Raw genomic sequence first — 48,759 nt, 5'->3', positions numbered from 1 at the left:
GTTAGATGTGAAAACATTAGAGTTCTAACTAATATTGATTTTGGTGGCTATAATGGAGTGGTCAAAGAATCTACCGTTTGAGGTGGAATTCCACAATTATTCTTAATAAATGTGGCTAATTTGCCATTTTCTTTCATAATCCCCTCCTTTTTTGGTAGTATTTTGCCTTCTTTAGCTTGATGAAAGATATTATGAGTTCTGATAATTTAACCGTAAAAGAGATTGTAGAAGATCTTCAAATTCTTCGTGTTCGTTATGAGTTGCCGGACTCCTCAGCGTTTGTACGCTATGAACCTCGTTTTGATGATAGCCAACCGGAAGAACTAACTGTTCACTCTTCATGGGGTGTTCCATCTGTTGGCGCAGATAAAACGGGTAAGTTTACATTACCTAATTTAGTTAATGAGTTGCAATACGCTTACATTTTGGCGCACATGTTCCCGAATGTACAAGCGATGGAATACTTCCTTGCGGGCTTTGACACCAGCTTATCTCAGTTAGAATTCATTGGCGGTAACTACGATTTTGATCGTATGTGGATTTCAAGTGGAGTGAGCAATCTAGGCATTCCGATGGCTATCTTCCTAGGCCAACGTAATGCCGTGAATGGTCAGCCTTCAGTAACCCTTGTTGATCACCGTAAAGAAGCTACTGGCCAAGTGGTTTATCGTGCTGTTCGTGGTGCTGGTGAGCATGTTGGCGAAGATTTTTACTCGGAAGAGTAAGGAGGCGACATGAGAGCAAAATCAGGTTTACTGAAAGGGCTCAATCCACCGATGGCAGTAACGGCCATGACAGTGATTGCGCTCTTCCTTCTCTTTGGTGCTTTTGACCCAGAACTTGCAGCATCATGGTTCACTGGCGCAAAAGACTCAATCATTGCTGGCTTCAAGTGGTATTACATTCTTGTTGTCGCGCTATTCTTTTTCTTTGCTGTATTCCTTATTTTTAGTCGCTACGGCGATATTAAGTTAGGGGATGACGATACCGAACCTGAGTTTAGTTACTTTGCTTGGTTCTCGATGCTATTCGGGGCGGGTATGGGTATCGGCCTGATCTTCTGGAGTATCGCAGAGCCAATGTTCCACCTGCAAAGCAACCCGTTTATTACCGAAGGTAGTACACCGGAAGCTGCGCAAGTGGCGATGCGATTAACCTTCTTCCACTGGGGTCTTCATCCGTGGGCCATTTATGTGATCGTCGGCTTATCACTGGCATTCTTCTCTTATCGTCGTAAGTTACCTTTGGCGATTCGTTCTGCGCTTTACCCAATTTTGGGCGATCGTATTTACGGCTTCTGGGGACATGCGGCGGACGTATTAGCTGTTTTTGGTACAGTATTTGGTGTAGCGACCTCACTCGGTTTGGGTGTGGCACAGATGAATACTGGCTTAAATCAGTTAATTGGTATTGATGTGTCGATGACCAACCAGCTGATTTTGATCGCGGTTGTTTCATCCATTGCCACTTTATCCGTCGTATCGGGTGTGGGTAAGGGTGTGAAAATTTTATCAGAACTTAACTTATGGTTGAGTATTCTGATCCTGATTTTCTTTGTCGCATTTGGTCCAACGATTTACATCTTAAACAGCTTCGTACAGAACATTGGTGATTACCTCTCTAATGTTGTGGCACTCAGCTTCTGGACTAACTCTGAAGCGAATGGTACTTCAGCGTGGCAATCAGGCTGGACTGCATTCTACTGGGGCTGGTGGATTTCATGGGCACCGTTTGTTGGTATGTTCATTGCGCGTATCTCGAAAGGTCGTACGATTCGTGAATTCTCGATTGGTGTATTGATTGTTCCTTCGTTGCTTGGGATGTTCTGGTTAACTGCATTTGGTGGTACAGCACTTCACATTGAATTATTCGATGGTGGCGGTGTGATCGATGCGGTGAATAAAGACCTAACGTTAGCGTTATACGAAACGATTGGCCTGATGAATACCGGTTGGATTGAGCCTATTGCTAAAGGTGTTGTAACTCTACTGATTTGTACGTACTTCATTACCTCTTCAGATAGTGGCACTTTAGTTGTAACAACCTTGCTATCGGTTGGTGATCAAGAGCCACCGCTACGTCACCGTATTTTCTGGGGCTTAGGCGAAGGTTTAGTTGCTGCAATTCTATTGCTGACTGGCGGTTTAGCGGCCTTACAAGCAGCTTCGATTACCGCGGGCTTACCTTTCTCTGTAATTATGTTGATGATGTGTTATTCGCTGATTATTGGCTTACGGAAAGAGAAAGAACGTCAGGTTGAAGACCGGATTCGCTTAAGGGCGCAAGATGGCTCACCACACATGACATTTATGGACCGTATTGGCCCAGGAAACTAACGGTAAGTTAGTATAAAGCTAAGTGACAGCACAAGCTGATAACGAGCTTAGAATAGAAATGCGCAGCCAAATATGGTTGCGCATTTTTTTTGAACACGATTATAAGCAGCTAATTGATATATACCCATTTATTGACGCTTCTAGCGTGCGGGTTATTAATAAAAAATGGGTGGTTGGATCTGGCTTTGGCAAGATGTTAAGCATCTCGCAGCTTGGTAAAAATAGCGCCAGCAATAACCCTGTTTTATGGGATAATTATTGGAGTGTTTTGGCTTAAGTTTAAGAATTGATACACCTTGAAGAGTGACTAATTACTAAAATTACTCCCTGTGGTGAATGCGTTTGCCATACTTACATTATGTCAGTGAGGGAGTTCCAATGGCTATGAGAAAACAATGCAGTTTATCCGTCGCTTTATTGCTCGCCCTCAGTGGCCCGCAGTGGGCAATTGCAGATGATAATGCCGTACCTATTTTAACCTCACAAGGTGCTATCACTCAGGATATTCAGCCAGCAGATTCTACCTCGACTACCTCCACCGTTACTACATCAAAGAATACATGGCAGCCACCAGCTGATTCACCGCAAGTTCCAGGGGCGGTATCTCTTAAGTCAGCACCATTAGAAATGCAAAAAGCAAAATCTTGGGTATCTGACGTTGCTGGTAATGTTCTTGATTTACAATATGTTGATAAGTTAGCTCAAATTTATTATGCCGTCGGTTATACACCACTTTGGCAAGATTCTTTTGTTGCTAATGAGTTTGAAAGTCAAATTCGGGTGCTGGCCTTAGCGGGTATTGATCCTGAGTTTTCGCGTCGTTACGGTATGCTTCAACATTTTAAGCAAGGTAATGATTGGCGACAGTACGATTTACTAGCGACAGATACCTTGCTGAGTTATATGAGCTATGTAGAAGGCCTGCCACAATATGGTAAGCAATGGTTATTTGGGAGTGGATTGGCCATGCCATTACCACTACCGTCTGAAGCAGCAATTGCGCGGATATTGAATGCAGTAGAAACGAATCGCCTACGTTATTTTGTTACCTCACTTAAACCACTAGATGAAAGCTATACTCGGATGGTGTTAGCTATTAACGAATTACAACAGCTTGAATCTGCCGCGTGGCCAACGTTTTATCAAAGGGGCATTATTCGTTTAGGTGCCCCATTAAAGCAACCTGAAGCGTTAATCACGGTATTGCATCAACTCGGTGATTTAACGGACTATCAAGCCGAATCACTTCGTGCATCCAATATCCGTCACTACAATGTTGATTTAGTTCAAGCTGTTAAAAGCTTTCAACATCGTCATGGGTTGAAAGTGGATGGTGTGATTGGCCCTAAAACTCGCTATTGGTTAGCTTTATCACCCAAGCAACGGGTACGCGTGCTGGCTTTAAATACCCAGCGAGTACGTCTCTGGCCGATGGATGTATCTTCAGTGTTGATTGTGAATATTCCAGGGTATGAGATGAACTTATGGCTGGATAATAAGCATATTATGGATAGCCGAGTGATTGTCGGTCGTCCCGATCGTCGCACTCCGTTAATGAGCTCAAGTATTAACTCGATCGTGTTCAACCCATACTGGAATGTACCGATTTCCATTATGCAGAAAGATATTTTGCCTAAAGCTAAATACGACAGTAGCTATATCACTCGTAAAAATTTTGCTGTTATTCGTAGCTGGACAAGTTCAGAGCAAATCCCCGTATCAGCGATAGACTGGAATAATGTGTCTGTTAAATCCTTTCCGTATCGACTTCGTCAAAAGCCAGGGGCGCGTAATGCATTGGGTCGATATAAGTTTAATATTCCCAATAAGAACGCGATCTATTTGCACGATACTCCGGCAAAGAGCTTGTTTAATGAAGATGGTCGCGCATTTAGCTCGGGTTGTGTTCGCGTCGAACATGCTGATGATTTGGCGATGATCTTGTTAAATTACTCAGGCGTGTCAGAACAACGTGTGAATACACTGAGTTCTCGCTCTAGTACTAAAACGGTAGGGTTAAAGAATAAGATCCAAGTTCACCTCATTTATCAAACTGCGTGGGTTGACGACGAAGGCTTAGTAAATTTCCGAGATGACGTCTATCTATACGATAAAATGAGCTATGCTTCGCAAACTGAACAGAAACTTACAACTGTTTACAAAGACTAAAACTGCTTAATTCTCAATAATTAGACACCGTTTCAGCAATGAAGCGGTGTTTTATTCTATCTATCCTATTTGACTGTTTAAAATTTGAACGTTAATTTAATCGGCGTTCGGGCAACATCGTGTTGTGTTTTTGGTTTTAAATGGGTTTTTGGGATGTCAGATATTGATTATAAACGCCGTCAGATTCTGATTGCTGGTGGTATTACATTAGGGGCAAGCCTGTTTCCACAGCTTGCGATAGCAAGCCCATTTAAGTCGACTAACCCACGTCAAATGTCTATGTGTAATATCCACACTGGTGAAGACTTAGATACACAGTACTTTGATGGTGAAGATTATTTACCGGAAGAACTTCAGCGTATTTACCAAATTTGTCGGGATTTTCGCCAAAATGAAGTCGCGAAAATGGATAACAAGCTCTTTGATGGCATTGCTAAAATTCAGGCTAATTTAGGCCATAAGGGTCAAGTTCGAATCATTTCAGGTTACCGTTCGCCAAAAACTAATCAGCTGCTGCAAAAAAATGGTGGGGTAGCGAAAAAAAGTTACCACATGAAAGGACAAGCCATCGACTTTAATTTAGAAGGTGTACCTTTATCGAAAGTCCATAAAGCAGCCAAAGAATTACGCTTAGGCGGAGTAGGGTACTATCCGAAAAGTGATTTTGTTCATATCGATACTGGTCCAGTAAGAAGCTGGCGTGGGTAACGACATGAATGAGACAACAAAGCCGACACAGCATGTCTGCTTTGTTGTTTTTAGATAGAAAATGGTACTCTTGTATCAGTTTAATTCTAAGGAAACCTGTCAGTATGAGCCTTCAATTTGAAATTGTACCTGTAACACCGTATCAGCAAAATTGTTCAATTGTATGGTGTGATGAGACCAAAGCAGCAGTGGTTGTCGATCCAGGTGGTGATATTCACTTACTGAAAGCAAAAGTTGCCGAGCTTGGCCTTAATGTCGTTAAGCTTGTGCTGACTCATGGTCATTTAGATCACGTGGGCGGTACAACTGCGCTGGCTGCTGATTTAGGTGTACCTGTATGGGGTCCACACAAAGAGGATGCATTTTGGCTACAAGGTCTCGAGCGTCAGAGCGAGATGTTTGGTTTCCCATTAACAGAAGCATTTGACCCTGACCGCTGGTTAGATGAAGGTGATGAAATCCCTGTGGGTAATCAAGTTCTGCATGTACTTCATACCCCTGGACACACTCCAGGTCATGTTATTTTGCACAATACTGACGCTAAGATCGCCTTTGTTGGAGATGTATTGTTTAACGGTGGTGTCGGCCGTACTGACTTCCCTAAGGGTGATTACCAAACATTGATCAATTCAATTAAAGGTAAGCTATGGCCTTTAGGTAATGATGTCACGTTTGTACCGGGTCATGGTCCATTATCAACTTTTGGTACCGAACGCGCTTCAAACCCATTTGTTGCTGATGAAATGCCACTGTATTAAGTTCGGAATATTACAGGTAACTATTCTGTAATAATCACTTGGAGCCACACCTTATTTGGTGTGGCTTTTTTATTTGTGCCTAGACTTTATGCTTAAAAGTCGGGGCATCATTCGCTTGGGCAAGATAACGCCGAGCAAGGCCAATAAACTCCCCTAATGGTCGATCGAGTAAATCATCAGAGATAAAGAAATCAAACCCCAAAAGTTCACGGTTATAGCGCATGCGGTTGGCTAGCATGGCGATGAGCCCTTTGAGTACAACGCCTTTTTGTGTGGTGTAAGGGGTATCATCAAATAACATGTCTTCAATGGCGTGTGGGCTGTTGGGGGTACGTTTAACAGCAAGAAATAATAGCCCTCTTTGCTCAATTAACATTTTGCTTGCTACTCGTGGGCATACAGACGTTAAAAAAGCATCGTAGTCTTTAAGTTTCACGCCCATCCAAGGCAGTGTTTGGTACCAGCCTTCTGTCGTGGGTAGTTCTGTTAGTCCAAGTTGTTGAATAGCTTGCCAGCGGATAGACCAGCCACCCTCCGCGCTGTGGTATTGAAAGTGCATGAAGCTCAAAGTAAAAGTAAGAATCGGCGCGTTCATTTGCTTAAAAGCGATCACCGAAAAAGTAAGTGCAAAAAGCAACAAAACGGATAAGCCGACATTGTTGATGGTGGGTAAAATAAAACTGGTGATTCCAATAGCTAAAATCATCGCAAGGCTCAGCGCAAACCAGTAAATACTAGGCTGACTGTTTACTGGTTTGATATAACGAGTTTCCATCAAAGGAGCCTCGGACACAGGAGCAGTATTTGCAGGATCATGCATAAACACTTTCTATTTAAATTAACGATTTAAGTTATGTTCTGGCTTTAATAATTAATATTACACGTACCTTTATGCTACTTGGTGAGCATGAGGGGGTTTAAGAATGCACTGTGTTTTATAATCTTATGCCTTACATCCACTTCTTGCAATTTTGCTCCCTCAAGCAGCGTAAATGGCTAATTTTGGACAAATTCATCAGAATTTTGAGTGAAATCATGTTTTGTTGTGGGTTAAATAACCGTTTGCTGGCATTTCTCTGACATCCTTGGTATAAAACGCGCTTACTTTTTCCCGCTGGTACAGTGGCGACTGAAAGTAGTGCAACGGAGTAGGAAATTTAATGAGAATCTCTCACAAACGTAAAGTTCAGCTTAAGCTGCAAAAGCGTGTATTAGCAAATGTAGCAGTAGCAAAACCAGCAGCGAAAAAAGATGCTGTGAAAAAAGCACCAACTGCAGAAACAGTAAAAGCTGCACCAGCGGCGAAACCTGTAGAAGAAAAAAAGACAGTTCAAGCAGCACCTGCTGTAAAAGTGTCTTTGACTCCAAAGCAGCAGCAAGTGCTTGATATTGTTGTAAGCAATGCTGAAGGCATTAATCCTAAAGGGATTGGTCTTCAAGCAGGTCAAGAAGATGCGAAAGCGGCTTCTTGGGCGACTGGCGCGCTTAAAAAACTGGCTGAAGAAGGTCTAGTTGAGCGTATCCAGCTTGCGGGTAATAAAGTGCTTTACAAAGCGGCTTAATTCTCGCACCCCGCCTCTTATCGCTAGAGGCGGGTGTTCCCTTCTTTTTTCATACCATGTGTCACCCCTCTGCATCTTAGCCACCTTTTTATTCTCATCTTTGCTATCTACATCTCATTAATCTGACGATTTCTTAAGTCTCTGCTATAACTTATCTATAACGGAGTTAAATATTCAGGGACTTAATACCAATTAAAAACTGAGCTTATCCATCAAAGTAGTTAGTGGATTGGTATATACACTCGGAGGCAAGATTTATGACGATGATAAGTGCTAGAGAGTTTTCTGACTGGCTTCGTAATCGCTTTGCTGAAGAAGAACAAGGGGTATGTTTGACGCGCGACGATATTAATCAGCTAACGGGCCGACAGAGTTTTTCTCTGGGATTTGTAAACGATATCCATTATGAGCTTATGCAGCATGGCATGGCTTTTGTGACAGATACATCAAGAGAAAAATTTTATTTGGTACCGGTATCAAATAAGCCTTGGCGAGATCAATTAGAGCGTCAATATGAAAGGGAATTGTTCTGTAATGTTTTACCGTTAGATAAATCAGGCTAATCGGTAATTCGAACATGCTTCAAAGCGTGCTTTACACGAAAAATATAAGAAGTTAATAAAAAAGAGGGGGCTAATTAGCCCCCTCACTTATTCTGATTTGTGCAGCTGGTATGTTAAAGCGGATTAGGCTTACAGTACTGCGGCAATACCTTTACATAGTGGTAGCATATTGTTCTTTGTCATTCCCGCTACGCTGATACGGCCAGAACCGACAATGTAGATAGCAAACTCGTCTTTCAGGCGGTTAACTTGATCTTTATTTAGACCAGAGAACGAGAACATACCGTTTTGACGTTCAATAAAGCTAAAGTCTGCATCAACACCTAGTTCTTTTAAGGTGTTTACAAATAGAGTACGCATCTCTTGGATACGGTCACGCATCTCAGCCACTTCTTGTTCCCATTCTGCACGTAAAGCTACATCATTTAGGATTTCCGTCACGATAGCTGCACCATGCGCTGGTGGGTTAGAGTAAATAACGCGAGCAATACTTTTCACTTGGCTAAATGCTGTGGTTGCGAGTTCTGCTGTTTCTGCAACAAGTGTGAAAGCACCGACACGTTCGTTGTATAGGCCAAAGTTTTTAGAGAATGAACTCGCAATTAGGAGCTCTTTGCACTGCGCTGCGAAAATGCGAAGACCAACTGCATCTTCTTCAACACCGACTGCAAAACCTTGGTAGGCGAAATCGAACATTGGTAGTAGCTCTTTTTCTACACACAGAGCCGCTAGCTGTTCCCATTGCGCCGAATCTGGGTCGATACCTGTTGGGTTATGGCAGCAGCCATGTAGCAGTACGATGTCGCCAGCATTTGCTTTAGAGAGGTCTTCAAGCATTGCTGCAAAGTCCATGTCTTTCGTTTCTGCGTTGTAGTAACCGTACTGAGCCGTTTCAAGATTTGCAGCCGCAAAAACACCATTATGGTTAGCCCATGTAGGGTTACTGATCCATACTTTCACATCACCAAGTTGGCGTTTAATAAATTCAGCAGCAACACGGAGTGCACCAGTACCACCTGGCGCTTGTGCTGTTAGCGCACGTTTGTTTGCAATAATAGACGCGTCATTACCGAAAAGAAGCTGCTGAACAGCAAGGCCATATTCCGCAGTACCAGGAATACTGAGGTATGACTTAGTGGTTTCTTTCTCTAGTAAGATGGCTTCTGCTTTTTTAACAGTCGCTAAAACTGGCGTGTTACCTGTTTCATCTTTATAAATACCTACACCCAGATTAATTTTTTCTGCGCGAGAATCATTTTTGAATTCTTCAGTGAGGCCTAGAATTGGATCGGCAGGTGCGGCTACGATTTTTTCAAACATTGTGGTGGTCATCCATGCTGAGAGTATTAAAGGGCTTTATTTCTCTTTATACCCTTTGAGAGTGCCTATTTACAACAAAATGCAACAATTTAGCTCGATTTATTTTCACACCTGCTATTTTTTGCATCTTACTCGTAACCACCCGATAAAAAACAGAGAAAATAGATAGTGCGTTGGTTACTAAATAACGTTATTTATTGAGTTTATTGGCTGTTTTGTGAACTGAATCTAGTGTTTTTTGTGGTGGTGATCATATTTGATGTAATTTTACGAGATATTCGCGTGATGTAACATTGTGATGTGAAACTGATCACAGTTGGTACGGATAGCTCTAACGTAGGATTACTCCCCGAAGGAAAACGCTCTAATATGATGATTTAATATGGCTTTTAATTATAAAACACCACAAAAAGCCAATTAGATAGTAAAAAACATAGTAACGATGATTTTTACTCATCTTCATCAGCCCTGAGCATGGAAATAGTATGGTCTCTTCTATTTGTTGGATGTTTATTAAACAACAACATTAGGTGTTGCCGCTGGAGTTTAATCGGGGATGAAAATGGAAAAGCCACGCCTGTCGTTTTGGCAAATATGGAATATGAGTTTCGGGTTTTTAGGGATCCAGTTTGGTTTTGGTTTACAGAATGCAAATGTTAGCCGAATTTTTGAAACGCTTGGCGCCAGCATCGATCAAATCCCTATTTTGTGGATTGCAGCACCGTTAACAGGTTTACTTGTACAGCCAATTATTGGTTACTTTAGTGACCGAACTTGGACGCCGCTTGGCCGTCGTCGACCTTACTTCTTATGTGGCGCAATTGCTTCGTCGTTTGCGTTAATCATCATGCCTTATTCGCCGTACCTGTGGGTTGCCGCGGGTATGCTATGGATTCTTGATGCGTCAATTAATGTATCGATGGAACCGTTTCGCGCTCTAGTCGCTGATAATTTGCCGTCAGAACAGCGTACACAAGGTTTTGCTGTTCAAACATTCTTTATCGGTATCGGCTCTGTTGTGGCTTCTGCAATGCCTTACATTTTAAGTAATGTATTTGATGTTGCGAATACCGCTCCTGCTGGCGAAGTTCCGCCATCAGTGAAGATCTCGTTCCTTTGTGGTGCCGTTGTCTTTTTAGCTTCTATTTTGTGGACGGTATTTAAAACCAAAGAATACTCTCCAGCTGAGATGGATAAGTTCCATGCTGCAGAATCTGGTGTAGCGTCAGAAGTACAAGAAGAAAAAGCCAGCCTGAAAGAAATTATGGACGATCTTCGTGCCATGCCTAAAACCATGATGCAGCTTGCGGTTGTTCAGTTTTTCTCTTGGTTTGCACTATTTGCAATGTGGATCTACACCACGTCAGCGGTTACATCGCATATTTTTGGTACGTCAGACACCAGCTCTGCCCTGTATAACGAAGGAGCTGATTGGGTTGGCCTTTGTTTTGCCGCTTATAATGGTATCTCTGCTTTAGCCGCATTTGCCTTACCTTGGCTTGCAAACCGTACCAGCCGTAAATTTGTTCACTCACTTGCTTTGATGATTGGTGGCGTGAGCTTGGCTTCGATTTCCTTAATTGAAAACCCACAGATGTTGATGCTTAACATGGTGGGGATTGGCATCGCATGGGCAAGCATTCTATGTATGCCTTACGCTATCCTAGCGGGTGCGTTGCCAAGCCGTAAAATGGGTTTCTACATGGGCGTATTTAACTTCTTTATTGTGCTTCCCCAGATTCTAGCGGCGGGTATTCTTGGTTTCTTCACTCGCTGGGCATTTGATGGCAACACTATGATGGCATTAGTGTTAGGTGGTTGTGCAATGGTAGCTGCTGGCTTGTTTGTTGTGTTTGTCCAAGATGACGATGAGCCGAATCGAGTTGCGGATAAAACAGAAAAAAGAATGAAAGCTAAGGCTGCGATAGCCTGATAACGAATGTCATTCGTTATGTACTTAAAGCCAGCATACTTATGCTGGCTTTTTTATGCTCTTGTCTTGCTTTGACTAAAACTGACTAAAATCTGCAGGTCGCTTTTCGAGGAACGCGGTGATCGCTTCTCGTGCTTCTGGTTGAGTAAGGAGGTGGAACAATTGTTTATTTTCCGCATCAACAGTGTCGATCAATTCATTTACTTCAAAATCTACCAACATAGATTTGCTGATTTGCATCGCTGAGGGTGGAAGTAAAGTAAGTTGATCTAAACAGCTATTCGCATCTTCCATTGGGTTATAGCTTAGGCTAGTAACAAACCCTAAACTGAGAGCTTCTTCTGCCGTCATGATTTCACCGAGCATCAGCATCGCTTTGGCTTTTCGGATACCAATTAGGCGTGACAAATACTGGCTTGATGCAAATTCAGGGCATAGTCCTAATTGAGCGAAGGGCGTTTTGAAAAAAGCATGCGGTGAAATGAACACAAAATCACAAAACTGTAAAAGGGTAGTGCCAATACCAATGGCTGCACCTTCTACAACAGCGACTACAGGTTTCTTATTACGTATTAGTGCTTTGATGAAGCGACCTGCGTGGTTGTCTTGAGCGCCATGAGAGATAGCAAGGAAGTCTTGCATATCATTGCCACTGGTAAAAACACCCCCTTGCGCATGCAGTAAAATAGCGCGCACGCTATTGTTGCTTTGGCATGCCTCAATAGTGTCTGCCAGTGCTTTATACATGTCTTGGTTGATGGCATTTTTAGCTGATGGTCGGTCAATCTCAAGCGACAGAATGTGATTTTCTTGAGTGACATTTATCCCGAGCATTGCGTTCTCCTTCCCTGTGAACGTTGTGGTAGTCGTTACAGTTAGGTTAGCTCAAGTTAGAGTTATTACCCTATAAAGATCAAATATAATGCCTATAAGTGGGATGGTCAGCGGACTTGAATGTAAAGCAAGGAGGAGGAAGCGTGATATTAAGAGGTGGTGTTAACTGATATGGTATTAAGAGCCAGCGTTACTAGCTCTTATTCTAAACCTGCGAATTACTTTTGAACCATATCGATATAAAGTGCTTCAACTTTGGTGCGCGCCCATTCTGTTTTGCGTAAAAACTTAAGGCTCGATTTGATGCTTGGATCTTGGTTGAAGCAACGAATGTCGATGCGATAACCTAGTTCATCCCAACCATAATGCTCAACCAATTCTGTAAGAATTTTTTCGAGGGTAATGCCGTGTAGCGGATTGTTTACTTGTGTCATAGTGTTCTATCTCGTTTAAGAACCGCAACTATAGCAGGTAAGTAAAGAAATAATATCGCTTTAGGAATAAAGTTGCGCTGATGTCTGGTAAAATACGGCAAAATTTCGCAGTGAGTCATCTTGACTGAGCTGTAATAAACCTAGGACATACTTGTGGTCAACAACGATATCTTACGCCGTATTCGCTATACTTTTGATTTTAATGACGCAGAGATGATTACTATCTTTGCTGCTGCAGAGCATGAAGTCACTAGAGAGCAAGTTAGTGATTGGTTGAAGAAAGACGATGATGACGCTTTCAAAAAATGTACAGATCTTGAGCTGTCTATTTTTCTAAATGGTTTAATCAACCACAAACGTGGTAAGAAAGAAGGCGAGCAACCTAAGCCTGAAGCGCGTTTAACGAATAACATGATTTTCATGAAGCTACGTATCGCACTGAACTACCGTGCTGAAGATGTGTTGGAAATCCTGGAAAGCATCGACTTTAAATTAAGTAAGCATGAGCTTAGCGCGTTTTTCCGTAAGCCTGAAAACAAACACTACCGTGAGTGTAAAGATCAGATCTTACGTAACTTCTTATTAGGTGTTCAACGTAAAGAACGCCCAGAAGTAGAATCTGAATAATACGAAATAGAATTGATTATACGAAGTATAGTCAGCACCACGTATAGATAGAGATAATAAAAGGCTACCTTTGGGTAGCCTTTGTTGTATCTAGGGCTTGCTCGTAAATTAGCCGCCCCTAATGATTTAGCATTATTTCGCCGTCATGCTCAGTCAACAGCATTTTTTGGATGTTGAAACCACAAAGCATGAGAATAAGGCACCAGTTTAAAAAAGGTAGGGTGCTTTCTTCTAGGCTAATCGACAGTTGAGCGGGCTTCCACTGAAACGCTTCACAAAGGCTCTCGACTGTAATACCTGTAAAGGTATTGTCACCAATAATGCGCTTAAATTCTTTTTCGGTAGGCATTTCAAAAGCGTTTTTATTTTTAAACGCTGTTGGTTTAAATGCGCGCATGACTTTTCTTGCATCAACATCAATAGGTTGACCATTGTTTTGAATGTTTGGTCGACCTGCTAGAGCGGCGAGAAAACACCAGCAAGGGTAAGGGATCTCAGACACATTATCCGGTTCGCGCTTATAGCGTGACATCCAATCAGAGAGTTTTTTCTCTTGTAGACCAGTTAAATGAGCAAGGGTTGCTGAATCATAACCATATTCTTTTAGTTGGTTAATAATTTCAGCGACTTCAGAAACGAAGGGTTTGGCCCATTGGCTTGCTGGCACTAGGGTGTTTTCTCTGATCATAATAGACTCATGTGGTTTAGCGTTGCTGCTTACCGAGATAAGCGGATAGGCGTAAGCTTATTCTAACCCTGCAACCAAGTCTATTTACGATAGCCTGCTTGTTACATATTTTACTTTATTGTTGGTATATCGGTCAGTTGGTAGTGCCCTAACAGTATTGAAGGAAAAGGCTGGCCATCATATCTGACGGCCCACCTTTTTAATATTGAAAGTAATTGTGAGGGAAGAGTTATAGCGAAGCGGTTTTAAAGCCAGCGCCTTTCCACGCAAAAATACCACCAGGGTAACGATAGACATTGGTGTAACCGAGCTTCACTGCCCAAGCAGCAGCATTATGGCTACGACTGCATTTCACGAAACCACAGTAAAAGACCAAGGTTTTACTCTTGTCTTCACCAAGAAGCTGGGTGAAGTCCTCAACTGATTTTTGGTCGGTTAATGCTGAATCCCACTCTGGCATATTAGGGATAGGAAACTCGAATTGCATAGCACTTGGGATATGTTCTTTCTTGTAGCTGTCTTTGAACGGCATTGCATCGACAATCATTACATCAGTATCTTGTTCGGTGAGTGCTTTGAGCCCGTTAGTGTCGATAAGCTGATAGTTGCCAGCTAGGGTTTCATTATGAAGTTTGATGGCCACTTGTTCTGTCTCTACTTCGGCTTTGAATTTACCGCCGAACAGCCCTGCATTGGCACTCAACGGTAAGGTTAACAATGCGCTGGCAAGAATAAGAATGTTGAGTGAAAAGCTGCGTCCGATACGTAGGAAAGAAAGCGAGTGCAAAGATGCCTTGTTTTGTCTCATGATTGTATCCTTATAAAAGTAGGCTTGCGCCGCCACATCAGACGGTTGGTGTCATAGCGCGGTGGTTTGCCAAGTTATTGAAATAATAAAGTGCTGCTGAAACACTAAGGATTAGCAGTAGGATGATAAATTGTGGCTGAAGTGTGCTGTACACTTCTGACTGAAGCGAACCCGGAAGGTAGCAGCCGCAATCAAAATGTAAGCCTTGATGAAGCGCTAGCCCCAATAGGGCAATGTGTATGCTAAAAGCCGCAATAACAGGAATTAATGTTGTAATGCCAAAGTAGGTGGTGAGTGCGCTAATGCCAAGCACAAGCGGTAAGGCAAAAGCGATTGATTCGGCATACATAATAGGGACGATGCCAGTATCGCTAAGTAGTAATCTAGTGTGTTCCGATAAGACAAATCCTTTGACCGTGAGCGCCGCCGCACACAGCAGCACAAAAGAGGTAACAAAAAGATGGAAATACCCTTTAGTTTTCATAAATTGATCGCTTCCTTTTGTATTGCCCGATTTCAGAGCTGTCGAATCAACAGCCAAAACCTAATCTGGCAAACCTGTTTGGCTTGAATTCCTTAAGTCAGAATTTTTTCTGCCCTTGAGGTAGGTTGGGTAACCACAAGAGGGATTGAAGTAATGCTAAGTGACCGAATGCGTATAATACCTGACCAGTAGCAAATGAACCTTGATGCAGGTAGCGAAAATGCGCCCTTACTTTGTTGTCGAGAGAGCGAACGTGTTGAAAAATAGGAGAATGTTCAAGAGGTAAGGAGGATAGTTAAAGGGGGGAATGTTAGTGAAGGTAGCCTTTTACAATGCTTATGAGCTAGTTTCTTATTTTAATGTGTAGAATGTTTGACCTGCTAGATTGCCATGTTTTACAAAGTCACCGCCTGGTTCACTAGATCCTTTTGTTCGCCACCCATAGAGTCCATTTGACGTTGGATCTGTAAATTTCGCAAGTGCGTTAGCTTTTGCCGCATTAAGTGCTGCTGTTACGAAATTTGAATAGGTTTCTCTTTCAGGATGATTATAGTTATTGGCGATTGTCATGATGAGAGATAGGTTATTGCTGATAGATTCAATGAGACTAGGGTAGCCTTCAAAGCCGTGAAATTGATTTCTGGCGGTAATGACATCTTTATAAGTGACATTTGTATTCGTACTAATTGCAAATCGAGAAGGTTTATTGTCGGACTTACGGTTTTCTATTACCTGACGCATCCAAAGCATAGAGGTAGACGCATCAACTTCTTTATAGCGAGGGCTACTAGGATTAACGGATTCTGCAATAAATAGTCTTGCGAGTAGGCCTTGTTCGGTATTTTTCTCGGGTAATTGAATGATTTTTTTAGCAAATACTTCAATATCTAGAGTTGCTTCTTTTGCTCCCGCTTTTGCTTTTAATGTCGTTTTACCAACAGCGGTGGCTTTTATATCGATTGTCCACTGACCTTTCCCGCCATTATATGGGTTGGGTTTTAAGGTTGAAGTAATTTGTTTTCCACTAGTGAGTGTTATGTCTTTGGCTATCCGTGCCGTTAGCCCATTAGTTCTAAGGCGTTTAATATCATTTTTAGGGATTTTAACAGAGCTGATTGTTATTCCTCGACTGTCGATAAAACTGGTCATTATTATTCCTTTATTTTGATGGTTAAATGTTCGCCTTCAACAACAGCATCGTAAATGCGTTTTGATGCCCAAACTTTATCAACAAGAAAAGTACTGCTTCCTACATCATCTGCGCTGTCAACAACGTGATTGAGTAAATCAATTCTCTGCATATTGGCGTTGGATTGGATGAACGCCCAACTTTCGTTATCTTTAGTACTGATGGGTAAAATCCAAAGTTCCTTACCTTGGTGCCAATAAACGTAAGTAGTGAGATCGGATGGGGAATATCGACTTAAATAAATGTGGTGTTCGAGTTGTTCACTTTTATTGGTGATGATTTGTGAAATCTGCTGTATCAATGCGCTGTGACTTTTTAGGGTGCTGACAGGGATACCAGTAAAAGGTTGCTTACTGCTTTGATCCGATGCGCTTGCTGTCGCTGGGAAAAGCGATAGACAAAATATGATGGTAGCAAGCGCAAGGGTAGACAGTAACAAATGGCTTGCTGATAACGATGTTTTTATAATCGGCATAGTGATTTACCCAACAGCAGAGTTAGAGCTATTTAGGTACCTCTACTCGTGTGATTTGAAACGAATTGATTTTCAAAGGGTATCGTATTTTCTGTTCACGAAATCACTATAGCCATGTCATTGCGATCGAGAGTTGTTAAACCATAAGTGAGTAGTTGAATTATTACAGAGATGTTGAAGTAAGTTCGTATCAGAGCGGCGTTTATATAAAGGGTTGTACTGTGTGGCTGGTGGACTTGGTTTGCCAATATAGATAGATACTGAGCAGAAGAGATAAAAAAGGCCACCCGAAGGTAGCCTTTTACAATGCTTGTGAGCGAACCTCTAATTAGAAGTTTGCAGAGCGTGGTGCACGTGGGAACGGGATTACGTCACGGATATTTTGCATGCCCGTTACGTAAGTCACTAGACGTTCAAAACCAAGACCGAAGCCAGAGTGAGGAACTGTACCGTAACGACGTAGGTCGCGGTACCAATCTAGGTGAGTTGGGTCGATACCCATTTCGTCGATACGCTTGTCTAGAAGCTCTAGACGTTCTTCACGTTGAGAACCACCGATGATTTCACCGATACCAGGTGCTAGAACGTCCATTGCCGCTACTGTTTTACCGTCATCGTTCATACGCATGTAGAATGCTTTGATGTCTTTCGGGTAGTTTTTAACAACAACAGGAGCTTTGAAGTGTTCTTCTGCAAGGTAACGCTCGTGCTCAGAAGACATGTCGATGCCCCACTCAACATCGAATTCAAATTCGCGGCCAGAATCTTTTAGGATTTGGATTGCGTCAGTGTAATCAACTTGTGCGAAGTCAGAATCAACGAAGCTCTCTAGACGAGAAATTGCGTCTTTGTTGATGCGTTGTGCAAAGAACTCAAGATCGTCACGACGCTCTTCAAGTACTGCTTTAAACACATACTTCAGCATGTCTTCTGCTAGTTTTGCTACATCGTTAAGATCAGCAAAAGCAACTTCAGGCTCAACCATCCAGAATTCAGCTAGGTGGCGGCTTGTGTTTGAGTTTTCCGCACGGAACGTAGGGCCGAATGTGTACACTTTACTTAGTGCACAAGCATACGTTTCAGCATTTAGCTGGCCAGATACCGTTAGGAACGTTTCTTTACCGAAGAAGTCTTTATCGAAATCGACTTCACCAGCGTCAGTCATTGGTGTGTTCACAAGATCAAGCGTTGATACGCGGAACATTTCACCCGCACCTTCACAGTCAGACGCTGTGATAAGTGGTGCAGACATCCAGAAGTAACCTTGCTCGTGGTAGAAGCGGTGGATAGCTTGCGATAGACAGTTACGAACACGCGCTACAGCACCAATCATGTTAGTACGAGGACGAAGGTGAGCCACTTCACGAAGGTATTCGATTGAGTGACGAGTTTTCGCCATTGGGTATGTGTCTGGGTCTTCAACTAAACCAACAACTTTTACATTTGTTGCAGCTAGTTCAAAATCTTGACCTTTAGCAGGAGACTCAACAATCTTACCAGTGACCTCAACAGAGCAACCAGTTGTCAGTTTAAGTACTTCTTCCTGGTAATTATTTAACTCATTTGGGACCACGGCCTGAATCGGGTCGAAACAAGAGCCGTCATAAATGGCAAGAAAAGAGATCCCAGCTTTGGAATCACGACGTGAGCGGATCCAACCGCGGACAGTGACTTCAGTGTCTACTGCCAGCTTTCCGCTTAATACGTCTGTTACAGGCGCGTAAGTCATGTTTAAATTATTCTCCGTTAAGGCACTTTGGTCGTAATTGACATATTGTGCTTTAAGATACATTCCGAAGCATTAATATTACCTGTCTTACGTCAAGCATCAAGCTTTGTTATCACTTGAAAGCGTAAATTGATGAAGTAATCGCTCTAATTGCTCTGCTAACTGTTCAAGATTTACACTAATCTCTTTAGATTGCATGGCATGAGATGAAGTTTCATCCGCATGACGGGTAATGGTTTCAATTTTTATATTTACTGAATCTGCCATATTGGCTTGTTCGGCACTTTGTTGCTGAATGTCATTCGCATGCGTGTTAACTACCTGAATATGATTACCTATATCAGATAAAGCTTGTGACAACTGTTCAATGGTTTCCATTTTTGCGTAGGCTGTTTTACAGGTATCTTCTACTGCTTTGGCTGATGCCTCACTGCCTTGATGTAAAACTTCAATAATGGTTTGAATATCGCCTGTTGCTTGGTGGGTACGTGTCGCAAGATTACGCACTTCGTCGGCAACGACGGCAAAGCCACGTCCTTGTTCTCCCGCGCGTGCCGCTTCTATCGCCGCGTTTAATGCGAGTAGGTTAGTTTGTTCAGCAATCCCACGAATGACATCCAAAATTGTTGTCACTTGGCTGCTTTGTTCATTCAGGTGGTTTATTCGTGTTTGCACGTTCTCAATATCTTTCACTAAGTAACGAATGTCATCGCCAGCACTGATCGCCAACTGTGTACCCTGGCGTGCGGAGTCGGACGCATTTTGACTTAGGGTGGCGGCTTCTGCGGTGCGTTGCTCAACATTGTGCTGTTGTTGTTGCATGTGTTCTATTGCCGCACCAATGTCAGTGGTTTCCGATCGCTGTGATTCGACTGCATGAGTGGTCTTGGAGGCAACACAGATTAGTTCATTTGCTTGAAGTGTCAGTGATTCTGATGTGGTTTGCACCTGTTGTAAGCTTGCAGAGAAGTTATCGAGCAGTTGATCGTAGCTTTGGCAGAGTTCACCAATTTCATCTTGGCGTGTTTCGTTCAGGCGTGAGCTAAGGTCTTTATTAATACTGGTGTGCTTCATGTAGTTTGATACACGGCGTAGCGGACGCACGATAATGCGGCGAATCATGAATAAAGCGAATAAGAAGCCAGTACCGGCAATTAATGCCATGATCCCGGCTGCAAGTAATAGCTCTTTGTTGACACGCTCATAGAGTGGGCCGAGGCTATATTCAAGGCGGACAACCCCCAGTACTTCACCTTCTGGCACTATGTGGCACGACAAACAATTTGTACCACGATAATCACTGCTCGCTTTCATAGGGAGAGCAACCAGTAAGTTTTGCCCATTTGGGGTCTGAACTGTTTCAACAATTTGTTCGCCCAGCAAGGCACGGCGATCGAATTCATCAACAGGAGTTTGACCTTTCAAACCCGCACCAAAATATTTGGTGATGCCTTCGCCGCGGATCACACGGACATTGTCGATACCTGAGTGTGACAGTACTTTTTGACGAAGAGTTTCTCGCTGTCCCATAGCGCCCGTTAACATCATCATGTTTAAGCTATCAAAATAGTTGCCAGCTTTATCGAGCGTTTGCTCGCTAATTACTGATTGGAGCAAGGCTTTCTGTTGATAAGATTCATAGGTTAACGACGCGGCAAGTACCAGTGTAAAAACGGCTAGCAGTGTGAGTAATAGTTTGTGAGCAATGGTTAATCGCATGTATTTCTTCCTTAAAAGCGATTGATGACGCTGCGGTCTAATGCCGCTTGTTGTTTGAAGTAGACTCTTTAATTTGACAAATTATTCGGTGTCTCTGACCGTACGCAGTGTGGAAGGATGATCACACATATTGATATGTTACTGATTAAAAATGTTAATCATTGGTTTTGGTATGGTTATTGTGATGTGGCGCATGCAATTGCATACTTTGTAATGTGATAGTGGTGGATAAAACTGACACAGATGAATTTATCAGATTTATTTGTCACAAATGAAACGGAAATCGCGCCAAAACTTTGTCGTTAAGGCGCGATGCATTGTTTTTAATTGTTATTAAATAGTAGCCAATTGTGACGCCACACTCCGTTATGGCGTAACGTATTCACAAGCACGTCCGTCATCAAGTATTGTGCCGTTTGCAATACCGGGTGGACGGGGTTGTGGCTGTCCTTCTGGCACAACTGGCGGTTGAATCGTCGTCACATTAGGCACGTCACTGGCGCTAATAAAGGTGATTGTATCGCTCCAAACTTCACCGTCATCGGTGGCAAATTGTAGCGCTGCTTGCCAGCGTGTTTGATGATTGAAGGCTTTAATTGTAAAGCGTAAGCCATCTGATTCTGTCATGGTGATACGCTCATTAAGCGAGCCATCAACAGCTTGATAAAACAGACTGCCGTTTTCATCTATTTTCCAATGTATATCAATGTTGAAACCACAACCTGCAGAATCGATATATTTTCCACGGAAAAAATCGCCATCGAATTCATCACTTAGTTTGAGAAAGCGTGAGCTGTCGCTGGCAAACTTTAGGGCTTTGTCATCGCTTGCAATGCCGGTTTCACCAATTAACATTGCTTCGTTAAAACGAACGACTTTATTATCCCAACCGACCATACAAGCCGCAGTTTCATTCTGATATTGGACTTGGGTTGATTTAGTTAAGGGTGCTACGGTCGTCATATCCCAACCAGAATCACCAGTGGTACACGCGGTGAGTTCAAACGGTGAATATTCTTTGTTGATAGACGAAAAGATAGAGTTTATTACAGGGCCAAAAGGATCAAAGCGCGAGAAGAACACTTTATAGGCATAGAGGTTAGTGTTTCGATCTCGGCTAGTGACTGCCATTAAATCAAAATCTTGTTCTTGGGCTGGATCCCAGTTGATCTTGAGGTAACCTTCAGGCGTGTGCGCCCAAGTGCGATCGTTAAATTGACGATCACCATTGATATAGTATTTCCAAGTGTTGTCAGGTTTTAGGATGACGGTGTCGATATCGCCAGTATCTGTTAGTTGGACTAGATGTTGGTTAATTAGCCCATCAACATCACTGGCGGTAAAGCGTTCATCGCCCCCACATTCAATAATTGCGTTGAGGTACTTATCCGTTGTTGCTGTTGAGGTATCCCCAAAGCTACAGCGACCAAAGGGTGGTAGGTTACTGCGACTTGCTGCGGAAAAAATCTGCGCTTTGGCGTTGTTATCGAAACCTGCGAAATGGAAGGCTTCGAATTTCAATAAGGTTTCCCCAATGTTGACGAAGTTTCGGTCTTCCACCAAAAAGAGGTTGTTGGTGGTGAAGCGGTAACTATCATCAAGCTGTTTGACAATATCTGGCACCACAAATTGAATAAACTCGGTATTACCTAATGTGACAGGGGCGAAAGTGCCTTCCGTGAACACATCCCAGTTATCGCCCGCGATATTGAACCAGTAATAAGCAGTAAAAAAGCCGTCATCTTCAATGAACTCAACGACGAATCTATCAGATAAGGTAAAGCCTTTTACCTCTAATACTTGGCTGGCTCGTACATTACTCGAAACATCCTCAAGCGCGGTAATATGCACGCTGGGTTGAGCGGGTGCACTGACTCGGCAAGCATCGTTGTTGTCGCGGGTGTCACACAATAAATACTGTTCTTGTTGCGGTTGCCACGTGAAATAGAAGCCGTATGTATCCTCGGTAAATTCTGTCTCGGCAGGGATGTATTTACTGATGTGATGATTATCTTTCGATGACAAGAAATAACGGATCTTCTTACCTGAAAGCGGATACACTTTCACGCTTAAATTGTTACCCAGTTCTTCACTGCCTTGTAGAGCCGAATTGGACATGACGGCTATTTTTTTTGTGGTTAAGACAACTTTGTCGTAATCGAATAAGCCTTGCCAACCGCCACCTGTGAATACTTGCTTCGAAATATCATTAGATGAAAAGCGGGTACTTTCACTGAAATAGGTAAAGTAAGTGGAAAAGTTGATGTCGGTGCTACCGTCTTTTCGCCAGCCTGTATCTGTCTGGCGGGTTTCGGCGCCATCATAAGCGTATTGGTTTGCATTGATACCGCTACCTTGGTTCGAATCAAAACTTTTTAGACGCCAATAACCGTCGGTTAATATCGCTTCGATGTTACCTTCTGCGCCGAGTTGCTCAGAGTAGGTACGATCGATAATGCCATCGGTAATATCTTTTACTTTGGTCAGTATTAAAATATTTTGCAGCGTCATGCCGAGTGTGCCTAATTGCGGACGTAAAGCCGATTCTATCTCGCTGTTTATCTGCGTCATGTAGGCAGTCGCTTCACGGAGTTTACGCACGTTAGGATCAACAACTGTTTCGAGAAATACCCCCCAATCACCTTTTTCGACGACACGTTTTGCGATGGCTTGGTAGGCGAGGGTACTGTTTAGTGACACGACCACTTCACCGCTGGTTAATGGCACCATGTAGAGGTATTTAGGTAAAGGGTCACCAATAATAACCTCAGGCTCATTGAAGAGATCAACTAAGAGTATGGCGTTCATTCGCAACGAGGTGTCGGCATCAAATTGATAGCCGCCATTGCTGAGTTTTTTCCAGCCAGACAGGGTAGAGGTACGATAGATTTTCCCTTGCCCGTCGATCAGTACCACTTTGAAATTCTTTTCTTGGAGGCTGGATAGGATATCAGCGTAAGCGGTACTAATAATATTGATTGATAGCGGTGATTTGGACTTGGGCGATGTTGATTGATAAGCCGTCGCTAGCCCTTCAGGTACATCTACCGTCACGGTAAATCGACTAGATATTTCAACAGCTTCTTGTGGTGCGACAACAGGATCATCACTGCCTCCACCACCACAGGCTGTTAATATTCCACCAAGCATGGCTACAGCCATGATGCGAATGAAAGCACGCATAGCAACTCCCCTGTTAAAACGGTAAATCGTGCAACTGCACGAAGGTTATGCTTGAACGCATTTCTCATCATGAATAGTTTAGTTAGCGCGAGAAATGTCGATCTATTTTGGGTGAGTATAGAAAGGCCAAGAGGGGGCTTGTGTGAAACTATGCGACCGATCTTGAAGATGGTGCTGAGGTCTAAAAAATAAGAATGTGTAAAAAGGTTGTACAGTAAAGAAGAGGAGTCAGCAAAATAAAGCTCAGTGCAATAAAGTATGCACTGAACTTAAATCACGTCACTCTTATTGAGATTGAGCGAAGGTTACCTTATGCAATCGCGAGATATTTGTGTGTTTGAATCGATAAGCGCCAGTTGCGTTTCACACAGGTTTCAATACACAGATCGGTGGCACGTGGTTTTTGGCTGATAGGCTGAAGGGCAATAGTCACATCGCTGCGTAATGCTTTGCCTTCGATCAATGCATTTAGTTGGTCGATGTCTTTTTGCGTGCCGACTGGGTGTTTGATTTCGTTAGCGCGTTCTAGGGCACTTGCAAGTACAGGTAACTTGGCTTTCATATTAATTTTAGGTGAAACCGTCACCCAGGTGGCTTCTGTCGTTAATACTTCAGATGTACCACTGGTTTCAATTTGACACTGAAATCCCGCACTTTCTAACGCTTGCGTCAGCGGCAGTAAATCATAGATGCAAGGTTCGCCACCTGTAATCACAACGTGTCTTGCGGTGTAGCCTTGGTCAATCAGTAACTGTACAACGCCATTTGCGTCGAGTTCTGTCCATAATGGTGAGTCTTCTTTTTTCGCCATGATGGTATCAAGGTCAGTAAAATCGCTTGGCTCTGCACTCCAAGTTTGTTTGGTATCGCACCAAGAGCAACCAACAGGACATACCTGTAATCGAACAAAAATGGCAGGAACTCCAGTGAAAACACCTTCACCTTGAATTGTTTCAAAGACTTCGTTTAATTTGTACACCGTAAACCTCAGTGGAGAATGCTAATTTCATTCAACGAAAAAATTACGCAAAATATTGCTTAGTAGCATGCCTTTTACCGTTATCAAGAGCCGGAATAATGCGCTAATTTGTAATTCATCGTGATGAGTATCACGTACTGGGAAGATTGAACTTCACAATTACTTCGCAAAGTAAAAAAATTCACCTGTACGTTTTTTTCTTATCAGGAGTATTGGCAATGTATGTCGCTCAGCCTGGACATATCGATCATATAAAACGAAACAATGCCGGCAGCGTCTATAAACTCATTGACCAGTTTGGGCCTATCTCTCGCATCGAATTATCAAAGCGAAGTCAGTTAGCACCAGCCAGTATTACCAAAATAACCCGTGAATTAATTGATGCGCATCTTATCAAAGAAACCCCGTATCAGGAATCAACAAGTCGAGGTCGCCCTGCGATTGGCTTAGTGCCCGCCAATGAAGGCTGGCAATTCATGTCATTGCGCTTGGGGCGAGGTTACTTAACCATCGCCTTGCACGAGTTAGGCGGCGATATTTTGGTGGAAGAACGCCAGAATATTGATGAACTCGAACAAGATGATGTGCTTAGTAAGCTGCTGGAAGAGATCAATACCTTTTTTGCCAACCATGTGAATGAAGTTGATCGCATTACGGCGATTGCAGTGTCATTGCCGGGTGTTGTGAATGCGCACGATGGTGTGGTTGTACAAATGCCGCACTATAATGTTGAGAACTTGGCCCTGGGGCCAGCACTTCATGAAGAAACAGGTTTACCTGTCTTTATCGGCAACGACACACGTTCATGGACGTTGGCGGAAAAGCTGTTTGGTAATTCACGTGGTGTTGCTAATTCAATCTTGGTGTCGGTTCATCATGGTGTGGGTGCGGGTATTGTGCTTGATAACACCGTGCTACAAGGTCGTATTGGTAACGTAGGTGAATTGGGTCATATTCAAATCAAACCTTATGGTAAGCGATGCTTCTGTGGTAACCATGGTTGCCTTGAAACGGTTGCCAGTCTGCCTGCGATACTTGAACAAGTTGAAACACGGTTACGAGAAGGTCACCCGTCTTCACTTCATGGTCGTAAGGTAACGATTGAAAGTATCTGTGATGCGGCATTAGACAATGATACTTTAGCACGCCAAGTGATTATCGAATTAGGTCATCACCTTGGGCAAGCTATTGCGATTATGGTCAACTTATTTAATCCAGAGAAGATCTTGATTGGTGGCGAGTTAAATCATGCCAAGAAAATTCTTTATCCTGCCATTATGGAATGTATCCGTACGCAATCATTGCCGGTTTACAATAAAGATTTAGAGATTGATGAAAGCTGTTTTTACACTCAAGCAACCATGCCGGGTGCAGCTTTGGTAAAACAGGCGCTTTATGATGGTCACTTATTAATGAAGTTGATCAACGAAGGATGAAAGCTTCGTTTGCTAGGTCTAGCAGTTGAACCCGCGCTATAAACTAACTTGAAATAAAAAAGCAGCCGAGTGGCTGCTTTTTTAATGTCTCTAGTTGACGGCTTTTAGTTAAGCAGTTGCAATCAATCCCAGCTTAATATTGTCCAGTTTGGTTGATTGGCATGCGCTCGAAGGCGAGGGCAAGGGTTAACCAAATAAGCAAAGTCAGCGTGTTCACACAAAGCCAGATCGTTGATTGAATCAGTAAAAAAATGCACTTCGCTGTAGTCTTTTTCTTGCGCGGTAAGCCATTGATTAAGGCGCGTTACCTTGCCTTCACGATAACTTGGCACGCCTGAAATTTGGCTGGTATAGCAATTATTCGATTCGACTAAATCAATCCCTAACGCAACGGGTATTCCCAAGCGGCGGCCGACGGCTTGCACTAAGAAGGTGACCGATGCAGAGATGATCACCATATCGATATTGTCACGCTGCAATTGTGCTATCAGTGTTTTAGACTGATTAAACTGCTGGGCTAAAATATGTGACTCCACACACTCTGCTACTAGCGCATCAACGTCTGCTTTAGGCATGTCGGCAAGGGGAGCCATCGAGAAGTTGAGGTAATCCTCCATATCTAACTTCCCGTTAGCGTATAAGCCCATTAATCGCTGATCTTCTGCGATAAAGCCTGCATCAGCCGCAATACCTTTCTCAACTAAAAATTCATTCCAGATCATCGCGCAATCAGCGTTGATCAGGGTTTCATCCATATCAAAAACATACAAAGGGGTCGACATGCTACGCGCTCACAGGTTGAATTTCGTTAAGGTTAAACAATAGCTCTAATTGACTGCCAGCTGCGAGCAATCTTTCTGATGAACGGTTAAGTAAATCAACGGTGAGTTCACAATCATCGACATCAACTTGGTATCGAATGACGTTACCCAGTAGTTGGTGGTTTTTAATGGTGCCTGTTTGTGGTGCAGATATATGATCACCGTATTGGCGGCCAGCCTCTTTTACGTAGATAGATTCCGGTCGGATAGCCACTTTCCAGCTCGTCTCGATATCAAAGAGTTGTTTGGCTTTGTCGGCATTAACCAAGTTGTAGTGACCCATGAATCCAGCTACAAACTCGTTGGCAGGTTGGGTGTAGATCTCTTCTGGCGATCCTGCTTGAACGATTTTCCCTTTGTCCATTAAGAAGATCCGATCCGACATGATCATGGCTTCTTCTTGATCGTGGGTTACAAAGATAGTCGTAAGATCCATCTCTTTTTGAATGTCACGGATCTGTTGGCGCAAATGCTTGCGGATCTTAGCATCCAGCGCTGAAAGCGGCTCATCTAATAATAGAATTCGAGGCTTAACAACCAAGGCTCGTGCTAATGCCACCCGCTGGCGCTGACCGCCTGAAAGCTGGTGTGGATAGCGCTTTTCACGGCCACCAAGCTCAACCAAACCAATAACTTTAGCGACTTCACGTTGGATATCGCTACTCGCCATCTTTTTCATTTTAAGGCCAAACGCGATGTTTTCTTCGACCGTCATATTGGGAAAAAGCGCGTACGATTGAAATACCATGCCAATGCCGCGTTGCTGTGGGGTTTGTTGAGTGATGTTTTCACCGTTAACCCATATTGCACCACCATTGAGTGGGTCTAACCCTGTCAGGCTACGTAAAAGTGTCGATTTACCACAACCACTCGGGCCAAGTAAGGTGATGAATTCCCCTTTTTCTATGGTGAAATCGACATTTTCAAAGACAGTGTTATCACCAAAACGTTTGGTTAGGTTTTTCGCAGTTACATAACTCATGAGTTTGCTCCTCGGCTGAAACGACTTGCCAGCCAAGTCAGTACAAAAATAAATAGGAAGTAGGTCATCACCAGTGCAGATGTAAAGTGGCCACTGGTGTTACGCATGTTGTATAAATACATTTGCAGGGTTTCGTAGCGGGTGCCGACCAAAATATTGGCGAAAACAAACTCACCCAGTAAGAAAGAGAAAGACAAGAACAGCGATGCCATTAAGCCTTTTTTTAAGTTAGGTAAAATAATCAGTAAGAAGGCTTTCGATGTGCTTGCTCCCAGCAGGTGTGCGGCATCCATCAAATCTTGCAGATTGATAGCATCAAAACTATTGGCAATGGCGCGGTACATAAAAGGCAACGCAATGGTGAAATAGGTGCCAATCAAAATCCAAGGCGTGCCGATGAGTGCAATTTCACTGTCGGCGTATAGCTGAAGCAAACCAACAGACGACACCACAGGCGGTACTGCGAAAGGTAACAAAATCAGCATATTCATGACTTTGTGAAGCTTAGGAAAGTAATAGAACACCACAAAAATCGTGGGAAGAATCAAGATTACGCTTAGCGTTAGTGCTGCAATACAGATAAACAGCGAGCGGCCAAAGGCATCAAGAAAACGGCTATCAGTCAGTAAGTTAATATACCAATCAAAGGTAAAACCATCGGGTAATACCGTTGCTCCCCAGCGCGAAGAGATTGAATAGACAAACGTCGCTAATATGGGAATGAGCATGATGCTGACAATCGAGTACACCACGGTTTTGTGGAAAGCTGTATTCAGGTTTTGCATTAGTTTTTCTTCCCTGCGTAGCTTTTGGCGATAAGCCACTGGTTAACAACGGTGATGAAAGCCAGCATTGCCATAAGGATGACTGAGATAGCGGCAGCGAGGTTAGGCTCAAGGAATAAATCCCCTGATACCAAGCTCGCAATACGAACGGTAATGATGTTGTAGTTGCCTGATGTCAGAGCGAACACACTGGCATACGCGCCAATGGCGTTGGCAATCAAAATAATTAAGGTGCCAAACAGGGCTGGTGACAGAACAGGTAAGGCAATCTTTAGCCAGTAATGCCAGGTTTTTGCACCTAACAGTGCAGCTGCCGCTTGCCAATCATCGTTTAGGGCATCAAAAGCTGGGTAGAGCAGTAACACTGCCAATGGAATCTGAAAGTAGATATACAGAATCAATAAGCCCCATTTGCCATATAAATCAAAATCGCCTAATAAGCCGTACTGTCTTAGCAGCAGAGTGATAGCGCCATTGGTTCCTAAAATAATGATGAAGGCGAAGGCGAGAGGTACGCCAGAAAAGTTACTGCTCATGTTAGTGAAAGCAACCACACCATCGCGGATTTTAGAATCTACTCGGCGCAGCGATGAAACCAGCAGCGTTGCGATCGCGAGGCCAATAATGCTCGACCATATGGATAACCATAAACTGTTGCTGAATGCTTGCATCATGAAAGCAGAATCAAATATCTCGCTATAGTTATCAAGTGCAAATTCATCGTCGTAAATAAAGCTGTTTACTAGCACCCAGATCATTGGGGCGAGCTGAAAAAGGTAGAAGAACACCGCAAAAGGCGCCAGCCAAAGCGCGGGCTTTAATTTGCTCAATCGACTTTTAATGCGTGAAGAAGACGCAGGGGATGCCTGCGTCAGAGTCGAGCTACTCATAGGGCTAACAATTCCTGAGTATAAGGTTTGTTGTGGTCAAGGTTCATCAGTTGGCAAACCAAGCCGCAGATCTCTGTTTGTTTTACGGTTTTAGTGATGTCTTGTTGGTGGGTGAACTTGTCACCAATCACAAAGAAGGGCACTTCACGCTCTTCTGGCAAAATACCACCGTGTGATAAATCGTTGTTCATGCCGTGATCACTGGTGACGATCACTTGATAACCATCCGCTAGCCACTGCTCGATATAGTTAGATAAGTAAATGTCTGCACCACGCGCACTGTTGCGATACTGTCGTGAATCTAAACCAAACTTATGGCCGATATCGTCAATGTTCATCGGGTGGATCAACAAAAAATCTGGGTTATATGTACGGCGTAAATACTCGGCATCTAAAAACAACGCCTCATCTGGGTAGTGATCCCAGTGATAGAAACAGCCATGTTGAATATTCATGGTTTCGTCATGGGTAACGCGATCACGCACGGCATTGTAAGGCGCACGGTTATACAGCTCACTGACCCAATGGTATGCCGCTGCCGCCGTGACTTTGCCCTGAGATTTCGCCAAACTGAAAATGGAATCGTTATGCGATAAACGTGCAATGTCGTTGTTCACTATGCCGCTTTCGACAGGACGAATACCCGTTAAAATACATTCGTACAGTGGGCGAGACATCGACGGTAGCTCGCATTGTATTGGGTATAAGGTTGCTCGTTGCTGCTCAATCAGACCATTTAAGTAGCCCATACAATCACGGGCTACTTGGTAATTGAGGCCATCAAGCACAACTAAAATGACCTTGTTTTTCATCGTAATAATCTCTGTATCAGTCTTTGGATCGCGTCGTTATTTCAAGTGAGTCTTAACGATTACTGCTGGTGAATAAGAACACTTTCTTGCCATTGACGTGGCAGCTTACGTGCTGATTTTTCCCATGCTTTAAAGTCAGTGACTGGCTGTACATTGGTGTAAAGGTCGTTTGATAACAGCTTATCTTGGACTGATTTAGGCAGGGTGACATTGCTACGAATAGGGCGAGCATAACCTTCAGCAAGGTTAATTTGGCCCTGATCGCTAAAGATATATTCACGCGCTAGTTTTGCGGCGTTAGGGTTTTGAGCGTACTTGTTGATGATGGTGGTGTAGCCTGAAATGACCGAACCATCTTGAGGAATAGTGACAGTGAAGCGGTCACGATCGATTTTGTCGCGGTAATTTAGGGCGTTAAAGTCCCACATTACAGCTACTTCAACTTCGCCTTTTTCAAGGTTCGCCATATTAGGATCAGTGAAAGATAAACGGCCTTGCTTTGCTAGCTTAGAGAAGAATTTAAGCGCAGGTTTAAGGTTCGATTCGTCACCACCTTTGGCAAACGCGGCGGCTAAAATGGCATTGTTTGCTTGGGCTGCAACACCGACATTGCCAACAGTGACCTTGTAATCACCATCTAGTAAATCATCCCAGCTTTTCGGTGCATTCTTTACTTGGTTGTTGTTGGTAATAAAAGAAATCGTGCCTGTGTAAGCCAGCGCCCAATGACCGTCTTCGTCTTTGGCCCAATCAGGAATGCTATCCCATGTGGTTGGCTTGTATGCTTGTGTCACGCCTTTTTTAACTGCTACACGAGCGAAGGCAAAACCGATATCACCGATATCTGCAGTTGCACTTTTTTTCTCAGCTTCAAATTTTGCAATTTCTTGCGCCGAACTCATATCGGTATCTTGGTGTTTCAAACCGTAGTTAGCTTGGAGATCAGCCCAAGTTCCTTTCCAGTTAGCCCAACTGTCTGGCATCCCTACACTGTACACAGCGCCTTCTTTTTGGGCTGCTTGAATAAGTGTGTCTAGGCTTGCGTCTTTCGCTGCTACCGATGCGGAAAAACTGGTTGCAATTAGAGTTGCAGAAAATGCGGTTGAACGGCTAAGCAAAGTATTCATTGTCTCCATCCTTCTGGACTAGGTCAGTAAGTTCGACTTGTATGGTAGGGAAGGAATATGACGCTTTTAATGGAGTTTTTTTACAGTTTTAATGCGGTTATATGTCGTGAATATTTCAATAATCCAATAGGGAGCAGTGAAAGATATTGTCATTAAATTGTTATTTAGCTGTCTTATCTTGTTCATCAATTATGGTTGTTGGACTAGATCAGAGATGGGCACACACGCAAATACACAGCTAGGAAAAATAAAAACGATTCTTCGCCAGCAAATGCAGTCACGTTTGATCAGCCAAAGACAGAAACTACCTTCTGAAAGAGAGCTAAGTGAACTGTTTGCAACAACACGTATCACCATTAAAGATGTATTAGTGTCGTTAGAAACCGAAGGGCTTATTTATCGCGAGGAGCGGCGTGGCTGGTATGTATCGCCCGATCGAATCTGCTATAACCCGCTGTCACGAAGTCACTTTCATCACATGATTAGTGAACAGCATAGGAGTGCTGAAACCCGCTTGCTGAATATTCGCACCGAAGTGGCGGTAGGTGACTATGCTAAAGCACTCGATCTTCAGGAAATGGTGCAAATCCATGTTATTGAACGCTTGAGGTATATTGATGGGAGAGCTGTATTATTTGTTGAAAATTGCTTAAAAGCCGCATTGTTTCCCCATATATTGGCAGAGGATCTGACACTGTCATTGACGCGACTTTATCGAGAAAAATACGGTTATGAAACACAACGTTCACGCTTTGACGTGATTCCAACCGCAGCACCTGCTCATGTCGCCAAAGCACTGAACTTAGCCGAAGGCCAGCCTGTAATGAAAATATGCCGGGTAAACTACAAGCAAGACGGCGAGCTTATTGATTGCGAGTTTGAGTACTGGCGACCTGATGCAGTCATGATTCAGATCGACAGTGGAGGTTAGCTCGTAATCATGGCATTAAAAGCGCTCTTTAATCCCCATGTAGCGTTCACGAATATGCTCAATTAAGGCCTGAATTCGTTTAGATGGTTTTTTGGTATAAGGATAAACTGCGTAAATACCAACTACTTTTCCCGAGTGTTTTGGCAGGACTTCAATCAGCTCACCGCGTTGTAATTCATCATAAATTAAACAGGTGGGTAGGTAGGCAATCCCGTTACCCTTGAGTGCCGCCTTTTTCAATGCTGCTGCATTATCTGAGGCAAAATTACCTGCAACTTTTAAAGTGTAATTTTCGTTATTGTTACGGATGAATAACCAATCAAAGGGCCCGGTACTTTGCTGGGTATAACCCAAGCAATTGTGGTGTAGCAAACCTTTGGGGGTTTCAGGTAAGCCAAATTGCGCAATATAATTTGGCGAGGCACAAATCATCCAACGAGAGTTGAAGATATGGCGAGCAATGAGGCTGGAATCTTCTAAGTAGCCAGTACGAATAACAAGGTCAAAGTTGTCTGATACTAAGTCAACGAAGTGATTATCCATCGACATTTCGACAGTTAAGCCTGGGTGACTTTGGCAAAAATCGGACAAGGCTTCAGCCAGTAGAAGTTCGCCTGAAATGGTGGGAACAGAAACTCGAATATTACCTGATAGTGCTTCGCTATAGCCAGTGACAGCATCAAAGGCGGATTGTGCCACTTGATTGATTTCTTTGGCACGATGGAACAGCACAGAACCGGGTTCTGTCAGCGTCAACTTTCGTGTTGTGCGGTAAATCAGTTGTACACCAAGCTCATTTTCTAACTTACTGATGCGCTTACTGACGACCGATTTAGTTATTTTGTTTATTTCCGCGACCTTGCTAAAAGAGCCATGCTCGATCACTTGGGTAAATAACACTAAATCGTCGATTTGAGGCATAAAAGAACTCGTTAATGGTGATAGTGATAAATCAGGTATATAGGAAAGTAGTATAAAGCTAAAAAGGCCATGCTCCAATTGAAGCATAGCCTTGACTCTTTAACTATTGATTTGACTTATAGGTCGTCGATAATCACGTAAGTCGCATAAATAGGGCCGTGAACACCAACCACTTTGATTAACTCGATATCGGCTGTTGAACTAGGACCAGAGATGAAGTTAACGCAGGATGGCATACGTTCACCTTTTTGCGCTTTCTCGTGTAGTTTGGCGGTTGCTTGGGTTAAGCGCGCCACCAAAGTACTTTTAGGTACAACAAACACGGATGCTTCAGGTAGTAGGCTGATTGCACGGCCTTGTGCTGGGTTGCTGTAAAGCACCATAGTGCCAGACTCAGCTAAGGCTTGTTCGGCAAATACCACGCCTACCTTTGCGCGTTCAGCCACTTCAATGTTAGGTGCGTAACCGAGTTCTGGGTTCCAGACGTGGACATGGTGAGTGTCAGTCTTTAGCTGCTCTACATCGATTAAGTTTAATAAACGCGGGTCGGCTGAAATTACCGTTTCTTCCACTTTAGCCGGAGCGTCTGCATCTTGTGTTTCATCTTCACAGTATTTTTCACATACCGCCGCCAATGTCTGGGTAAGATCAGCTTGTGTTGTTTCAACAGCATGCGCACCTAATGCGGTGTGCGTGTAATCAACTAGTGCCGCTTTTAGTTCATCTAGGCTGTAATCTGCCATCACTTCTTGGTGGCAGGTGTATTTCAGTGCTGGTCGCTCAACCGCTTCGATTTGGCGAGGGCGGCCTAGTTTTTCTGCAATGTTATCTAAGAAACTGTCGCGATTATGAATTTGACTCATGATTGCCACTCCTCGTTAATTACGGTTTTTGAACCAGCTACGGAAAGATTGACCGTCTGGTGTAGGTAAATCGCGCGCTTCAGTCCACTCACTAATCGCACCCATATTTACGGGTAACTTACCATTTCGAATTAGGCCGCTGGCCATTGTGGCACCCACGCGTACGGTGGTATCCCATAGAATTGGTCGAGCATTAATGAAATTGAATACACCAACAGATGCACGTTCGCCCAATGGTGTGACTTTCTGTTCACCCATTTTCTGGCGGTGTTTCAGTAGCAGGTCTGAAAGTGGAATTTTTACTGGGCATACATCATGGCAGGCCTTACACAAACTACAGGCATAAGGCAGATCTTTGAAATCATCGTAGCCACCCAGTAGCGGTGACAAAACAGCACCAATTGGGCCAGAATAGATAGAGCCGTAAGATTGACCACCAATATGGCGGTAAGCAGGGCAAGTGTTAACACAAGCCGCGCAACGCACACAGCGTAGAATGTCGCGAAATTCTGATCCTAATATATCTGAGCGACCGTTATCGACGATCACTAAATGGAACTCTTCAGGGCCGTCAGTTTGATCATCTTCGCGCGGACCTGTTAGTGCGGTGACATAGCCAGTTAGCGGCAAGCCAACAGCACTGCGGCACAAGAGGCTGATAACAATATCCAGCTCTTCAAAGGTAGGAACAATACGCTCCATCCCCATTACCGCGATATGTGTTTTGGGTAAGCTAGTCGCAAGACGAGCATTACCTTCATTAGTGACGAGTGTAACTGTGCCGGAATCTGCCACGGCGAAGTTACAGCCAGTAATACCAATGTCTGCTTCAAGAAAATCGTGGCGAATGTAATCACGCACGTAGCGGGTTAATTCTTCAGGGTCTTCACTGCCTTGATAACCAATTTTATCTTGGAAAATATCACGGATCTGGTAGCGGTTTTTGTGCAGGGCTGGCACAACGATGTGCGATGGGGGATCGCAGTCATCGACTTGAAGAATATATTCGCCTAAATCGGTTTCTACTACTTCACAGCCGTTACGTTCAATTACATGGTTGAGGTTAATTTCTTCCGTTACCATGGATTTAGACTTAACGACTTTTTTGGCATTTTTTGCCTGAATAATGCTTTCTACATAGCTAGTGGCTTCTTCTGCGGTGTGGGCAAAGAAGACCTGACCGCCATTTTTTTCGACACTTTCGCTCAGTTGATGCAGGTAGTAATCCAAGTTCTCTAGAACATGGTTACGAATATCCATCCCCATTTCGCGCCATTCTTCCCAGTTGCCAAGTTTGTCTGCCGCTTTTTGGCGGTTGGCGTACATACGGGTTTGGGCATTGGCGACAGATTTACGCATAAAGTCATCTTTCATTTGGACTTTAATACGATCTTTAAATTTTACATTGCTGGTTTTCATCGACATGTGTGATCTCCTTAGCGGCTCATCAGCACATCAACAATGTGCATTACTTTAACGGGTTTACCTTCACGGTTAAGACGGCCACCAATGTTGATTAGGCAGCTAACATCTGCGCCGATAAGAAAATCAGGTTCTACCGCTGAGATGTGATGGACCTTTTCTTTGACCATCTCACCAGAAATTTCGGCCATTTTCACAGAGAAGGTTCCGCCAAACCCACAACAGGTTTCTTGGTTCTCAATCGGTAGCAACTCTAAACCCTCGACATTCGCGAGCAGCTTGAGTGGTTCTTCACGAACGTTCAATTTACGGATTAAGCTACACGACGGGTGATATACACCACGTCCTTCAAGACGGGCGCCAACGTTCTCAACACCTAAGGTATTTACGACAAATTGGGTTAATTCAAACAGACGATCCGCAACTTTCTGCGCACGCTCCGCCCATTCTGGTTCATCAGCCAGATATTCTGGGTAACGTTTTACCGATGCTGCGCATGAGCCTGCAGGGGTCACAATCGGTAGATCATTACACTCAAATGCGCGAATAAGGTTTTTCATTGCAGGTTTACTGCTGTCGATATAGCCACTATTGAGAGAAGGTTGACCACAGCAACCTTGTTGCTCAGGGAAAATAACATCGCAGCCAAGTTGTTCGAGTAACAGGACTGTTTTTTTAGCTACTTCAGCTTTTACCGTGTCGCATAGACAGGTGACAAAGAAGTTAACCTTCATACATTGCTCCAGTTGGCAGCATTGCTACCGTATAGTGATTCTGGCAACGCTTAGCGTTGTCTGTTTATACCCATCTCGATACTGACCTATCTATACAAGTATAAGAACGTATCGAGATGGACTAAAAGTCGGCCCCTGATGCGAGGCCGTTTATTGTGTGTCTCTAATTGTGTTACTGATGTTTCTTCTTATTATTATGGGTACGGATTGGTTCCTAATCGCTCCGAATGCTGCGCTTGTAGCGAGTCTTTATTAAATAAACACACTCACTACCGCAACAATTGCACCATAAAGCACCATAGGTATAACGGTACGCTTAATGATGTAACCTTCTTTATTCGCTATCCCTAAGATTGTAGATACCGCAATAATATTGTTAATGCACACCATGTTACCCATAGAGCCACCAACAGACTGTAGGGCTAAAATAGTCGTGTCGGGTAAGCCAACGGTGTGGGCGATGGTTTGTTGGATACCACCGAAAGTCAGGTTCGATACCGTGGCAGAGCCAGAGAAAAATGCCCCTAGTGCACCAAGGTAAGAAGCAAAGAACTGCCAGTTTGTACCTGTTAAATCAGAGAACGCGCGTCCTGTTGTCATGATTGGCGAATTATCGCCACCCATCATCATGAACTTCACCATAATCAATGCGCCCACTAATGCGATAAACGGCATCTTGATACGGCTAGCTGTTTCGCTAAATACTTGCTTAACCACAGCCTTTGGTAGCTTGAACACTGGGATTGAAATCAGCACAACTAAGAAGAAAGGGATTAATGCAGGCACGTACAATGTTTTGTAAGCCCATGCGGTTTCAGTACCTAGAATATTACTCAGTTTGATGATTAGCGCTTGGCTAATAGACAAATCACCCAAGAAACCTAAGTTCAAGTTAAGCATTGGCGTTGCATCGGTTAGCATGCCTTTAATGCCTAATTGCTGAATACGGGTAACAATTAAGATGACGATTAACATCAAAGTTGGGCTCATTGCTTTTACAATCTGACCAAACGGAATGTGTGTTGTCTTATGTTGTGTATCGGCTTCAGGTTCTTCTAACCCCACCTTGTAACGGGCAAGAACAATTGATACCGCTAAACCAATAGCACCACCAATCAGGGATGGGAACTCGTAGTTCCATTGTGCAAATAGGATATAAGGCACAGTACAAGCAAGAATGCTCAATTGGATAAACAGCATATTGCGACGAATTTGCTGCCAGCTAACCACAAAGCGCAATGCCAATACAGGAATGACAAAGGCAGCAATAGCATGCATTAGTGCTGAATTACGACCGACTTCAAGTAGCTCACTGTCGCTTAGCCCTAAATTGCCGAAGCCAAACCATGTTGGCGTCCCAACGGCACCGAAAGAAACGGGAACAGAGTTCATCACCAGCGCTAACATTGCGACTTTAAGTGGATTAAAGCCTAAACCAACTAGGATAGGTGCAGCGATGGCCGCGGGTGTACCAAAACCTGATGCACCTTCAATCATAAAAGCAAATGCCCAACCAATAATCATTAGCTGTGCAACTTGGTTGCGGCTGATGGTTTCTAGCCATTGGCGAATAACATCTTCAGCGCCTGAAAGGGCGATTGTTCGGTTTAATAAAATGGCGCCCGCAATAATAGAAATTGGGGTAATGGCAGATAACATCCCTGCGACAATATTGGCGCTAAGTAAGGTGACATCTGAACCAAAGTAAAAAAGTTGTAGGGCACCAATTAATAATGCCGTCACCGGTAACGCGATGTGCGATGGCAATGCATTCTTTTTGGTCATCATCCATATCAGTAGCAAGATAGGGACTACCGAAATAACAAGGTTTAACATGCTGTATTCCACTCTATCGTGACTATCCATGCCGAGTGTTGTGTGCACTAAAGCGGTAGTCGATTTTGTAATTATTAATGTTGTAACTTTCGTGAATTTTTCTTGGTGTTTCGATTTCTACGACGTCGTGGGAAGAATATTGTAAGTATGAAAATACAGTTCGCTATGCTTTTTATTTGGTGATTTCATCAGACAAATCACCAATGTGTGATTGGTAATGAAATGTTAAATTCCAATATTCACTTTGCTTTGTTTTAAATCAATGGCTTATGTTTGCTGGGGTAAATCTAATAAAAGTCAATTGGAGCACTATTGGAAACAATGATTTTGTATGAATGACCTAATGAAATAGCGGCATTAAGAGTGTGGATTTAGCGAAATCGTGCTTTTCTGCGTGAAGTTCAATTTTAGCTGAAAATAAGTGGTGTAATAAAACTACATTTAGGGCGTTTTTATGTGGTTTTGAACTTTTATTACAAGGTGAAAATGCGTAGGGGGGATGGTAAGAACAGGGAGCACAAGCAGAGGGAGCCGACAATGCAAAAAACACCGAGTAGTGATCACTCGGTGTTTTTGGGCAAGCCTAATTAGGTTGAATCGATTTAGCTTAGTAAATGACTTTACCTATCCCATTTAGCAGTTGGCTAACACCTTGAGTAAAGTGCAGCGGGGCATTTGCCACTGTATAGCACAGACACCCTTCTTTGGTTTCAGGGGTGTGATGGTTAGAGGCATCTAGCCAAATAAAATCGCCAGCGTGATATACACCATTCTCATCACTGAATTCGCCTGCCAATAGTAATGTTAATTCGTAGCCTTTGTGCGTATGTGCTGGAATTGTGCCTTCTTTATCAATATGAAGCAGGCTTGCGCGTACTTCTTGTTCTTCAAGTGGTAAACGGGCACGAGTAATTTTACCTAATCCATGCCAATTTAAACCATCGAAACTACGAAGCGCACGTGGTAGTGGGTAGCGCGAGCCTTTACATTCCACGGTCGTAACTTCAACCGGTGTATGCACTATTGGCTCTGCTGTTTCATTTTCTACAATGTCAGAAAACATCGCATCAAAGTTGGCTTGCAGATCAAATTCAGCTTCGGCAGATGCTACAGCACTTTTCGGCTCCGTCGGTGTTTCGGCGTCACGCCAAGAGCGCATGGCTGTTTGCGTGGTAAGTTTATCGGCTTGCTGTTGGCAGCATGGGCATAGCTCAATATGAGCAGAGACCGCAATTGAAAGTGATAGCGGTAGCTTACCTTCCACGTAGTCTTGCATTAACGCTGCATGCGGGTGATGTTTAATCATCGCTATTCTCCAATTGCCCTCGTAACTTTTGTAACCCAAGACGCAATCGTGACTTAATTGTTCCCACAGGAACGCCTAACTGGTCGGCGACATCTTGATGAGATCGTTGGTTTAAATAAATCTCCTTCACCACTACTTGCTGTGCTTCGGGCAAGGTCTCTATGTAAACCAGCAACTCGTCACTCAAGGTTGCATTGGCTTGTTCATCTGTGTGGCTTGCGAGCCGCTCTTCAAAAATAGGCCATAAATCGTCACTATAATTATCTTCTCTGCTTGATTGCTGTTTACGGAGCATGTCAAAACAAAGATTACGCATGATGGTGTAAATCCATGTTGATGCGGCTCCTTTCGAGCCATCAAAAAGATGGGCTTTGCGCCACACTTTCATCATTGTTTCTTGGACAAGCTCCATTGCAACCGCTTCTTGCTTTAAGTACTTCAATCCGTAGATACGAACTTTTGGGCTGAAATGTGAAAAAATAACAGCGAACGAAGACTTATCACGGTGCAATGCGATATTGGCAAGCAGTTCTTTTTGTTTCTCAATACTCAATTCATCCATTGAAACTCTAGCCCGAGGTTGAGGTCGATTAGATTGAGTATGATAGTAATTTGTTAATGACATAATCTCAATAATGCCTCTGTTAAGAAACACTTCCACGAACATGTATTGAGATTTACGTAGCGGAATTAGGAATGGATCACTTATCTTTTTAATTCTTCGTCTATAACTGAGTGTAGAAAGGACAATGCAGCCTTGTGATCGCTGCGACTCATAAACCATTGCTTTTGCTCTGTACCTATAGGCAAAATCTCGAGCCAACGCTGACATACCCATGCCATATCTTCAAAATCTGGGTGAGGATAATGCGCTGCATGTTCAGGGTATTCTTCAAATAGCATTTGAAGCCCACTAGATAAATCACGGTCGATATATTTTATTTCGGTGGGAGTCCAATTGGGGATAATTGACGTCGTTGCCATGATCAAACCATCATCTTCTGTCCAATGCTGATTGATCACAAATTTATCGATAGCACGTACAGTGATACCCAAGAAGCCATCGGGCATTTGATCAAAATCGGTAATAACAACGCGTGAACCAAAGTGACAAAGGTTGTCATCGGTTTGCATGCAAAGGCCAAAACCTTCATTAGATGCCATCGCCATTTTGACTAATCGGACATACCTAGGTTCAAATATTCGAAGCGTGCTTATCCCACCAGGTAGTAGGTATAGCTTAAGGGGGAATAGGGGTAACTGCATCATATAACCCTTACTGACGTTAATAATGCCTGCCAATAGGTAGCGGCATATATCGCGAGAACAGTCATTTACCTAGCAAGTTATTATTGACCTATCCGTGTGCTTTATAGGGCTAGATTGAATCACTGGTACTCAAAGAGAACGCATATACGTTCTAGTACGAATTATTATTATTTAACGATCATTGTGTAGCTTTGGGTTTAGTATAAGCAGACAAATGTAGGAATTTGTCTGCTTTTCGATAATGGCGTTATTCTGATGCAGAAAGCACAGTAAAAATAGCAGAAGTGAGTTTACTAAGTTGCTCTGGCGTAATAATAAAAGGTGGCATGATGTACACAAGTTTCCCGAATGGGCGAATCCAGACACCAGCATCTACAAATGCTTGCTGAATACTGGCCATATCGACAGCTTGATGCAATTCAACCACACCAATTGCGCCAAGCCAGCGTACAGCTTTCACGGCACTTAGGTGGCTAATTTCTGTTAATTCAACCGCAAGTTGTTTTTCTATTGCCAATACCTGTTGTTGCCATTTGCCTTCTTGCAGTATTGATAAACTGGCGTTGGCAACTGCACAGGCTAATGGGTTACCCATAAAAGTGGGCCCATGCATGAAACAGCCCGCATCCCCGCCACATACAGTATCAGCAACATGCTTAGTTGCCAAAGTAGCCGATAGCGTCATGTATCCACCTGTCAACGCTTTGCCCACACACATAATATCTGGGCTGATGTTTGCATGTTCACAAGCGAATAATTTCCCTGTACGTCCAAACCCTGTTGCGATTTCATCAGCGATTAAGAGTATGCCAAACTTATCACACAGTTCGCGGACACGTTTGAGGAACGTTGGGTGGTAAAGGCGCATACCGCCAGCACCTTGCACGATAGGTTCAAGGATCACTGCAGCTAGTTCAGTCTGATGTGCGGTAATTTGATCACGAAAATCAGAAATATCATATTCGCACCATTCATCGAAGAAACCACATTCTGGAGAGTCGGCAAAAATGTGCTCAGGCAAGAAACCTTTATACAAACTGTGCATCGAGTTATCAGGATCTGTTACTGACATTGCAGCAAAAGTATCCCCATGGTAGCCATGACGTACCGTCAGAAATTTAGGGCGACGTTCTTGTTTAGTGTGCCAATATTGCAGTGCCATTTTTAGGGCGACTTCAACGGCAACAGACCCTGAATCCGCAAGAAAAACATGTTGAAGTGGCGCTGGTGTCATCGCAACTAACTTTTGGCACAGATCTACTGCTGGCTGGTGGGTGATCCCGCCAAACATCACATGCGACATTTTATCAATTTGTGCTTTTGCAGCGCCATTCAGAACCGAATGGTTATAGCCATGTATGGTTGACCACCACGAAGACATCCCATCAATAATCTGCCTACCATCCTCTAATTCCAGATAAACACCATTTGCACCTGTGACAGGGTAACAAGGAAGAGGGTTTAGCGTGGAGGTGTAGGGGTGCCAGATGTGCTGTTGATCAAATTCTAAATCTATTTTATTGGTTAATTCTTGCACAGATGTAAACCTTGGTGTTTGTTGTTAGTTGACAGTCTACTAAGTCTACGTAGACTAGCCAAGCATTACAGTAAGTAAAATTATTCATAGAAATAGATTTACTGGCGCGTTTGTTATGTCAGTCACTAGAGCTGGTATCAGAATAATAACAAGCAGTTAAGCATGTCGATTGTGCAAAATGGTACGTAAAAAATCGTACCCAATTGCTAAAGAAAGAGGTTATACACGTGGAAGTAAGACACGACTGGACCGTCGCGGAAGTTCAAGCTTTATTTGATAAGCCATTTATGGATCTAGTGTTTGAAGCGCAGCAGATACACCGCCAATATCACGAACCAAATAAAGTTCAGGTTAGTACCTTGCTGTCGATCAAAACAGGTGCTTGCCCTGAAGACTGTAAATACTGCCCGCAGAGTGCACACTACCGCACTGATGTAGAGCGTGAACGCTTGCTGGAAGTAGAACAAGTACTTGAGGCTGCAAATAAAGCAAAAGTGTCTGGTGCTACTCGCTTCTGTATGGGGGCTGCGTGGAAAAACCCGAAAGAACGCGATATGCCTTACCTCTTGGATATGATCCGTGGGGTAAAGGATATGGGGTTAGAAACCTGTATGACGCTGGGCATGATCACGGGCGATCAAGCCAATGTGTTGGCTGATGCGGGTTTGGATTACTACAACCATAACCTAGATACATCACCTGAATATTACGGCAGCATTATTACGACCCGTACTTACCAAGATCGTTTAGATACACTTGGTCATGTGCGTGATTCAGGTATGAAAATTTGTTCGGGCGGCATTATTGGCATGGGTGAAAGCTCACGTGACCGTGCTGCACTGCTAGTTGAACTGGCGAACTTACCGACTCACCCTGAAAGTGTTCCAATCAACATGTTGGTGAAAGTGAAGGGGACACCGCTTGAAAACGTGGATGACGTAGACCCATTCGACTTTGTTCGTATTGTCGCGGTTGCACGTATCATTATGCCTGAATCTGCAGTTCGCCTTTCAGCTGGACGTGAAGACATGAATGAGCAAATGCAAACGCTGTGCTTTATGGCGGGTGCTAATTCGGTTTTTTATGGTTGTAAACTGCTTACTACGCCGAACCCAGGTGAAGACAAAGACATGCAGTTGTTTGCTAAATTAGGTATTAACAGCCAAGAGCAAGCAGCAAAACCGGATCAAATCCAAGAGCATGAATTGCTTGATCGTGTGGCAGAGCGTGTGGCTTCGCGTCCAAGTAAAGATGATTTGTTTTACGATGCAACAGTTTAACGAACACATCACACAAGCGCTGGCAGACCGCCAACAACAGGGTTTATATCGCCAGCGTGAGTGCCTTGAACGTATAGCGCAACAGGTGAATTACCAAGGAAAAATGTTACTGAACTTTTCATCAAACGATTACCTTGGTTTAGCGCAAGAGCCGCGTTTATTGCAAGCGTGGCAACAAGGGTTGCAACGTTATGGTGCGGGTAGTGGGGCATCGCCACTTGTCACTGGCTTTAATAAACCCCATCAACAATTAGAACAACAGCTCGCACAATGGTTAGGTTATGACAGAGCGTTACTGTTTAACAGTGGCTTTAGTGCTAATCAAGCTGTGCTGTTTACCTTGCTAAATAAAACCCATAGCTTGCTGCAAGATAAACTTAACCATGCATCACTAATAGAAGCGGGCATGTTATCGCCTGCCAATATGAAGCGTTTTAAGCACAATAACGTCGCGCATTTACGTCAGTTACTCACTCAACAAGTAGATCAAGCATCTTTGGTGGTAACGGAAGGTGTATTCAGTATGGATGGTGATTTGGCTCCTTTGGCTGATATATCAAAAGCAACGCAGTCATCTTCTTCCTGGCTAATGGTGGATGATGCGCACGGTTGTGGTGTATTGGGAGAAAAAGGCCGCGGAAGCTGCGATTTTGCCAATATTAAAGCCGATATTCTTATTGTCACTTTCGGTAAAGCCTTTGGTTTACAAGGTGCTGCCGTATTATGCAATGAACAAACGGCTGAGTACTTTGTACAGTTTGCGCGTCATTTTATCTATTCAACCGCCATGCCTCCCGCGCAAGCTTATGCACTTTCAACCGCATGTGAACTCATTCAACAAGATGAATGGCGACGCGAAAAACTGGCGCACTTAAGCGCAGAATTTGAACATGTGCTTGATGATGCTATTGCCTTTAACAATACCCAGTCGCCAATTAAACCTTTGCTTGTCGGTAGCAGTGAAAAAGCAATGCAGCTTTCGCAAATGTTGAATCAAAGAGGGTGTTGGGTAAGTGCAATTCGCCCACCAACAGTGCCGGTGAACAGCGCGAGATTACGTATTACATTAACAGCTAGCCATAACATCGAAGATGTTAAATACCTAGCAACAACAATCAATGAGGTGATGTATGACTGATGTTGCAAAAGCGGTGTTAGCTATTAATTCCCCAGAGTCAGCCAGCCAGTTAGAACACAATCAGTATGCTGATAAAGAGGCTATCGCGGCGGCCTTTGGTAAAGCGGCTGCGAATTATGATAAATCCGCCGCTTTTCAGCGACTTGTTGGCTACCAACTCTTGGAAAAACTCCCTACATTGATGCCTGTGGGGAGTAAATTGATCGATGTTGGGTGTGGCACTGGGTATTTTTCAGAGCAACTCGCCAATCGTGGCTTTGATGTTTGTGCGATAGATTTATCGTCACAGATGCTTGAACAGGCGAAACAGCGCTGTGGTAACCAAATCACTTATCAACAGGGGGACGCAGAAAAGCTCCCTTTTTCTGATAGTAGCTTTGATGTTGCATATACCTCTTTGGCGTTACAGTGGTGTACTGATTTATCAATACCTTTAAAAGAGCTACGACGTGTGGTCAAACCAGGTGGGTGTATTTTATTCACCACATTGGCAGAAAATTCATTGTGTGAGCTTCGTTATGCGTGGCAGCAGGTTGATCAATATCAACATGTGAACCACTTTCTTTCGCAAAAGGCGGTAAAACTTGCGCTGGCGCAAGCGGGGGGCGAAATCGATACCCTAGAATTCCTTCCGATTACAGTGAAATATAATACGGCAGTTGAACTCATGAAAGACCTGAAAGGGATAGGGGCGACGCATCTGCAGCGAGAACGCAAAGCAGGCTTAGCTAGTCGCAAGACAATTCAGGCTTTAGAACGCGCTTACGATGAGTTTAGAGATGAGAAAGGCCAACTGCCAGCAACCTATCAAGTCTGTTTTGGAGTAATAATTAATGACTAACGCTTTCTTTGTGACAGGAACCGATACCGAAGTCGGTAAAACGGTTGCCACACGCGCAATTCTACAAGCTGCGGCTAGCGCGAATATCAAGATGGCAGGTTATAAGCCAGTAGCGTCAGACAGTGTAAAAACAGATGAAGGCATGCGTAATTCTGATGCGTTGTACATTCAAGAAGCCTCTGTTGTTGAACTAGAGTACGACGAAGTTAACCCTTATGCTTTTGAAGCGGCGGTGTCACCACACTTAGCTGCAGAGCAAGAAAACCGTGTGATTGAATTCCCAGTGATTTCTGCGGGCCTCGAAGCCCTAAAAGCGAAGTCTGAAGCGGTATTAGTTGAAGGTGCGGGTGGCTGGCGTGTCCCTGTTTCACGTACCGATTATCTTTCTAGCTGGGTAAAACAAGAGAAGTTACCTGTTATTTTGGTTATTGGCGTGAAGCTTGGTTGTATGAGCCATGCGATTCTAACGGCAGAAGCAATCCGTAACGACGGCTTAGAGCTTGTGGGTTGGGTCGCGAACCGAATTAATCCGGGTACAGAGAATTACGCGGAAATCATTCGTATGATGGAAGATAATCTAGGTGCACCTAAACTAGGCGAAATCCCATACATGCCGAGTATTAAAAAGCGCGATTTGTCTAAGTACATCAACTTAGCACCGCTTGGATTATAATTGACCAAGCACATGCTGCATGAAGTGTAGAATGCTACTTGCAGTAAGTAGATAGATATAAATTAAGCCGACGAGAGTCGGCTTTTTTATGCGTGTTTTAAATCAATCACACTGAATGTGTTACTGCGCTAATTAGATATCGGTAGCGGGTTGGGGAGACTCAATATTATACACCTTATCTACATACGCATTTACTTCAGACAGTTCACGAAAGTAGCCATACTTAGCTATGTTAGTGATCTCGTCATCTGTACAGTATTGAGGATCTTTGACCATAGCTTCAACGATATGAGTGCTTGAAAGCAACGTAAATGAAGGGCAATCAACGAAACCATGTTCACGAGCGATACTCTTTTGTCTTTGATGTTCGATAATTTGACCTGGAATAGCGAAAAGCAAACCAATACCAAACAGTACGCATAATGCCTTACCCATACGGCCAGAACCATCTTTACCCAATATATGAGTCCAAATAATATATGTAAGTAGGAATGGCATCGTAATTAAGCCACAAATACCTAACATATAGGTTGGGTCTATAAAAATGATTTCATAACCGAGATCTAATTGAATTTCAATGGTCTCTAATGATAGATATTCGTAAAGCCGAAAAGCTGAAAAAAAACTCAAGATAGCACATAAGGCTATGACAAATAGGGTATGCATTACTTTTTGCATTAGAACATTAGTCCATGAGTATTGATGTGTAAACTTTGCGTAGCTTTGTTAGTTAACCCTCTGTGTATTGCGTTATCGACTCTAAGTTTTGCTTGTTGGTCGAGGTAGTTATTAAGTGCGTTAACTATTTTATTCTTGATGAGGTATCGTCCGTTCAAGTAATCTAGTAACCACCCAGAAATAAATGTAACTACTCCAAGAGTAAAGATAGGGGCAACAACAATACCTGAAGCTATCACTGATGTTCCTACAATTAATCCAATAACAGTGGCAATTGCGGCCATTGTTAAATCAGAACTCACATTTGATACCCAATTGGCGACTGAATAGTTCTTTGTTAAAGCAAGTTCAAGAGTCCGAAATGCCACAGAATAGATAACAGTTACTATAACTCCTGCTTTTGCAGATGCTCGCATACCTGCTTTACCAATGCCTAAGGTAATGACTTTGGCATTACTTGACAGGTAACGTGTACCTTTTATTATATTTCTTAGTTTATGATTACCTTTGAACTTGATGTAGCTCTTACTGCCATTTTTCGTGACTTCGTACTTGCTTAATATTGAGCCACCTTTTTTTAAATCATTTGCTAGCAGATAGAAGTTTTTTATGTCGTGCATTGCACTGCCGTTAGACGCGATAAAACCAGCAACTCCCAAAGCTGTTGCCTTAGCTTCAATCTGAACATCACTTAAGCCTTGCATTTTCATTGACGAAATCCAAAGAGCAATGAAACCTTTCTCATCAAGTACATACATGTCAACTTCATTGACATCCACGCGCTTTAAGCAATTATCTCGCTTAGCTTTATTTCGCTTGCTTAAACATTGAAACTTTGAATTTTGCATTGGCTGGCAGTTCCCTAAAATAATTAGCACCGCATTCTAAAGAACAACTGGGGTTAGTGCTTTTTCAATTCAGAGAACTGCGAATGACATCTCAGTGCAGTGAAACTGGTAGTTTGATGTGTTACTTAAATCAATCGAGTCACTGCATGATGAAATACAGGGTGATGCAAGAATAAAGTGTGAAAGTGGGGCGTGTGGGTCAATAAAGGTTTTAGCAACCACAAGAAGAATGGCTGTAACCGACTACCAGTGAAGCTAGGACGACTTTGCGCAGCACATTGGGGGCAACCGTTACCTGCTAAGTGATTAAAGGGAAGCTGTTCGAATGTGCCGTGTAGCGCACAGGTCACTTTCCCCTTTGTTCTCGCGTTTACATACACGAAATTCTCGTAGCTATAACGTTTATTATGTAATCGTAGTGCTTGGCTAATGAAATCTGACGTGGTTTTTGTACGATTGTTTTTTGCACAGGCAGGACAGCCAGCACCACGTAAGTGTGTATCGGGCCGCTGTTCAAAAGGGCCGTGTAATGGGCAAGTAATGGTCGCTTTTGTTAATGCTCCGGCATAGACGAAGCGATCATAATAATATTTGCCATGATGAATAGCGTAAGCACGCTCAATGAACTGCGCTTGCGTTAAAGGCGTAGAACGAGAGCAACTTGGACAGCCTTTGCCCGCTAAATGCGAATTAGGGCGCTGTTCAAATTCACCATGGTGTGGACAAATAATGGTACTTTTCTCAAGTGAACCACGATAGACAAACTTACTGTAATCGTATTTGTCTTTATGTACTGTCTTGGCTTTTATCACAAACTCTTTGATTGTTTGTTTTTCTTTACCTGCACATTTAGGGCAACCTCTACCCGCTAGGTGAGCATCTGCTCGCTGTTCAAAGTCGCCATGTATTGGGCATGTTATCAGGCTTTTGGCTTTGGCGTTGGTATACACGAAATTTTCATAACCGTATTTTCCGTTATGAAAAGCCCGTGCTTGTTCAACGAACATTGCTGTGGTCTTTTTCATTTCTGTATCTTCGTCTTTGTCTATTCGGCCTACCAGTCAACTACTTCTAATTAGGTAGGCAAAGCTACGTTCCTAAAGGAAGGTATTGATTATTAAAGGTTATTAT

General features: G+C 43.3%; 47 protein-coding genes. 16 read left to right on the top strand and 31 right to left on the bottom strand.

Translation table 11 applies throughout. From position 1 onward, the window contains the following. Positions 1 to 191: 191 nt before the first annotated feature. The 6 genes from ASV53_RS04285 (at position 192) to ASV53_RS04260 (ending at position 5,971) form a co-directional block, all read left to right on the top strand. A complete protein-coding gene (locus ASV53_RS04285; protein ID WP_094956228.1) occupies positions 192 to 725 on the top strand; it encodes a hypothetical protein in 534 nt (177 codons plus the stop codon). A 9-nt stretch (positions 726 to 734) separates the two neighbouring features. Further along, positions 735 to 2,336, top strand: a complete 1,602-nt coding sequence (locus tag ASV53_RS04280) for a BCCT family transporter (RefSeq protein ID WP_094956221.1) — start codon at positions 735 to 737, stop codon at positions 2,334 to 2,336. A gap of 22 nt (positions 2,337 to 2,358) precedes the next feature. Next, entirely contained in the window at positions 2,359 to 2,613 is a 255-nt protein-coding gene (locus tag ASV53_RS04275; RefSeq protein WP_094956220.1) for a hypothetical protein, read from the top strand. Between the two features lie 101 nt (positions 2,614 to 2,714). Beyond that, positions 2,715 to 4,505 carry a L,D-transpeptidase family protein gene (locus ASV53_RS04270; RefSeq protein ID WP_239928724.1) on the top strand — a complete coding sequence of 597 codons (1,791 nt, stop codon included), beginning with the start codon at positions 2,715 to 2,717 and terminating at the stop codon, positions 4,503 to 4,505. 153 nt (positions 4,506 to 4,658) lie between these two features. After that, complete coding sequence (gene mepK / locus ASV53_RS04265; protein ID WP_094956219.1) at positions 4,659 to 5,213, top strand: peptidoglycan L,D-endopeptidase MepK; 555 nt, start codon at positions 4,659 to 4,661, stop codon at positions 5,211 to 5,213. A 104-nt stretch (positions 5,214 to 5,317) separates the two neighbouring features. Then, on the top strand, positions 5,318 to 5,971 hold the full coding sequence (locus tag ASV53_RS04260; protein WP_094956218.1) for an MBL fold metallo-hydrolase: 654 nt from the start codon (positions 5,318 to 5,320) through the stop codon (positions 5,969 to 5,971). A 79-nt stretch (positions 5,972 to 6,050) separates the two neighbouring features. On the opposite strand, the gene ASV53_RS04255 is transcribed toward ASV53_RS04260, so the two are convergent. Then, complete coding sequence (locus tag ASV53_RS04255; RefSeq protein WP_094956226.1) at positions 6,051 to 6,746, bottom strand: DUF2982 domain-containing protein; 696 nt, start codon at positions 6,744 to 6,746, stop codon at positions 6,051 to 6,053. Positions 6,747 to 7,131: 385 nt separating this feature from the next. Between ASV53_RS04255 and ASV53_RS04250 the strand changes: the two genes are divergently transcribed. After that, the gene (locus tag ASV53_RS04250; protein ID WP_062688770.1) at positions 7,132 to 7,533 is read left to right on the top strand and encodes a hypothetical protein; all 402 of its coding nucleotides are present in this window, start codon (positions 7,132 to 7,134) and stop codon (positions 7,531 to 7,533) included. A gap of 257 nt (positions 7,534 to 7,790) precedes the next feature. Then, positions 7,791 to 8,096 carry a hypothetical protein gene (locus ASV53_RS04245; protein WP_062688772.1) on the top strand — a complete coding sequence of 102 codons (306 nt, stop codon included), beginning with the start codon at positions 7,791 to 7,793 and terminating at the stop codon, positions 8,094 to 8,096. Positions 8,097 to 8,225: 129 nt separating this feature from the next. Here ASV53_RS04245 and ASV53_RS04240 read toward each other — a convergent pair whose 3' ends face one another. Continuing rightward, positions 8,226 to 9,416, bottom strand: a complete 1,191-nt coding sequence (locus ASV53_RS04240) for an amino acid aminotransferase (protein WP_094956225.1) — start codon at positions 9,414 to 9,416, stop codon at positions 8,226 to 8,228. A gap of 562 nt (positions 9,417 to 9,978) precedes the next feature. Between ASV53_RS04240 and ASV53_RS04235 the strand changes: the two genes are divergently transcribed. Then, positions 9,979 to 11,349: an MFS transporter gene (locus tag ASV53_RS04235; protein WP_094956224.1), complete on the top strand. Its 1,371-nt coding sequence runs from the start codon at positions 9,979 to 9,981 to the stop codon at positions 11,347 to 11,349. 75 nt (positions 11,350 to 11,424) lie between these two features. Here ASV53_RS04235 and ASV53_RS04230 read toward each other — a convergent pair whose 3' ends face one another. Beyond that, positions 11,425 to 12,183, bottom strand: coding sequence for an enoyl-CoA hydratase-related protein (locus ASV53_RS04230; protein ID WP_062688774.1), 759 nt, complete (start codon positions 12,181 to 12,183; stop codon positions 11,425 to 11,427). Between the two features lie 218 nt (positions 12,184 to 12,401). Continuing rightward, positions 12,402 to 12,617, bottom strand: coding sequence for a VF530 family protein (locus ASV53_RS04225; RefSeq protein ID WP_062688777.1), 216 nt, complete (start codon positions 12,615 to 12,617; stop codon positions 12,402 to 12,404). A 153-nt stretch (positions 12,618 to 12,770) separates the two neighbouring features. On the opposite strand from ASV53_RS04225, the gene ASV53_RS04220 reads away from it, so the two are divergent. Further along, positions 12,771 to 13,244, top strand: a complete 474-nt coding sequence (locus tag ASV53_RS04220) for a YehS family protein (RefSeq protein ID WP_062688778.1) — start codon at positions 12,771 to 12,773, stop codon at positions 13,242 to 13,244. A gap of 118 nt (positions 13,245 to 13,362) precedes the next feature. Here ASV53_RS04220 and ASV53_RS04215 read toward each other — a convergent pair whose 3' ends face one another. The 9 genes from ASV53_RS04215 to queE all read right to left on the bottom strand — a co-directional run bounded on the left by ASV53_RS04215 (position 13,363) and on the right by queE (position 24,498). After that, entirely contained in the window at positions 13,363 to 13,932 is a 570-nt protein-coding gene (locus tag ASV53_RS04215; protein WP_094956217.1) for a hypothetical protein, read from the bottom strand. Between the two features lie 229 nt (positions 13,933 to 14,161). Then, on the bottom strand, positions 14,162 to 14,740 hold the full coding sequence (locus ASV53_RS04210) for a rhodanese-like domain-containing protein (RefSeq protein ID WP_062688782.1): 579 nt from the start codon (positions 14,738 to 14,740) through the stop codon (positions 14,162 to 14,164). Positions 14,741 to 14,777: 37 nt separating this feature from the next. Beyond that, a complete protein-coding gene (locus ASV53_RS04205; RefSeq protein WP_062688865.1) occupies positions 14,778 to 15,224 on the bottom strand; it encodes a MauE/DoxX family redox-associated membrane protein in 447 nt (148 codons plus the stop codon). A gap of 351 nt (positions 15,225 to 15,575) precedes the next feature. Further along, positions 15,576 to 16,373 (bottom strand): hypothetical protein, encoded by a 798-nt coding sequence (locus ASV53_RS04200; protein ID WP_094956216.1) that lies wholly within the window; start codon positions 16,371 to 16,373, stop codon positions 15,576 to 15,578. 2 nt (positions 16,374 to 16,375) lie between these two features. Then, a complete protein-coding gene (locus ASV53_RS04195) occupies positions 16,376 to 16,888 on the bottom strand; it encodes a hypothetical protein (RefSeq protein ID WP_094956215.1) in 513 nt (170 codons plus the stop codon). Positions 16,889 to 17,216: 328 nt separating this feature from the next. Continuing rightward, entirely contained in the window at positions 17,217 to 18,617 is a 1,401-nt protein-coding gene (asnS, locus tag ASV53_RS04190; protein WP_062688867.1) for an asparagine--tRNA ligase, read from the bottom strand. Positions 18,618 to 18,716: 99 nt separating this feature from the next. After that, positions 18,717 to 20,336: a methyl-accepting chemotaxis protein gene (locus tag ASV53_RS04185; RefSeq protein ID WP_094956214.1), complete on the bottom strand. Its 1,620-nt coding sequence runs from the start codon at positions 20,334 to 20,336 to the stop codon at positions 18,717 to 18,719. A gap of 366 nt (positions 20,337 to 20,702) precedes the next feature. Next, on the bottom strand, positions 20,703 to 23,519 hold the full coding sequence (locus ASV53_RS04180) for a hypothetical protein (RefSeq protein WP_094956213.1): 2,817 nt from the start codon (positions 23,517 to 23,519) through the stop codon (positions 20,703 to 20,705). A gap of 310 nt (positions 23,520 to 23,829) precedes the next feature. Next, positions 23,830 to 24,498: a 7-carboxy-7-deazaguanine synthase QueE gene (queE, locus tag ASV53_RS04175; protein WP_062688793.1), complete on the bottom strand. Its 669-nt coding sequence runs from the start codon at positions 24,496 to 24,498 to the stop codon at positions 23,830 to 23,832. A 218-nt stretch (positions 24,499 to 24,716) separates the two neighbouring features. Here queE and mlc point away from each other — a divergent pair, with 218 nt between their 5' ends. Beyond that, positions 24,717 to 25,934, top strand: coding sequence for a sugar metabolism global transcriptional regulator Mlc (gene mlc, locus ASV53_RS04170; protein WP_062688795.1), 1,218 nt, complete (start codon positions 24,717 to 24,719; stop codon positions 25,932 to 25,934). Between the two features lie 122 nt (positions 25,935 to 26,056). Here mlc and ASV53_RS04165 read toward each other — a convergent pair whose 3' ends face one another. Genes ASV53_RS04165 through ASV53_RS04140 form a run of 6 tightly spaced genes read right to left on the bottom strand, consistent with a single transcriptional unit; the run spans position 26,057 to position 31,351 of the window. Then, a complete protein-coding gene (locus ASV53_RS04165) occupies positions 26,057 to 26,716 on the bottom strand; it encodes an HAD family hydrolase (RefSeq protein ID WP_094956212.1) in 660 nt (219 codons plus the stop codon). 1 nt (position 26,717) lies between these two features. Beyond that, positions 26,718 to 27,737 carry an ABC transporter ATP-binding protein gene (locus ASV53_RS04160; RefSeq protein WP_094956211.1) on the bottom strand — a complete coding sequence of 340 codons (1,020 nt, stop codon included), beginning with the start codon at positions 27,735 to 27,737 and terminating at the stop codon, positions 26,718 to 26,720. After that, complete coding sequence (locus ASV53_RS04155; protein WP_094956210.1) at positions 27,734 to 28,522, bottom strand: ABC transporter permease; 789 nt, start codon at positions 28,520 to 28,522, stop codon at positions 27,734 to 27,736. Before ASV53_RS04155 ends, ASV53_RS04160 begins: the two co-directional genes overlap by 4 nt. Then, positions 28,522 to 29,412 (bottom strand): ABC transporter permease, encoded by an 891-nt coding sequence (locus ASV53_RS04150; RefSeq protein WP_094956209.1) that lies wholly within the window; start codon positions 29,410 to 29,412, stop codon positions 28,522 to 28,524. Before ASV53_RS04150 ends, ASV53_RS04155 begins: the two co-directional genes overlap by 1 nt. Beyond that, on the bottom strand, positions 29,409 to 30,224 hold the full coding sequence (locus ASV53_RS04145) for an alkaline phosphatase family protein (protein WP_094956208.1): 816 nt from the start codon (positions 30,222 to 30,224) through the stop codon (positions 29,409 to 29,411). The genes ASV53_RS04150 and ASV53_RS04145 overlap by 4 nt, the downstream gene beginning before the upstream one ends. A 59-nt stretch (positions 30,225 to 30,283) precedes the next feature. After that, positions 30,284 to 31,351, bottom strand: coding sequence for an ABC transporter substrate-binding protein (locus ASV53_RS04140; protein ID WP_094956207.1), 1,068 nt, complete (start codon positions 31,349 to 31,351; stop codon positions 30,284 to 30,286). A gap of 214 nt (positions 31,352 to 31,565) precedes the next feature. Between ASV53_RS04140 and ASV53_RS04135 the strand changes: the two genes are divergently transcribed. Next, positions 31,566 to 32,282: a UTRA domain-containing protein gene (locus tag ASV53_RS04135; protein WP_094956223.1), complete on the top strand. Its 717-nt coding sequence runs from the start codon at positions 31,566 to 31,568 to the stop codon at positions 32,280 to 32,282. Between the two features lie 15 nt (positions 32,283 to 32,297). On the opposite strand, the gene ASV53_RS04130 is transcribed toward ASV53_RS04135, so the two are convergent. The 9 genes from ASV53_RS04130 to bioA all read right to left on the bottom strand — a co-directional run bounded on the left by ASV53_RS04130 (position 32,298) and on the right by bioA (position 42,170). Beyond that, positions 32,298 to 33,203 (bottom strand): LysR family transcriptional regulator, encoded by a 906-nt coding sequence (locus ASV53_RS04130; RefSeq protein ID WP_094956222.1) that lies wholly within the window; start codon positions 33,201 to 33,203, stop codon positions 32,298 to 32,300. Between the two features lie 116 nt (positions 33,204 to 33,319). After that, on the bottom strand, positions 33,320 to 34,066 hold the full coding sequence (locus ASV53_RS04125; protein WP_094956206.1) for a LutC/YkgG family protein: 747 nt from the start codon (positions 34,064 to 34,066) through the stop codon (positions 33,320 to 33,322). Between the two features lie 15 nt (positions 34,067 to 34,081). Next, positions 34,082 to 35,491 carry a LutB/LldF family L-lactate oxidation iron-sulfur protein gene (locus ASV53_RS04120; RefSeq protein ID WP_094956205.1) on the bottom strand — a complete coding sequence of 470 codons (1,410 nt, stop codon included), beginning with the start codon at positions 35,489 to 35,491 and terminating at the stop codon, positions 34,082 to 34,084. Between the two features lie 11 nt (positions 35,492 to 35,502). Next, a complete protein-coding gene (locus tag ASV53_RS04115; RefSeq protein ID WP_062688807.1) occupies positions 35,503 to 36,222 on the bottom strand; it encodes a (Fe-S)-binding protein in 720 nt (239 codons plus the stop codon). A gap of 252 nt (positions 36,223 to 36,474) precedes the next feature. Then, positions 36,475 to 38,058, bottom strand: a complete 1,584-nt coding sequence (locus tag ASV53_RS04110) for an L-lactate permease (protein ID WP_094956204.1) — start codon at positions 38,056 to 38,058, stop codon at positions 36,475 to 36,477. Positions 38,059 to 38,665: 607 nt separating this feature from the next. Beyond that, entirely contained in the window at positions 38,666 to 39,364 is a 699-nt protein-coding gene (locus ASV53_RS04105) for a ChrR family anti-sigma-E factor (protein WP_094956203.1), read from the bottom strand. After that, a complete protein-coding gene (locus ASV53_RS04100; RefSeq protein ID WP_083540834.1) occupies positions 39,357 to 39,926 on the bottom strand; it encodes a sigma-70 family RNA polymerase sigma factor in 570 nt (189 codons plus the stop codon). Before ASV53_RS04100 ends, ASV53_RS04105 begins: the two co-directional genes overlap by 8 nt. A gap of 143 nt (positions 39,927 to 40,069) precedes the next feature. Continuing rightward, complete coding sequence (locus ASV53_RS04095; protein ID WP_315972481.1) at positions 40,070 to 40,633, bottom strand: LON peptidase substrate-binding domain-containing protein; 564 nt, start codon at positions 40,631 to 40,633, stop codon at positions 40,070 to 40,072. Between the two features lie 247 nt (positions 40,634 to 40,880). Further along, entirely contained in the window at positions 40,881 to 42,170 is a 1,290-nt protein-coding gene (bioA, locus tag ASV53_RS04090; RefSeq protein ID WP_094956202.1) for an adenosylmethionine--8-amino-7-oxononanoate transaminase, read from the bottom strand. A 227-nt stretch (positions 42,171 to 42,397) separates the two neighbouring features. On the opposite strand from bioA, the gene bioB reads away from it, so the two are divergent. Genes bioB through bioD form a run of 4 tightly spaced genes read left to right on the top strand, consistent with a single transcriptional unit; the run spans position 42,398 to position 46,102 of the window. After that, entirely contained in the window at positions 42,398 to 43,450 is a 1,053-nt protein-coding gene (bioB, locus tag ASV53_RS04085; RefSeq protein ID WP_062688818.1) for a biotin synthase BioB, read from the top strand. Continuing rightward, the gene (bioF, locus tag ASV53_RS04080) at positions 43,437 to 44,588 is read left to right on the top strand and encodes an 8-amino-7-oxononanoate synthase (protein WP_094956201.1); all 1,152 of its coding nucleotides are present in this window, start codon (positions 43,437 to 43,439) and stop codon (positions 44,586 to 44,588) included. Before bioB ends, bioF begins: the two co-directional genes overlap by 14 nt. Continuing rightward, the gene (bioC, locus tag ASV53_RS04075; protein WP_094956200.1) at positions 44,581 to 45,429 is read left to right on the top strand and encodes a malonyl-ACP O-methyltransferase BioC; all 849 of its coding nucleotides are present in this window, start codon (positions 44,581 to 44,583) and stop codon (positions 45,427 to 45,429) included. Before bioF ends, bioC begins: the two co-directional genes overlap by 8 nt. Continuing rightward, complete coding sequence (gene bioD, locus ASV53_RS04070) at positions 45,422 to 46,102, top strand: dethiobiotin synthase (protein ID WP_094956199.1); 681 nt, start codon at positions 45,422 to 45,424, stop codon at positions 46,100 to 46,102. The genes bioC and bioD overlap by 8 nt, the downstream gene beginning before the upstream one ends. A gap of 132 nt (positions 46,103 to 46,234) precedes the next feature. Here bioD and ASV53_RS04065 read toward each other — a convergent pair whose 3' ends face one another. From ASV53_RS04065 to ASV53_RS04055, 3 genes are all read right to left on the bottom strand, one after another. Further along, positions 46,235 to 46,780 carry a hypothetical protein gene (locus ASV53_RS04065; protein WP_094956198.1) on the bottom strand — a complete coding sequence of 182 codons (546 nt, stop codon included), beginning with the start codon at positions 46,778 to 46,780 and terminating at the stop codon, positions 46,235 to 46,237. After that, on the bottom strand, positions 46,780 to 47,628 hold the full coding sequence (locus ASV53_RS04060; RefSeq protein WP_094956197.1) for a hypothetical protein: 849 nt from the start codon (positions 47,626 to 47,628) through the stop codon (positions 46,780 to 46,782). The genes ASV53_RS04065 and ASV53_RS04060 overlap by 1 nt, the downstream gene beginning before the upstream one ends. Before the next feature lie 125 nt (positions 47,629 to 47,753). Continuing rightward, complete coding sequence (locus ASV53_RS04055) at positions 47,754 to 48,653, bottom strand: DUF723 domain-containing protein (RefSeq protein WP_189337819.1); 900 nt, start codon at positions 48,651 to 48,653, stop codon at positions 47,754 to 47,756. Between the last annotated feature and the right edge of the window lie 106 nt (positions 48,654 to 48,759).

This window comes from Photobacterium sanguinicancri, from assembly GCF_002265265.1.
Taxonomy (GTDB): domain Bacteria; phylum Pseudomonadota; class Gammaproteobacteria; order Enterobacterales; family Vibrionaceae; genus Photobacterium; species Photobacterium sanguinicancri.
Note: the sequence above shows the minus strand (reverse complement) of the source record. Positions and strands in the feature narration are given on the sequence as shown.

What these genes read in the sequence shown, in the direction of transcription:
- ASV53_RS04225 (WP_062688777.1), bottom strand. Translation starts at nt 12,617, where the DNA reads ATGACACAAGTAAACAATCCGCTACACGGCATTACCCTCGAAAAAATT.
- ASV53_RS04205 (WP_062688865.1), bottom strand. Translation starts at nt 15,224, where the DNA reads ATGAAAACTAAAGGGTATTTCCATCTTTTTGTTACCTCTTTTGTGCTG.
- ASV53_RS04115 (WP_062688807.1), bottom strand. Translation starts at nt 36,222, where the DNA reads ATGAAGGTTAACTTCTTTGTCACCTGTCTATGCGACACGGTAAAAGCT.
- asnS (WP_062688867.1), bottom strand. Translation starts at nt 18,617, where the DNA reads ATGACTTACGCGCCTGTAACAGACGTATTAAGCGGAAAGCTGGCAGTA.
- ASV53_RS04200 (WP_094956216.1), bottom strand. Translation starts at nt 16,373, where the DNA reads ATGACCAGTTTTATCGACAGTCGAGGAATAACAATCAGCTCTGTTAAA.
- ASV53_RS04240 (WP_094956225.1), bottom strand. Translation starts at nt 9,416, where the DNA reads ATGTTTGAAAAAATCGTAGCCGCACCTGCCGATCCAATTCTAGGCCTC.
- ASV53_RS04155 (WP_094956210.1), bottom strand. Translation starts at nt 28,522, where the DNA reads ATGCAAAACCTGAATACAGCTTTCCACAAAACCGTGGTGTACTCGATT.
- mepK (WP_094956219.1), top strand. Translation starts at nt 4,659, where the DNA reads ATGTCAGATATTGATTATAAACGCCGTCAGATTCTGATTGCTGGTGGT.
- ASV53_RS04215 (WP_094956217.1), bottom strand. Translation starts at nt 13,932, where the DNA reads ATGATCAGAGAAAACACCCTAGTGCCAGCAAGCCAATGGGCCAAACCC.
- ASV53_RS04250 (WP_062688770.1), top strand. Translation starts at nt 7,132, where the DNA reads ATGAGAATCTCTCACAAACGTAAAGTTCAGCTTAAGCTGCAAAAGCGT.
- ASV53_RS04270 (WP_239928724.1), top strand. Translation starts at nt 2,715, where the DNA reads ATGGCTATGAGAAAACAATGCAGTTTATCCGTCGCTTTATTGCTCGCC.
- ASV53_RS04185 (WP_094956214.1), bottom strand. Translation starts at nt 20,336, where the DNA reads ATGCGATTAACCATTGCTCACAAACTATTACTCACACTGCTAGCCGTT.
- mlc (WP_062688795.1), top strand. Translation starts at nt 24,717, where the DNA reads ATGTATGTCGCTCAGCCTGGACATATCGATCATATAAAACGAAACAAT.
- bioC (WP_094956200.1), top strand. Translation starts at nt 44,581, where the DNA reads ATGACTGATGTTGCAAAAGCGGTGTTAGCTATTAATTCCCCAGAGTCA.
- ASV53_RS04165 (WP_094956212.1), bottom strand. Translation starts at nt 26,716, where the DNA reads ATGTCGACCCCTTTGTATGTTTTTGATATGGATGAAACCCTGATCAAC.
- ASV53_RS04160 (WP_094956211.1), bottom strand. Translation starts at nt 27,737, where the DNA reads ATGAGTTATGTAACTGCGAAAAACCTAACCAAACGTTTTGGTGATAAC.
- ASV53_RS04135 (WP_094956223.1), top strand. Translation starts at nt 31,566, where the DNA reads ATGGGCACACACGCAAATACACAGCTAGGAAAAATAAAAACGATTCTT.
- ASV53_RS04180 (WP_094956213.1), bottom strand. Translation starts at nt 23,519, where the DNA reads ATGCGTGCTTTCATTCGCATCATGGCTGTAGCCATGCTTGGTGGAATA.
- ASV53_RS04110 (WP_094956204.1), bottom strand. Translation starts at nt 38,058, where the DNA reads ATGTTAAACCTTGTTATTTCGGTAGTCCCTATCTTGCTACTGATATGG.
- ASV53_RS04140 (WP_094956207.1), bottom strand. Translation starts at nt 31,351, where the DNA reads ATGAATACTTTGCTTAGCCGTTCAACCGCATTTTCTGCAACTCTAATT.
- ASV53_RS04105 (WP_094956203.1), bottom strand. Translation starts at nt 39,364, where the DNA reads ATGATTAAACATCACCCGCATGCAGCGTTAATGCAAGACTACGTGGAA.
- ASV53_RS04195 (WP_094956215.1), bottom strand. Translation starts at nt 16,888, where the DNA reads ATGCCGATTATAAAAACATCGTTATCAGCAAGCCATTTGTTACTGTCT.
- bioF (WP_094956201.1), top strand. Translation starts at nt 43,437, where the DNA reads ATGCAACAGTTTAACGAACACATCACACAAGCGCTGGCAGACCGCCAA.
- ASV53_RS04230 (WP_062688774.1), bottom strand. Translation starts at nt 12,183, where the DNA reads ATGCTCGGGATAAATGTCACTCAAGAAAATCACATTCTGTCGCTTGAG.
- ASV53_RS04255 (WP_094956226.1), bottom strand. Translation starts at nt 6,746, where the DNA reads ATGGAAACTCGTTATATCAAACCAGTAAACAGTCAGCCTAGTATTTAC.
- ASV53_RS04245 (WP_062688772.1), top strand. Translation starts at nt 7,791, where the DNA reads ATGACGATGATAAGTGCTAGAGAGTTTTCTGACTGGCTTCGTAATCGC.
- ASV53_RS04145 (WP_094956208.1), bottom strand. Translation starts at nt 30,224, where the DNA reads ATGAAAAACAAGGTCATTTTAGTTGTGCTTGATGGCCTCAATTACCAA.
- ASV53_RS04280 (WP_094956221.1), top strand. Translation starts at nt 735, where the DNA reads ATGAGAGCAAAATCAGGTTTACTGAAAGGGCTCAATCCACCGATGGCA.
- ASV53_RS04095 (WP_315972481.1), bottom strand. Translation starts at nt 40,633, where the DNA reads ATGATGCAGTTACCCCTATTCCCCCTTAAGCTATACCTACTACCTGGT.
- ASV53_RS04100 (WP_083540834.1), bottom strand. Translation starts at nt 39,926, where the DNA reads ATGGATGAATTGAGTATTGAGAAACAAAAAGAACTGCTTGCCAATATC.
- ASV53_RS04210 (WP_062688782.1), bottom strand. Translation starts at nt 14,740, where the DNA reads ATGAGACAAAACAAGGCATCTTTGCACTCGCTTTCTTTCCTACGTATC.
- ASV53_RS04120 (WP_094956205.1), bottom strand. Translation starts at nt 35,491, where the DNA reads ATGTCGATGAAAACCAGCAATGTAAAATTTAAAGATCGTATTAAAGTC.
- ASV53_RS04060 (WP_094956197.1), bottom strand. Translation starts at nt 47,628, where the DNA reads ATGCAAAATTCAAAGTTTCAATGTTTAAGCAAGCGAAATAAAGCTAAG.
- ASV53_RS04065 (WP_094956198.1), bottom strand. Translation starts at nt 46,780, where the DNA reads ATGCAAAAAGTAATGCATACCCTATTTGTCATAGCCTTATGTGCTATC.
- ASV53_RS04125 (WP_094956206.1), bottom strand. Translation starts at nt 34,066, where the DNA reads ATGAGTCAAATTCATAATCGCGACAGTTTCTTAGATAACATTGCAGAA.
- ASV53_RS04150 (WP_094956209.1), bottom strand. Translation starts at nt 29,412, where the DNA reads ATGAGTAGCTCGACTCTGACGCAGGCATCCCCTGCGTCTTCTTCACGC.
- ASV53_RS04260 (WP_094956218.1), top strand. Translation starts at nt 5,318, where the DNA reads ATGAGCCTTCAATTTGAAATTGTACCTGTAACACCGTATCAGCAAAAT.
- ASV53_RS04130 (WP_094956222.1), bottom strand. Translation starts at nt 33,203, where the DNA reads ATGCCTCAAATCGACGATTTAGTGTTATTTACCCAAGTGATCGAGCAT.
- bioD (WP_094956199.1), top strand. Translation starts at nt 45,422, where the DNA reads ATGACTAACGCTTTCTTTGTGACAGGAACCGATACCGAAGTCGGTAAA.
- ASV53_RS04285 (WP_094956228.1), top strand. Translation starts at nt 192, where the DNA reads ATGAGTTCTGATAATTTAACCGTAAAAGAGATTGTAGAAGATCTTCAA.
- ASV53_RS04055 (WP_189337819.1), bottom strand. Translation starts at nt 48,653, where the DNA reads ATGAAAAAGACCACAGCAATGTTCGTTGAACAAGCACGGGCTTTTCAT.
- ASV53_RS04235 (WP_094956224.1), top strand. Translation starts at nt 9,979, where the DNA reads ATGGAAAAGCCACGCCTGTCGTTTTGGCAAATATGGAATATGAGTTTC.